Source organism: Stenotrophomonas sp. YJH_SMC_37 (assembly GCF_059370035.1).
The window spans coordinates 55239-110346 of record NZ_JCAFTG010000001.1 but is presented as its reverse complement, the minus strand read 5'-3'; the positions used below and the strand labels follow the sequence as shown (position 1 = coordinate 110346).

54 protein-coding genes (2 of these 54 only partly in view) are annotated in these 55108 nt (G+C 66.7%); 36 read left to right on the top strand and 18 right to left on the bottom strand.

Annotation, left to right across the window (positions count from 1 at the left end):
* Both AC5P8J_RS00530 and AC5P8J_RS00525 read left to right on the top strand, forming a co-directional pair.
* On the top strand, positions 1-159 hold the 3' portion of the coding sequence (locus AC5P8J_RS00530; protein ID WP_010484314.1) for a DUF6229 family protein. The gene continues 48 nt to the left of window position 1, outside the view; only the last 159 of its 207 coding nucleotides appear in the window; its start codon lies beyond the left edge, outside the window; it ends in the stop codon at positions 157-159.
* Between the two features lie 80 nt (positions 160-239).
* Positions 240-3137: a type 2 lanthipeptide synthetase LanM family protein gene (locus AC5P8J_RS00525; RefSeq protein WP_134735421.1), complete on the top strand. Its 2898-nt coding sequence runs from the start codon at positions 240-242 to the stop codon at positions 3135-3137.
* A gap of 21 nt (positions 3138-3158) precedes the next feature.
* Here the strand turns inward: AC5P8J_RS00525 and AC5P8J_RS00520 are convergent, their stop codons facing one another.
* Both AC5P8J_RS00520 and AC5P8J_RS00515 read right to left on the bottom strand, forming a co-directional pair.
* Positions 3159-3722: a response regulator gene (locus AC5P8J_RS00520; protein ID WP_134735422.1), complete on the bottom strand. Its 564-nt coding sequence runs from the start codon at positions 3720-3722 to the stop codon at positions 3159-3161.
* Positions 3719-4945: an ATP-binding protein gene (locus tag AC5P8J_RS00515; protein WP_019661188.1), complete on the bottom strand. Its 1227-nt coding sequence runs from the start codon at positions 4943-4945 to the stop codon at positions 3719-3721. Before AC5P8J_RS00515 ends, AC5P8J_RS00520 begins: the two co-directional genes overlap by 4 nt.
* 114 nt (positions 4946-5059) lie before the next feature.
* Between AC5P8J_RS00515 and ispG the strand changes: the two genes are divergently transcribed.
* The 3 genes from ispG (at position 5060) to AC5P8J_RS00500 (ending at position 7903) form a co-directional block, all read left to right on the top strand.
* Positions 5060-6325: a flavodoxin-dependent (E)-4-hydroxy-3-methylbut-2-enyl-diphosphate synthase gene (gene ispG, locus AC5P8J_RS00510; RefSeq protein ID WP_019661189.1), complete on the top strand. Its 1266-nt coding sequence runs from the start codon at positions 5060-5062 to the stop codon at positions 6323-6325.
* Positions 6306-7055, top strand: coding sequence for a phosphatase PAP2 family protein (locus tag AC5P8J_RS00505; protein ID WP_058980273.1), 750 nt, complete (start codon positions 6306-6308; stop codon positions 7053-7055). Before ispG ends, AC5P8J_RS00505 begins: the two co-directional genes overlap by 20 nt.
* A gap of 200 nt (positions 7056-7255) precedes the next feature.
* Positions 7256-7903, top strand: coding sequence for a response regulator (locus AC5P8J_RS00500; protein ID WP_004153112.1), 648 nt, complete (start codon positions 7256-7258; stop codon positions 7901-7903).
* Between the two features lie 330 nt (positions 7904-8233).
* On the opposite strand, the gene eda is transcribed toward AC5P8J_RS00500, so the two are convergent.
* The 5 genes from eda to zwf all read right to left on the bottom strand — a co-directional run bounded on the left by eda (position 8234) and on the right by zwf (position 14318).
* A complete protein-coding gene (gene eda, locus AC5P8J_RS00495; protein ID WP_134730658.1) occupies positions 8234-8893 on the bottom strand; it encodes a bifunctional 4-hydroxy-2-oxoglutarate aldolase/2-dehydro-3-deoxy-phosphogluconate aldolase in 660 nt (219 codons plus the stop codon).
* Positions 8894-9183: 290 nt separating this feature from the next.
* Positions 9184-11100, bottom strand: coding sequence for a phosphogluconate dehydratase (edd, locus tag AC5P8J_RS00490; RefSeq protein ID WP_021202019.1), 1917 nt, complete (start codon positions 11098-11100; stop codon positions 9184-9186).
* A gap of 58 nt (positions 11101-11158) precedes the next feature.
* Positions 11159-11881: a 6-phosphogluconolactonase gene (gene pgl, locus AC5P8J_RS00485; RefSeq protein WP_058980277.1), complete on the bottom strand. Its 723-nt coding sequence runs from the start codon at positions 11879-11881 to the stop codon at positions 11159-11161.
* Positions 11878-12885, bottom strand: a complete 1008-nt coding sequence (gene glk, locus AC5P8J_RS00480) for a glucokinase (protein ID WP_019661196.1) — start codon at positions 12883-12885, stop codon at positions 11878-11880. Before glk ends, pgl begins: the two co-directional genes overlap by 4 nt.
* Entirely contained in the window at positions 12882-14318 is a 1437-nt protein-coding gene (zwf, locus tag AC5P8J_RS00475) for a glucose-6-phosphate dehydrogenase (protein WP_019661197.1), read from the bottom strand. Before zwf ends, glk begins: the two co-directional genes overlap by 4 nt.
* Positions 14319-14670: 352 nt before the next feature.
* On the opposite strand from zwf, the gene AC5P8J_RS00470 reads away from it, so the two are divergent.
* Positions 14671-15753: an ABC transporter ATP-binding protein gene (locus AC5P8J_RS00470; RefSeq protein ID WP_019661198.1), complete on the top strand. Its 1083-nt coding sequence runs from the start codon at positions 14671-14673 to the stop codon at positions 15751-15753.
* Positions 15754-15912: 159 nt separating this feature from the next.
* Here AC5P8J_RS00470 and ygfZ read toward each other — a convergent pair whose 3' ends face one another.
* Positions 15913-16788, bottom strand: a complete 876-nt coding sequence (gene ygfZ / locus AC5P8J_RS00465) for a CAF17-like 4Fe-4S cluster assembly/insertion protein YgfZ (protein WP_134730656.1) — start codon at positions 16786-16788, stop codon at positions 15913-15915.
* A 39-nt stretch (positions 16789-16827) separates the two neighbouring features.
* On the opposite strand from ygfZ, the gene AC5P8J_RS00460 reads away from it, so the two are divergent.
* From AC5P8J_RS00460 to AC5P8J_RS00415, 10 genes are all read left to right on the top strand, one after another.
* Positions 16828-16998, top strand: coding sequence for a DUF1674 domain-containing protein (locus tag AC5P8J_RS00460; RefSeq protein ID WP_074901279.1), 171 nt, complete (start codon positions 16828-16830; stop codon positions 16996-16998).
* Positions 16999-17054: 56 nt separating this feature from the next.
* Positions 17055-17447, top strand: a complete 393-nt coding sequence (sdhC, locus tag AC5P8J_RS00455) for a succinate dehydrogenase, cytochrome b556 subunit (protein WP_005416132.1) — start codon at positions 17055-17057, stop codon at positions 17445-17447.
* Positions 17444-17830: a succinate dehydrogenase, hydrophobic membrane anchor protein gene (sdhD, locus tag AC5P8J_RS00450; RefSeq protein ID WP_005409077.1), complete on the top strand. Its 387-nt coding sequence runs from the start codon at positions 17444-17446 to the stop codon at positions 17828-17830. The genes sdhC and sdhD overlap by 4 nt, the downstream gene beginning before the upstream one ends.
* Positions 17831-17861: 31 nt before the next feature.
* On the top strand, positions 17862-19652 hold the full coding sequence (sdhA, locus tag AC5P8J_RS00445) for a succinate dehydrogenase flavoprotein subunit (protein ID WP_014036803.1): 1791 nt from the start codon (positions 17862-17864) through the stop codon (positions 19650-19652).
* A gap of 66 nt (positions 19653-19718) precedes the next feature.
* Complete coding sequence (locus tag AC5P8J_RS00440) at positions 19719-20504, top strand: succinate dehydrogenase iron-sulfur subunit (RefSeq protein WP_005409079.1); 786 nt, start codon at positions 19719-19721, stop codon at positions 20502-20504.
* 98 nt (positions 20505-20602) lie between these two features.
* Positions 20603-20851, top strand: a complete 249-nt coding sequence (locus AC5P8J_RS00435) for an FAD assembly factor SdhE (protein ID WP_019661201.1) — start codon at positions 20603-20605, stop codon at positions 20849-20851.
* The gene (locus AC5P8J_RS00430) at positions 20802-21251 is read left to right on the top strand and encodes a hypothetical protein (protein WP_134730654.1); all 450 of its coding nucleotides are present in this window, start codon (positions 20802-20804) and stop codon (positions 21249-21251) included. The genes AC5P8J_RS00435 and AC5P8J_RS00430 overlap by 50 nt, the downstream gene beginning before the upstream one ends.
* A gap of 23 nt (positions 21252-21274) precedes the next feature.
* Positions 21275-22516 carry a lipoprotein-releasing ABC transporter permease subunit gene (locus AC5P8J_RS00425; RefSeq protein WP_019661203.1) on the top strand — a complete coding sequence of 414 codons (1242 nt, stop codon included), beginning with the start codon at positions 21275-21277 and terminating at the stop codon, positions 22514-22516.
* Positions 22509-23222, top strand: a complete 714-nt coding sequence (gene lolD, locus AC5P8J_RS00420) for a lipoprotein-releasing ABC transporter ATP-binding protein LolD (RefSeq protein WP_019661204.1) — start codon at positions 22509-22511, stop codon at positions 23220-23222. Before AC5P8J_RS00425 ends, lolD begins: the two co-directional genes overlap by 8 nt.
* Positions 23223-23410: 188 nt before the next feature.
* Positions 23411-23860, top strand: a complete 450-nt coding sequence (locus AC5P8J_RS00415; RefSeq protein WP_134730652.1) for a DUF6491 family protein — start codon at positions 23411-23413, stop codon at positions 23858-23860.
* Between the two features lie 67 nt (positions 23861-23927).
* Here the strand turns inward: AC5P8J_RS00415 and AC5P8J_RS00410 are convergent, their stop codons facing one another.
* The 3 genes from AC5P8J_RS00410 to ftsY form a co-directional block, all read right to left on the bottom strand.
* The gene (locus AC5P8J_RS00410; protein WP_019661206.1) at positions 23928-24197 is read right to left on the bottom strand and encodes an oxidative damage protection protein; all 270 of its coding nucleotides are present in this window, start codon (positions 24195-24197) and stop codon (positions 23928-23930) included.
* 5 nt (positions 24198-24202) lie between these two features.
* Positions 24203-25327 carry an A/G-specific adenine glycosylase gene (gene mutY, locus AC5P8J_RS00405; RefSeq protein ID WP_019661207.1) on the bottom strand — a complete coding sequence of 375 codons (1125 nt, stop codon included), beginning with the start codon at positions 25325-25327 and terminating at the stop codon, positions 24203-24205.
* Between the two features lie 94 nt (positions 25328-25421).
* Positions 25422-26702, bottom strand: coding sequence for a signal recognition particle-docking protein FtsY (gene ftsY / locus AC5P8J_RS00400; protein WP_134730650.1), 1281 nt, complete (start codon positions 26700-26702; stop codon positions 25422-25424).
* A gap of 129 nt (positions 26703-26831) precedes the next feature.
* Between ftsY and AC5P8J_RS00395 the strand changes: the two genes are divergently transcribed.
* Positions 26832-27131 (top strand): hypothetical protein, encoded by a 300-nt coding sequence (locus AC5P8J_RS00395; protein ID WP_021203986.1) that lies wholly within the window; start codon positions 26832-26834, stop codon positions 27129-27131.
* 177 nt (positions 27132-27308) lie between these two features.
* Here the strand turns inward: AC5P8J_RS00395 and htpG are convergent, their stop codons facing one another.
* Positions 27309-29201 (bottom strand): molecular chaperone HtpG, encoded by a 1893-nt coding sequence (gene htpG / locus AC5P8J_RS00390; protein ID WP_058980285.1) that lies wholly within the window; start codon positions 29199-29201, stop codon positions 27309-27311.
* A gap of 525 nt (positions 29202-29726) precedes the next feature.
* Between htpG and rsmD the strand changes: the two genes are divergently transcribed.
* The 6 genes from rsmD (at position 29727) to AC5P8J_RS00360 (ending at position 34571) form a co-directional block, all read left to right on the top strand.
* Positions 29727-30335, top strand: coding sequence for a 16S rRNA (guanine(966)-N(2))-methyltransferase RsmD (gene rsmD / locus AC5P8J_RS00385; RefSeq protein WP_483017247.1), 609 nt, complete (start codon positions 29727-29729; stop codon positions 30333-30335).
* Positions 30336-30361: 26 nt separating this feature from the next.
* A complete protein-coding gene (coaD, locus tag AC5P8J_RS00380) occupies positions 30362-30871 on the top strand; it encodes a pantetheine-phosphate adenylyltransferase (protein WP_005416145.1) in 510 nt (169 codons plus the stop codon).
* Positions 30872-30931: 60 nt separating this feature from the next.
* Complete coding sequence (locus tag AC5P8J_RS00375) at positions 30932-31423, top strand: hypothetical protein (RefSeq protein ID WP_010484374.1); 492 nt, start codon at positions 30932-30934, stop codon at positions 31421-31423.
* A gap of 132 nt (positions 31424-31555) precedes the next feature.
* Positions 31556-31837 (top strand): YfhL family 4Fe-4S dicluster ferredoxin, encoded by a 282-nt coding sequence (locus tag AC5P8J_RS00370; protein WP_010484376.1) that lies wholly within the window; start codon positions 31556-31558, stop codon positions 31835-31837.
* On the top strand, positions 31834-33564 hold the full coding sequence (ggt, locus tag AC5P8J_RS00365; RefSeq protein WP_134730646.1) for a gamma-glutamyltransferase: 1731 nt from the start codon (positions 31834-31836) through the stop codon (positions 33562-33564). Before AC5P8J_RS00370 ends, ggt begins: the two co-directional genes overlap by 4 nt.
* Positions 33565-33683: 119 nt before the next feature.
* Positions 33684-34571, top strand: coding sequence for an MBL fold metallo-hydrolase (locus AC5P8J_RS00360; protein WP_019661213.1), 888 nt, complete (start codon positions 33684-33686; stop codon positions 34569-34571).
* Positions 34572-34611: 40 nt separating this feature from the next.
* On the opposite strand, the gene AC5P8J_RS00355 is transcribed toward AC5P8J_RS00360, so the two are convergent.
* Positions 34612-34905 carry a PsiF family protein gene (locus tag AC5P8J_RS00355; protein WP_019661214.1) on the bottom strand — a complete coding sequence of 98 codons (294 nt, stop codon included), beginning with the start codon at positions 34903-34905 and terminating at the stop codon, positions 34612-34614.
* 152 nt (positions 34906-35057) lie between these two features.
* Positions 35058-35690: a uracil phosphoribosyltransferase gene (gene upp, locus AC5P8J_RS00350; RefSeq protein WP_005409099.1), complete on the bottom strand. Its 633-nt coding sequence runs from the start codon at positions 35688-35690 to the stop codon at positions 35058-35060.
* Positions 35691-35908: 218 nt separating this feature from the next.
* Between upp and AC5P8J_RS00345 the strand changes: the two genes are divergently transcribed.
* From AC5P8J_RS00345 to AC5P8J_RS00330, 4 genes are read left to right on the top strand one after another with little or no spacing between them, the layout of a single operon-like run.
* On the top strand, positions 35909-38422 hold the full coding sequence (locus tag AC5P8J_RS00345; protein WP_425507689.1) for a TonB-dependent receptor: 2514 nt from the start codon (positions 35909-35911) through the stop codon (positions 38420-38422).
* A complete protein-coding gene (locus tag AC5P8J_RS00340; protein WP_134730642.1) occupies positions 38419-39537 on the top strand; it encodes a phytase in 1119 nt (372 codons plus the stop codon). The genes AC5P8J_RS00345 and AC5P8J_RS00340 overlap by 4 nt, the downstream gene beginning before the upstream one ends.
* 14 nt (positions 39538-39551) lie before the next feature.
* On the top strand, positions 39552-40901 hold the full coding sequence (locus AC5P8J_RS00335; RefSeq protein ID WP_245151424.1) for a purple acid phosphatase family protein: 1350 nt from the start codon (positions 39552-39554) through the stop codon (positions 40899-40901).
* 10 nt (positions 40902-40911) lie between these two features.
* Positions 40912-41526: an inorganic diphosphatase gene (locus AC5P8J_RS00330; protein ID WP_021203979.1), complete on the top strand. Its 615-nt coding sequence runs from the start codon at positions 40912-40914 to the stop codon at positions 41524-41526.
* A 19-nt stretch (positions 41527-41545) separates the two neighbouring features.
* Here AC5P8J_RS00330 and AC5P8J_RS00325 read toward each other — a convergent pair whose 3' ends face one another.
* Positions 41546-42130, bottom strand: coding sequence for a hypothetical protein (locus AC5P8J_RS00325; protein WP_134730638.1), 585 nt, complete (start codon positions 42128-42130; stop codon positions 41546-41548).
* 109 nt (positions 42131-42239) lie between these two features.
* Here AC5P8J_RS00325 and AC5P8J_RS00320 point away from each other — a divergent pair, with 109 nt between their 5' ends.
* Together AC5P8J_RS00320 and AC5P8J_RS00315 are read left to right on the top strand one after the other, a co-directional pair.
* Positions 42240-43655 carry a cryptochrome/photolyase family protein gene (locus AC5P8J_RS00320; protein WP_134730636.1) on the top strand — a complete coding sequence of 472 codons (1416 nt, stop codon included), beginning with the start codon at positions 42240-42242 and terminating at the stop codon, positions 43653-43655.
* A 140-nt stretch (positions 43656-43795) separates the two neighbouring features.
* Positions 43796-44491: a YiaD family glycine zipper/OmpA-like lipoprotein gene (locus tag AC5P8J_RS00315; protein ID WP_005416156.1), complete on the top strand. Its 696-nt coding sequence runs from the start codon at positions 43796-43798 to the stop codon at positions 44489-44491.
* A gap of 222 nt (positions 44492-44713) precedes the next feature.
* Here AC5P8J_RS00315 and AC5P8J_RS00310 read toward each other — a convergent pair whose 3' ends face one another.
* A complete protein-coding gene (locus AC5P8J_RS00310) occupies positions 44714-45745 on the bottom strand; it encodes a LysR family transcriptional regulator (protein WP_005409107.1) in 1032 nt (343 codons plus the stop codon).
* Positions 45746-45891: 146 nt separating this feature from the next.
* Between AC5P8J_RS00310 and AC5P8J_RS00305 the strand changes: the two genes are divergently transcribed.
* The 6 genes from AC5P8J_RS00305 to AC5P8J_RS00280 all read left to right on the top strand — a co-directional run bounded on the left by AC5P8J_RS00305 (position 45892) and on the right by AC5P8J_RS00280 (position 53719).
* Positions 45892-46119: a hypothetical protein gene (locus AC5P8J_RS00305; protein ID WP_019661221.1), complete on the top strand. Its 228-nt coding sequence runs from the start codon at positions 45892-45894 to the stop codon at positions 46117-46119.
* Positions 46116-46886: an SDR family NAD(P)-dependent oxidoreductase gene (locus AC5P8J_RS00300; protein WP_019661222.1), complete on the top strand. Its 771-nt coding sequence runs from the start codon at positions 46116-46118 to the stop codon at positions 46884-46886. The genes AC5P8J_RS00305 and AC5P8J_RS00300 overlap by 4 nt, the downstream gene beginning before the upstream one ends.
* Positions 46887-46977: 91 nt before the next feature.
* Positions 46978-48204, top strand: a complete 1227-nt coding sequence (locus tag AC5P8J_RS00295) for an efflux RND transporter periplasmic adaptor subunit (protein WP_019661223.1) — start codon at positions 46978-46980, stop codon at positions 48202-48204.
* 127 nt (positions 48205-48331) lie between these two features.
* Positions 48332-51502, top strand: a complete 3171-nt coding sequence (locus AC5P8J_RS00290) for an efflux RND transporter permease subunit (RefSeq protein WP_099494590.1) — start codon at positions 48332-48334, stop codon at positions 51500-51502.
* A 64-nt stretch (positions 51503-51566) separates the two neighbouring features.
* Entirely contained in the window at positions 51567-52304 is a 738-nt protein-coding gene (locus tag AC5P8J_RS00285) for an SDR family oxidoreductase (protein WP_021203972.1), read from the top strand.
* On the top strand, positions 52298-53719 hold the full coding sequence (locus AC5P8J_RS00280; protein ID WP_019661226.1) for an efflux transporter outer membrane subunit: 1422 nt from the start codon (positions 52298-52300) through the stop codon (positions 53717-53719). Before AC5P8J_RS00285 ends, AC5P8J_RS00280 begins: the two co-directional genes overlap by 7 nt.
* Before the next feature lie 41 nt (positions 53720-53760).
* On the opposite strand, the gene AC5P8J_RS00275 is transcribed toward AC5P8J_RS00280, so the two are convergent.
* On the bottom strand, positions 53761-54138 hold the full coding sequence (locus tag AC5P8J_RS00275; protein ID WP_111104702.1) for a VOC family protein: 378 nt from the start codon (positions 54136-54138) through the stop codon (positions 53761-53763).
* A 140-nt stretch (positions 54139-54278) separates the two neighbouring features.
* Between AC5P8J_RS00275 and AC5P8J_RS00270 the strand changes: the two genes are divergently transcribed.
* Positions 54279-54542, top strand: coding sequence for a hypothetical protein (locus AC5P8J_RS00270; RefSeq protein ID WP_134735423.1), 264 nt, complete (start codon positions 54279-54281; stop codon positions 54540-54542).
* A 19-nt stretch (positions 54543-54561) separates the two neighbouring features.
* On the opposite strand, the gene AC5P8J_RS00265 is transcribed toward AC5P8J_RS00270, so the two are convergent.
* On the bottom strand, positions 54562-55108 hold the 3' portion of the coding sequence (locus AC5P8J_RS00265; RefSeq protein WP_043399271.1) for an endonuclease/exonuclease/phosphatase family protein. It continues 308 nt past the right edge of the window; only the last 547 of its 855 coding nucleotides appear in the window; its start codon lies beyond the right edge, outside the window; the stop codon is at positions 54562-54564.

Here is a 55108-nt window from a genome sequence, read left to right as displayed (position 1 = left end):
GATGTGGATGGGTGCGCCAACCCTGCGGGTTCGCTGTTCATCTACGGTGCGGCAGCCACCGAAGCGGCCCTCACCGGGGCTTCGGACACCATGATCACCGGTGGCACCAACGAGTGCACCACCACGGTATCGGTGATCAACCACTGCCTGTGTTGCTGATGTAGCCCGTGCCGGCACGCAGAGGCATGCAGCTGCGTGCCGGCGACTGGAACAGACTCTTGAATCTCGCAGGGGGCGTAATGACCGCTTCTCCGGCTGCGGCCGCGTTTGCGCGCATCACCGAACATTTCCTTGCCCAGGCGCGCGCTGCGCTGGCTGCCGGCCTGCATGATCCCGCCATTGCCCTGCAGCCCGGCGAACGTGCGCTGCTGCATTCGCAGGGCGAGGCGGCGCTGCATGAGCATGCCCAGCTCAAGCTCAACCGCGTGCTGCTGCTGGAGCTGCACGCCGCTGCACGCAGCGGTGACATCGGCCCGCTTGACAGTGCTGGTGCGCTGGACGAATTCGTTGCCCTGGCCACGAGCGAGGGCTTCCGCGCGCATCTGCAGCAACGTTATCCGGTACTGCTGCCGCGCCTGACGCGCATGCTCGAAGGACAATGCGCGGCCGTGGTGGAGCTCGCTGCACGCATCGGCAGTGATCGTGTTGCGTTGGCCGAGTTGCTGGGTGCGCCGGCGGGCACGCTGCATGCCGTTGCATTGGGCCGCGGTGACCTGCACGGTGGCGGCCGCACCGTGGCACGGCTGCAGTTCGAAGGCGGCACGGTGATGTACAAGCCACGCTCATTGCGCATCGATGCCACGCTCGATGGCCTGTTGTCCGCGGTCTTCGGTGACGCCCCTGACCGCGTGCGCGTGCCGAAGGTGATCGATCGTGGCAGCCACGGCTGGGCTGCATTCGCCGCGCATCGCTATTGTTCCGGCGAGGCTGAACTGCGGTGCTATTACCGCGGCCTCGGCCACTGGCTGGCCATCCTGCGCCTGATCGGTGGCACCGACATCCATCTGGAGAATCTGATCGCGGTCGGGCCGGTGCCGGTGGTGGTCGACGCCGAAAGCGTGTTCTGCCGGGTAATCGAAATCGAGCCATCAGGGCTTGGCGATGCGTACGACACCGCCGTCAAGCTGATGCGCAATTCAGTGCTGCGTACCGGAATCGTGCCGTTCCGTACTGCCGGCCTGGGCATGGAGGGCGTGGACCTGTCTGCAGCCGGCGCGCTGCCCGGCGAGCAGCCACGGGTGCAGGTGCCGGTGATCGTCGACGACGGGACCGAACCGGCCCGGTTGGGCATGGTCGAGGCCGAGGTCTCCATTGCGCAGAACCATCCCAGCGCACAGCCCGATGTGTCGTTGTACTGGGACCACATCAGCGAGGGCTTCATCGACGCCAGTGGGCGTCTGCGCGCGCTGGACGCGAACGGCGAACTGATGCCGCTGCTGACGGCCTTCGAAGGCTGCCAGGTGCGGGATGTACGGCGGCCGACAATGGCCTACGCCGAGCTCGGGCGGATGCTCTGGCATCCAGCATCGCTTCACAACGAAGCTCGGGCGGTTGAGCGCGCGATCGACCTGCTGGTGCGGAATGCGGCGGTGTCGCCCGCTGCGCCATCGGACCTGGAAACCGTACGCGGAGAGGTCGATGACCTGCGCCACGGTGACATTCCGATCTTCGCATCGCAGCTGGACGCGGCGCGTATCCACTCCGTCGTCGCCAACTGGCGCGCGATGCGGATTGACCTGGAAGACGTGACGATCCGCAGCACGCTGGTCGCCACCGACCTGAACCAGCATGCACTGGCCCGAGCCGAGGCCCGGTCCGGCTACAGCTATGCAGCACGGCATCCGCGCGCCGACGACCTGGACGCACGCCGTCGCACGCTGGCCACGCGCGCGGTGGAAAGCCTGCTGCGGCTGGCGGTGCACGGCGAAGACGGCTCGATGACCTGGATCACACCTGAAGTGACGCGTACCGGATGGACCGTCCAGCCGGTGCAGCCAGACCTGTACTTCGGGCTGGGCGGCATCGCTTTCGCACTGGCAGCCTATCGCCACGAAGTGGAGCAGGGGCGTGCCGATCCGGTGGCCGGGCTGGATCCGGCCATCGAGGGCGCCCTTGCGGTGTTCCAGACCCTGTGCGAGCGGCACCCTGCCGAAATTGACGGTGGATTCGTCGGAACCGGTTCGCAAATGTGGGCATTGCTGGCATTGCACGACCTGTTGCAGCGACCGGCGCTGCTGGCGCTGGCAGAGCGCTGCGCGGAAGCCGCGGAGCATCGCGGTTTCCAGCAGGCGGCAAAGTTCGAACTGATTGATGGTGTGTCCGGCATGATCCTGCCGTTGCTGGCGCTGGCTGAAGCCACCGGCAACGCACGCTGGCTGGAACTGGCGGCCGCAGCGGGACGCCGCATGCAGGACGCTGCGATTGTCGACGCAGACGGTACGCGCTGGCCGACGCCACAGTTCAGCGAGCCGATCGGTGGTTTTGGCCACGGTGCGATGGGCATGGGCTGGGCGCTGGCACGACTGGCCCGCTCCGAGGCTGGCAGCGTGCCCGAGCGGGCCGCATGGCGGCGGCTGGCCGAAGGAGCATTTGCATTCCAGGCAGCCCTGTTCGAGCCACATACCGGGCACTGGCGGGACATCCACCTGCAGGATGGGCAGAAGAACTTCCCGACCTGGTGCCACGGCAGCGTGGGCATCGGCCTGGCGGCGGCGGACCTGTATGCCCGCACCGGTGATGCCGCGCAATTGCGCGACATGCGTCGCGCCGTGGCCGATGCGCGCGGCAAATGGGGGTTCAGCCACACCCTGTGCCATGGCGATGTGTCCACCCGGGAACTGCTGGTGCTGGCCGCTGCGCTGGATCCGGCAGGGTGTCCCTATCCGCAGGACGAGGCCGCCATCGAGATCATTTCTTCGATCGAGGAGCACCAGGGGATGGTTGGCGGCCTCACCCGCGCGGCCTTTACCCCGGGCCTGATGATCGGCCTGGCGGGTTCGATCTACGGCTTCCTGCGCATGCATCCGGCCTGCGTACTGCCATCGCCGCTGCTGCAGGAGACGATGGCCACGCGGGCCGATGCGTGTGCGGTGCGCTCCAGCGCCGCGCAGGACCGGCCGGCGCTGGTCGAGGCCTGAGCCGGACCGGTCCGTCAGCGATCAACGGCTCGGATCGCGTTCCGGGCTCGGCCGCTTTGCCAGCTTGCGCTGCAGCGAACGCCGGTGCATGCCGAGCAGGCGTGCCGCTGCGGACACGTTGCCGCCGGTCTCGTGCATCGCCTGCTGGATGTGTTCCCACTGCAGGCGGCTGATCGGCGTCATCGCGTCCGGCACTTCCATTTCGCCATCGTCGGCCGGGCCGTCGTCTTCCTCGCCAAGCGCGCGCAGGATCATCGGTACCGTGGCCGGCTTCGGCAGGTAATCGTCGGCCCCCAGCTTGATCGCCTCAACGGCAGTGGCGATGCTGGCGTAGCCGGTCACCAGCAGGATACGCGTGTCCGCGCGCAGCGCGCGCAGCGGCTGGATCAGCGCCAGGCCGGAATCACTGCCCAGCTTCAGGTCGATCAGCGCGAACGCCGGCGGATGCTGGCGGGCCAATGCCAGCGCGCTGGCGGCATCCTGCGCGGTCTGCGTTTCCAGTCCCTTGCGGGCCAGGCTGCGCTGCAGGGTGCGCAGGTACAGTTCGTCGTCGTCGACCAGCAGGCCGAGGGTTGAGGCGCTCATGGGGTTTCCTCGCGTGGGACCAGCGGCAGGCGGAAGCCGACGCGGCTGCCGGCGCCTTGGGCCGGGCGCATCCACATCTCGCCGTCGAGGCGTTCGATGGTGGCATGGGACAGGGCCAGGCCAACGCCCATGCCCTCGCTCTTGCTGCTGCCGAACAGCTTGCCTGGCAGCACCGCGGCACGGGCATCGAAGCCGTGGCCGTAGTCGCGGACTTCGCCGATCAGGTCGTCGCCTTCGATGCGCAGGTCCAGGTCTACCCGTGGCCGCCCGGCCTGTTCGCCGGCATCTGCGGCATTGTTGAGCAGGACCATCAGCAGATGGCCCACGCCCGGATCCAGTGGTAACCGCAGCGGCGCATCGTCATTGCGATGCAGGTCGATGGTCGGCCGCACCAGGCGCCACTGTTCCAGTACCTGCTGGGCGCTGGAGTGGCTGCGGCCCGGTGCGTCGGCCGAGGCCGGTGCGGCCAGCGCCAGCACGCGTTCCCGGCACTGCACCAGCAGTTCGCGCAGGGTCTCCATGTCTTCGCGCACTTCGGGCTCTTCGCTGCGCTCGGCGACGTCATCGGCAAGCAGGGTCATGGTCGCCAGCGGCGTGTTCAGTTCATGCGCCACGGAGGCGGCATGGGTGGCCAGGGCGACGATGCCTTCGTTGCGGGCGAAGCGTTCCCTGAGTGCCGACAGTTCCAGTTCGCGCTGTCGCAGCGCCAGCGCCAGGCGGGTGGAGAAGGTCAGCACGACCGCTGCGGAAATGAGGAAGTTGGCGACCACGCCCCAACGGTTGAGGTCCTGCGCACGGAAATAGCCGTCCGGCAGCGGCTGGCCGAAGATGCCGCTGGCGGCGTAGCCGAGCAGGCAGGCCAGGGCCACTGCCAGTGCCCAGCGCAGGGGCAGGGCGAAGGCGGCCAGCGCGATCAGGATCAGGAACAGTGAACTGAACGGGTTGGCCATGCCGCCGCTCCAGCCCACCATCCAGGTCAGGATGATCACGTCCACCAGGATATGGCCGAATGCGGTCAGCGGGGCGGTGTCGGCCGCTTCCGGGCGCAGCTGGGTGTAGATGTTGAACAAGGTGAGCACGGCCACGCCGGCCCATAGTGGCAGCTGGGGCAACGGCAGGCCCAGCACCCAGCTGGCGACCAGGATGGTGGCGGCCTGGCCGCCTACGGCAAGCCAGCGCAGGCTGCACAGGGTACGGAGGAACGGGGCGTCGGGACCGGTCATTCATGCTCATCGTATGCGTTCACGGGCGCGCGTGCCTGCGACAATCGGCCGCAGCCGTGCCGCCGGCTGAATGCGAGTCACCCCGAATGCGGGAGCGGGCGGTAGAATGCGCCCATGCACGACGCCGTGACCCGCCCTACGCCTCCCTCCGATGCCACCTCCTGGCCCCGCCGCCAGACCCATGCCGTGCAGATCGGCGGGGTCACCGTAGGCGGAGGCAAGCCGGTAGTGGTGCAGTCGATGACCAACACCGACACCTCCGACGTGGCTTCCAGCGTCAAGCAGGTGGCCGAGTTGTGGCGCGCGGGTTCGGAAATGGTGCGGTTGACCGTCAACACCGTGGAAGCGGCTGCGGCGATCCCGCGCATCGTCGACAAGCTGGCGATGATGGGTATCGACGTGCCGCTGATCGGTGACTTCCATTACAACGGCCACCAGCTGCTGACCGCCGAACCGGCGTGTGCCGAAGCGCTGGCAAAGTACCGCATCAACCCCGGCAACGTCGGCTTCGGCAAGAAGAAGGACCTGCAGTTCGCGCAGTTGATCGAGTTTGCGATCCGCTACAACAAGCCGGTGCGCATCGGCGCCAACTGGGGCTCGCTGGACCAGGCCCTGGCGGCGAAGCTGATGGACGAGAACAGCCTGCGCGAACAGCCCTGGGATGCCGGCCGCGTGCTGCGCGAAGCGCTGATCCGCTCGGCCCTGGATTCGGCCGAGCAGGCGGTGGAACTCGGCCTGCCGCGCGACCGCATCGTGCTGTCGGCCAAGGTCAGCGGCGTGCAGGAGCTGATCGCGGTATACCGCGACCTGGCCCAGCGCTCGGATTTCGCCCTGCACCTGGGCCTGACCGAAGCCGGTATCGGCAGCAAGGGCATCGTCGCGTCGGCGGCGGCGCTGGGCGTGCTGCTGCAGGAAGGCATCGGTGACACCATCCGCATCTCGCTGACCCCGGAACCGGGCCAGTCGCGCACGCAGGAAGTGATCGTCGCCCAGGAACTGCTGCAGACCACCGGCCAACGCGCCTTCACGCCGCTGGTCACGGCCTGCCCGGGCTGCGGCCGCACCACCTCGGAGTTCTTCCAGGAGCTGGCCAAGGTCGTGCAGAACCACGTGCGCGAGAAGATGCCGCTGTGGAAGATCCACCACCCGGGGGCGGAGAACATGACCCTGGCGGTGATGGGCTGCATCGTGAACGGGCCGGGCGAGTCGCGCCATGCCAACATCGGCATCTCGCTGCCGGGCACGGGCGAAACACCCGCAGCGCCGGTGTTTGTCGATGGCGAGAAGAAGGTGACCCTGCGCGGCGACAACATCGCCCAGGAGTTCGTCGCCCTGATCGACGACTACGTCGAACACACGTATGTCCGAAGCGCCGGATAAGCCTGCGATCCTCGCTGCACCGGAGTCCGCCTCCGGTTTCCGCCACTGGATGGCGCGCAATGCCTGGCGCCTGGTCCTGCTGTTCGGCGGCGTGCTGCTGCCGCTGGCTGGCTTCGTCGCCCTGGCGGACGAGGTGCACGAGTTTGAATCGTTCCATTTCGACGCGCCGCTGCTGTGGCAGATGCATGGCCTGCACTCGCCACTGCTGGACCGCTTCTTCGTGCTCATTTCCAAACTGGGCTATGAGTGGTTCCTGATCCCGGCCGACGTGCTGATCATCGGCGTGCTGCTGGGCTACCGGCGCTGGCGCGAGGCCACCTTCGTGGCGGTCAGCTTCGTCGGCTCGGCGCTGCTGAACATGGGCAGCAAGCACTTCTTCCAGCGCCAGCGCCCCAGCCTGTGGGAATCGATCGCGCCGGAATCGACGTTCAGCTTTCCCAGCGGCCACGCGATGGGCTCGATGACCCTGGCGGTGACCCTGGTACTGCTGGCCTGGAACACCCGCTGGCGCTGGCCGGTGCTGCTGCTGGCACCGGCATTCAGCCTGCTGGTCAGCGTCTCCCGGGTCTATCTGGGGGTGCATTACCCCTCCGATATCCTGGCCGGATGGTGTGCCGCGCTGGTTTGGGTGGTAGGGTGCTATCTGGTCATGTTCAGTCGCCGGCACCCTTGGCGGCATCATGGCACGCGGCCAGCGAAGGCCAGCGAAGCATCATCACAGGGGGATTGACGTGGATGCCCCGCGCGGGACGTCTACGTGATAGATCAGTTGTTTCGTTGCAGCAGGTTCTGCAAGACAGGGGGCAAGCACAACGCGCGGTACTGTGATGCGCAAGGCAGATTGCCGGGGCCGCATTCCGAACGCGCTTGCAGGGTATCGGCACCCTGCCTAGCTTGACCTGCAATGGCCGCATTCGAAGAGGTACGTGAATGACGATTCGAGTCTACCTGGTGGATGACCACGCGCTGGTCCGCACCGGGATGAAGATGATTCTGTCGGGGGAAACCGACATCGAGGTGGTGGGCGAAGCCGAGACCGGCGAAGACGCGCTGCGTGAAGTCCGCCAGCTGCTGCCGGATGTGGTGCTGTGTGACCTGCACCTGCCGGGTGTGAGCGGCATGGAAGTGACCGAGCGCATCGTGCGCAGCCACCGCAACACCCGCGTAGTGATCGTGTCGGTGCTGGAAGATGGCCCGCTGCCGAAGCGGCTGCTCGAAGCCGGCGCGGCCGGATATATCGGCAAGGGTTGTGATGCGCAGGAACTGCTGCGCGCGGTGCGTGACGTGGCAGGTGGGCGCCGCTACCTGGGCACCAGCATCGCGCAGAATCTGGCACTGTCGACGGTGGAAGGCAACGGTTCGCCGTTCGACAGCCTGTCGCCGCGCGAGCTGGAAGTGGCGTTGCTGCTGACCCAGGGCCTGCGCCAGGAAGATATCGCGCGGCGGCTGAGCCTGAGTGCGAAGACGGTGAACACGCACAAGGCGCGGCTGTTCGAGAAGATGGGGATCCACGACAACATCGCGCTGGCGCGGATGGCCAGCCAGTACGGGTTGGTGGATCCGGCGCGGCCGCTGTAACGGGTTTCGGCCAACGGCTGAGCCCCTTGCGGTGTGCGGCAGGATTCGTGGGGTTGGCCCTGCGGAGGGATTGCGCAGGGGACGCCGTGAATCCATCCCTGGAGGCTCGGTCGCGCCATCCATGGCGCTCGCGCCCCTGCGCAATCCCTCCGCAGGGCCAAGGACGGTTTTCGTGCGCCGCCACCGCGGAATGAAGAAGGAAGAGCGGGAGCGGGTCGCGCGCTGCGCGCGCTCTGGATGCTGGTCCTGTAGAGCTGAGCCATGCTCGGCTGCTTTCCATTCCGCTGGCGTGGAGCCGAGCGTGGGCTCGGCTCTACAGCTGCGTTGGGCTCAGTGGCCGCGAACGCGCTTGATGATCTTCGCGGCGTCGGCGGCGCTGGCGCGCACCTTGTCCCATTCGCCGTTGGCAATCCAGTTGCCCGGCACCATCCACGAACCGCCGATGCAGACCACGTTTTTCTGCTCGAGGTATTCGGCGGCGGTGTTTTCGGTGATGCCGCCGGTCGGGCACAGCTTCAGGTCCGCCACCGGGCCGGCCAGTCCCTTGATCATCGCCAGCCCGCCCACGGCCGTGGCCGGGAACAGCTTGCACACGCGGAAGCCGCGGGCGTAGAGCGACAGCAGCTCGGTCGGCGTGGCCGCACCCGGCACCACCGGCAGCGGCGCAGCAGCCAGTGCATCGGCCAGCGCTGGCGGCGTGCCCGGGGTCACCAGGAAGTCCGCGCCCGCATCGATCGACTGCTGCATCTGCTCCACGGTCAGCACCGTGCCTGCACCCACCACCACATCGGGCAGCTCGCGCTTGAGCATCGCCAACGCTTCCATCGCCACCGGCGTACGCAGCGTCAGCTCGATCGCCGGCAAACCACCGTCCAGCAGCGCCGCACTGACCGCCCGCGCCTGGTCCAGCGTATGAACCGTCACCACCGGCAGGATGCCCGCCGCATGCAACAGCTCCGCCGCCTTCACCTGATGTTGTTCGATACCCATAGCTCTGCTTCTGCCTTTGCTGTCGAATTTGATTTCAATGATCACTTCGCGGCATTGATGCGCCGGAGAGTGTCAGAAGGGCGCGGTCAGCCCCAGCCGGGACCGTAAGCGGCATGGATGCCGCGACCGAGCCCCCATGGGTGAGGGCGCTTTGCTTGCGAAGCACCGCTTTGCAAGCGCCCGAACGCCCAACCGCCAGCGGTTGGGCCGGTCCCGTAGGGGGGTTTACGGCGTGTCCCGGCCAGGGCGCTCTACTGCCCAAGCCGGGAAGCCTGCCGCGGCTTTTCGCTTCAGGCGTCTTTCGCCTCATGCGGCGCTGCCGCCGCCGCGGCATCATGCCCCAGCTCGTACTCCGCGTCGTACTCCCACGGCCCGCCATCGGCCGCCGCCGGACCGCACGAAATCGACATCGCTCCCTGGTCGGCCGGGCCCACCACGCGACGGTTGACCGCGAACAGATTGCGGCCCAGGTCATGCGCGGCCGGCGCAGTGTTCGGAGCCAGCGGACGCGCCGCCCATTCGGCCGGGTCCACCAGCACCTCCAGCGTGCCGGCCTCGCCGTCCAGCCGGATCATGTCGCCTTCGCGAACCTTCGCCAGCGGGCCGCCGCGCGCCGCTTCCGGCGTCACGTGGATCGCCGCCGGAATCTTGCCCGAGGCGCCGGACAGGCGGCCGTCGGTGACCAGCGCCACGCGTCGGCCCTGGTTCTGCAACAGGCCCAGCAGCGGCGCCAGCGAATGCAGTTCCGGCATGCCGTTCGCACGCGGGCCCTGGTAACGCACCACCGCCACGAAATGCTCGGGCAGCAGGCCACCGGCGTGCAGCTTGTTCAGCACCTGCGGTGCATCGACCACCACGGCCGGTGCTTCGATCGTGCGGTACTGCGGCTTCACCGCCGACAGCTTGATCAGCGACTTGCCCAGGTTGCCGCGCAGCAGGCGCAGGCCACCCTGGTGTTCGAACGGATTGTCGACGCCACGCACCACCTCGTCATCGGCGCTGCGTTCCAGGCCCGGCAGATAAACCAGTTGGCCGTCGCGCAGCTGGGGTTCGCGGGCGTAGTCGGCCATGCCGCCACGGGCCACGCTGACCAGGTCGCCATGCATCAGGCCGGCCTTGATCAGCTCGCCGAACACGAACGCCGGGCCACCGGCGGCGGCGAAGCGGTTCACGTCGGCCTCGCCGTTCGGGTAGACGCGGGCCAGCAGCGGAATCAGCTGCGACAGCTCGTCGAAGTCGTCCCAGGTCAGCACGATGCCGGCCGCACGCGCCACCGCGATCCAGTGGATGGTGTGGTTGGTCGAACCGCCGGTGGCCATCAGCGCGATGACCGCGTTGATGATCGCGCGCTCGTCGATGATCCGGCCCAGCGGACGGAAGTCATCGCCCAGCGCAGTGATGTCCAGTGCACGTTCGGTCGCTTCGCGGGTAAGAGCGTCGCGCAGCGGGGTGCCCGGATTGACGAACGACGCGCCCGGCAGCTGCACGCCCATCGCTTCCAGCAACACCTGGTTGGAGTTGGCCGTGCCGTAGAAGGTGCAGGTGCCGGCGCCGTGGTAGGAGGCCGACTCGGCTTCCAGCAGTTCTTCACGGGTGGCTTCGCCGGCGGCATAGCGCTCGCGAACTTCCGCCTTCTGCTTGTTGGGTATGCCCGGGGTCATCGGGCCGGCCGGCACGAACACCGCCGGCAGGTGGCCGAAGGCCAGTGCGCCGATCAGCAGCCCCGGCACGATCTTGTCGCAGACACCAAGGTAGACGGTGGTATCGAACATGTCGTGGCTGAGCCCGATCGCCGTCGCCTGCGCAATCACATCGCGCGAGAACAGCGACAGCTCCATGCCACCACGGCCCTGGGTGACGCCGTCGCACATCGCCGGCACACCGCCGGCCACCTGCGCGGTGGCGCCCAGCTCGCGGGCGATCTGGCGGATCTGCTCGGGATAGGTCTCGAACGGCTGGTGCGCCGACAGCATGTCGTTGTAGGCGGTGATGATGCCAAGGTTCGGTGTCACCCCACCGCGCAGGCGGCTCTTGTCGGTACCGCCGCAGGCGGCGAACCCATGGGCGAGGTTGCCGCAGCTCAGGCGGCTGCGGAACGGGCCCTCGCGCAGGGAGGCGTCGATCGCGGCCAGATAGGCGGCGCGCGAGGCCGCGCTGCGGCGGATGACGCGCTCAGTGATGGCTTGCAGTTGCGGATGGAGGCTCATTGGCTACCGGCGTTCGTGGTGGCGAGAGGCAAGCGGCGGCGTGGCGCCGCCGCCGACATCAATCAGCCCAGTGGACGCGCAGGCGCGCGCCTTCCAGGTTGATTGCATTGAGGATCGGGTACTGCTGGGGGTCATTGCTGTCCAGTGCCTGGCGCAGTACCTGCAGCTTCTGCTTGCCGCGCAGCAGCAGCAGACGCTGGCGGCACTGGCGCAGGCCGTGCGGGGTCAGGGTGATGCGCAGCGGCCACTGGTTCGCGCCCGGGCAGCCAGTGGCATCCAGTGCCGCATAGGGCAGGGTGCTTTCCAGTGCACGGGCCAGGTCCTTCGAACCCGGGAACAGCGAGGCGGTGTGGCCATCGTTGCCCATGCCCAGTGCCACCAGGCTGGGTGGCTGGCTGTGCTGGGCCTGCAGGTTGGCGGTGTAGACGCACTCCGTCAGCGGCTTGCCGATCCGCACCAGCGGATCGAAGTGCGCACCCTCGGCACGCTTGAGCAGGTGCTCGCGCACCAGCCAGGCGTTGCTGTCGCGATCCTGCGGCGACAGCCACCGCTCATCGGCCAGGCTCACTTCCACCCGGTCCCAATGCACGTCCAGTTCGGCCAGTGCCTGGTATACCGGCGCCGGCGTGGTGCCACCGGAGAGCAGGATGCGGGCCCGGCCCACCTCATTGATGTCGTGGTTGAGGGTCTGCGCCATTTCGGCGGCCACCGCCTCGATCCAGCCATCGGCGTCGCCGTGCTGGATGAACTCGATGCGGTCGTCGTGGAAGGTGGGGCTCATGCGGCAACTCCTGGTGCGTCACGTTCGGCGTCGGCAGCATAGGCGGCAGCGCCCAGCAGTCCGGCGTGGGGATGCATCACGGCAAGCGATGGCACCCTCGCCATGATCGAAGAGAACCGCCCCTTGTGTTCGAAGCGCTGGCGGAAGCCGGAGTGCTGCAGTGAATCGAGCATCTTCGGGGTCAGGCCGCCCGTCAGGAACACGCCGTCCCAGGCGCCCTGGGTCAGTACCAGATCGCCGGCGATGGCGCCGAACACCGCGCAGAACACGTCCACGGTGCGCATTGCCTGCGGATCACCGTGCAGGGCACGCGCGGTCACGTCTACCGGCTGCAGCTGGCCGGGGTCGATGCCGGCCATCTCGCACACGGCGCGATGGATGTTGACCAGCCCGGGTCCGCAGATCAGGCGTTCGTTGGAGACGCGGCCGAACTGCTCGGAGAGGATTTCCAGGATGCGGATTTCCTCCGGTGTGCCCGGTGGGAAACTGACATGACCGCCTTCGGTTTCCAGCGGATAGCAGCGGCCGTGGCGCATGATCAGGCCACCGACGCCGAGCCCGGTACCGGGCCCGATCACCGCGTAGTTGCGCGGCTGTCCCGGCTTGCCCGGTACCCAGGCGGCGCCGCCGACCTGGACGACGTCCTCGGGCTGCAGCAGCGAAATCGCCATCGCCTGTGCGGCGAAGTCGTTGATCAGGTGCAGCTCGTCGAACCCCAGCATCGCGGCGGTGCGGCTGCGCGAGATCACCCACGGATGATTGGTGATGCGCGCCTCGTCACCGTCGACGCGGCCGGCCACTGCGAACACGCCGCGGCTGGCCGCAGCGCCGATCTGCTCCAGGTGGTGGCGCGCGGCATCACCCAGCGACGGGAATTCCGCCACCGCGTACTCGCGGATGCTCTCCTTGAGCAGCGGCGCGTCCTGCGAGGTGTCGGCCAGGGCGAAGCGGGCATTGGTGCCGCCGATGTCGGCAACCAGCACCGGCTGCGAGATGGCACTCATGCCGAGGCCCCGCTGTCCGGCGCGTCCACGCCCTGCGGCAGGAACTCGCCTGCATTGCTCGGGCCCCACTGGCCAGCAGGATACGGTTCCAGCGGCAGCTTGGCCTCCTTCCAGGCGTCGGCAACGCTGTCGATCCAGGCCCACGCTGCGCGCACTTCGTCGTCGCGCACGAACAGCGTGTGGTTGCCGTTGAAGGCATCCAGGAACAGGCGTTCGTAGGCGATGCGGCGGTGCAGGCCGGTCGGCACCGACAGTTCCAGTTCCAGCGGATGCAGTTCCAGGGCACCCCATTCCGGGCCGGCCAGGCTGCTCATCAGGCCCAGTTCGATGTTTTCCTGCGGCTGCAGCTGGAACACCAGGCGGTTCGGTGCGGCCTGCGCGCGCTGCGGGCGCTCGAACAGCCAGTGGGTGACCGGCTTCAGCGTGACCACCACGCGGGTGGTGCGCTCGGGCAGGCGCTTGCCGGTGACCAGGTGGAACGGCACGCCGCTCCAGCGCCAGTTGTCGATATGCGCGGTGACACCGGCGAAGGTTTCCACGTCGCTGCCTTCCGGCGGCTGGTAGGCCTGGGCCGGCTGGCCATTGATGGTGCCGGCGGTGTAGCGGCCACGGATGCTGTCACGCGCGGCGTGCCTGGCATCGAGCGGGCGCAGGGCGCGCAGCACCTTGACCTTCTCGTCGCGGATGCGATCGGCTTCCAGCGATGCCGGCGGTTCCATCGCCACCATGCACAGCAGCTGCAGGATGTGGCTCTGCACCATGTCGCGCAGCGCGCCGGAGCGGGCGTAATAGGCATCGCGGCCATCCACGCCTTCGCTTTCGGCCACCAGGATGTGCACTGATTCGATGTAGTTGCGGTTCCACACCGCTTCCAGCAGCGTGTTGCCGAAGCGCAGTGCGATCAGGTTCTGTACCGCGGCCTTGCCCAGGTAGTGGTCGAGGCGGAACACGCGGTCCTCGTCGATCCACTGGCCGATGGTGCTGATGATTTCCTCGGCGCTCTCGCTGTCGCTGCCGATCGGCTTCTCCAGCATCAGGCGTGCCGGCGCGGCGAGGGCGCCGCCCTTGGCCAGGCCTTCGCAGGTGGAGATGTACAGGCCCGGCGGAATGGCCAGGTAGCTGACGCACTTGCGGTGCACCAGGTCGGAGACGGCGGCGGCAACCGAGTCGACATCGCGCAGGTCCACCGAACGGTAGTCGATGCGGCGCAGCAGGGCAGCGATGTCGTCCTGCGTGGCCATCGGCATGGCCTGCTGCAGGCGCGGCCGGAGGATGTCATGGAAAGCTTCGGTGTCATGCCCGGACAGGGCCAGTGCGCGGATGCGGAAGTCCTCCGGCAGCAGGCCGTCGCCAAGCAGGCGAAGCAGCGAAGGGAACAGGTAGCGCTGGGCCAGATCACCTGTGGCACCGAACAGGAAGAGGGTGTCGTGCATCGCTCGAGTTTCAGATCCGGGTGACATCGTTGTCAATCGCTTCATGGCTGGGTTCGGGGGACATCCGCGCAACTGCCTGTCCGAGGTTCGTCAGGGGCGATCTCCGGTGTTGCGGAAGATCGTTCCATTCGAAACCACTACCTCGGCGGAACCTTCGTTCAACCGCCGACGCAGATCGGTGCGCACCGATCATCGGATAGTGCCACGTGAAAACGTTTACATGGCAGAATGGGCAACTGTATTCGATTGCAGTACTCGCCGTCATGCGGCAGGCGCGCAATCATCACTGCCATCGGGAGGGCCGAGGCAGTCCCAAAAGACAGCCCGGCTTCGGGCGGACCGGATAGGTGATATGGCAAAAGTGCAGTTGCAGGGTGTGCGCAAGGTCTATGACAACGGCCAGGTCGCGGTGAAGGACGCCACCTTCGAGGTCGCCGATGGCGAGCTGATGGTGCTGGTCGGACCGTCCGGCTGTGGCAAGTCGACCCTGTTGCGGATGGTGGCCGGCCTTGAAGAGATCAGCGGTGGCACGCTGACCATTGGTGATCGCGTGGTCAACGACGTGGCGCCGAAGGATCGCGACATCGCCATGGTGTTCCAGAGCTACGCGTTGTACCCGCACATGACCGTGGCCGAGAACCTGGCCTTCGGCCTGAAGCTGCGCGGGCATGACAAGGCGACCATCGACAAGCGCATTGCCGAGGCGGCGCAGACGTTGGGCCTGACCGAGATGATGGACAAGCTGCCCAAGGCGATGTCCGGTGGCCAGCGTCAGCGCGTGGCACTGGGCCGGGCGCTGGTGCGCGAGCCGGCGGTGTTCCTGCTCGACGAGCCGCTGTCCAACCTCGACGCCAAGCTGCGTCACAGCGTGCGTACCGAGATTGCGCAGCTGCACCGGAAGCTGGGCACCACCATGATCTACGTGACGCACGACCAGGTTGAAGCGATGACCCTGGGTCAGCGCATCGTGGTGCTGAAGGACGGCATCATCCAGCAGATCGATACGCCGATGGCGCTGTACGACCGCCCGGCCAACCTGTTCGTGGCCGGTTTCCTCGGCAGCCCGGCGATGAACGTGCTGCGTGGCACGCTGCAGGGCGATGCCGGTGGCGTGACCGTGGTCGACGGCCAGTGGCGTGCACCGCTGGGCCAGGCCACGATCGATCCGGCATGGCTGCAGAAACCGATCGCGGTGGGCGTGCGCCCGGAGCACCTGCAACCGGCTGCTGCTGATGATGCGCACGCGTTCATCGCGCGCATTGAGGGCATCGAACCGGTCGGCAACGAGATCTTCGTCAACCTCAGCAGTGGCCAGCATGCGCTGACCATGCGCGTGGCACCGCAGGCGTTGCCTGCGGTGGGCGATGACATCCGCGTGGCGATCCACCCGCAGGGCCTGCATTTCTTCAACGCAGAGAGCGGCGAGCGCCTGTAACGGGTAGCGCCGGCCGCTGGCCGGCAACCTCAACCCTGCATGGTTGCCGGCCAGCGGCCGGCACTACCATTCCTTCACCGAAGGCGTGCGGACCAACGGTCCGCACCCACCGGGTCGGTCAGTAGATCCACGCCATGCGTGGATGAGGGCGCGTCAGATTCAGCGCGCCAATCCATCCAGCAGCGGCACGCGCTGCGCAATGGCATCACCCACCTGCAGCTCGGCGTCGCCAGCCTCCAGTGGCAGCACCGCCAGCGCCAGCTCGCCGGCCACGCTGGCGATCGTGCCCAGCGTCGCGCCGTCCTGCTGCACGCCATCGCCGGCACGTGCGGGTGCCGCGGTATGCAGCAGTTGCACCGCGCGCTTGGCCTTGCCGAGGAAATGGGTGCGGGCGACGATTTCCTGGCCGGGGTAGCAGCCCTTCTTCACGCTGTAGCCATTCAGGCGGTCCAGGCCCAGCTGCTGCGGGGTCCACACTTCGCGCTGGCTCTCTTCCAGCCGTGGCAGGCCGTAGCGCAGGTCGGCCTGGCGCCAGGCCAGGGCAAAAGCAGTCTCATCGGCTTCAGAACTGGCGGCGAACGCTTCGGCGCTGCCGATGCGCAAGGTGCGCGGCAGTGCATCGCTGCCCAGGTCCAGCTCCCAACCCTCATCTGCGGCCTGCGCAATCGCCGCGCCGCTGGCGGCCTCGGGCGCGGTGAAGGCGCCGGCAGCTGCCAGATCGCTGCGCACCTGTACCTTCACCTTGCGACGGAACACGAAGCGTTGCAGTTGCGACGCAATCGCATCGGCATCGCCGTCGGCCAGCACCAGCATCACGTGATCGTCGGCCAGCCGGAGCAGCTGGAACACCGCCAGAGTGCGGCCCTTGGCACTCAGCCAGGCACTCCACTGCCAGTGCAACAGGGGCAGGGCGGTGACATCGCTGCTGAACTGGGCGTGGGCGAAGGCGGCCGCATCCGGGCCCTGCAGGCTCAGCAGCTGGTGGCCGGGCAGGCGCGGATATCCGACGAAAGCAGGGGGCAGGTTGTCAGGCACGTGAACGAGGTCTAAAATTTGTGCGTTGCGAGACCGAACATGATAGGCCAAACAACCCCCACTCCCGACGACGAAACTGAAGCCCCGCTGGTCCCTGCGGCACCCGTGCCCGTGGAGCAGGAAAAGGCAGAGGAATTCGGCGGCCGCGGCGGACTTGATCCGGTGCGGTATGGCGATTGGGAGAAAAACGGACGCTGCATCGATTTCTGATCAGCATTGAGCCAACGCGGCCGCGTGCCGCCCAGCCGAGACAACGAGCCCAGCGAATGGCGACCAGACAACGCCCACTTTCCCCGCACCTTCAGGTGTATCGCTGGCAGATTCAGATGGCCACCTCGATCCTCCATCGAGCCACCGGCATCTTTCTGTCTGTTGGTGCCCTCATCATCGCTGCCGGCCTGCTGGCCCTGATGATGGGGCCCGAGTCCTGGAACTGCTTCACCGGCCATGCCGGGGCCTGGTATGGCCGCGTGTTCCTGTTCGCGTGGACATGGTCGTTCGCCTATCACCTGTGCAATGGCATCCGCCACGTGGTGCAGGACTTCGCCATCGGCTTCAGCATCCCGGCCTTCATCCGCAGCAGCTGGCTGTCGGTCATCGGCAGCCTGGTGATCACCCTGCTGGTGTGGGCCTATGTGATGTTCGGAGGTGCCGCGTGAGCAAGTTCCGTACCCCGTTGAAGAACGTGCGCGGCCTGGGCTCGGCCAAGACCGGCACCGAGCACTTCGTGCACCAGCGCCTGACCGCCGCCGCACTGGTGGTGCTGGGCATCTGGTTCCTGGTCTTCGTGCTGGGCCTGCTCGGCTCGGACTACGCGACCGCCGCCGCCGCCGTGGCCAAGCCGTGGAACGCGGTGCCGCTGATCGGCCTGCTGATCGCCATGTTCTGGCACGCGCAGCTCGGCATGCAGGTCGTGCTGGAAGACTACATCCACGAATCGCTGCTGGCCCTGGTGCTGCAGACCGCGGTGAAGTTCGTCGCCGTGCTCGGCATGATCGTCAGTGTGTTTGCGGTGGGCCGCATCGCCCTCGGCGTTGCCTGAGCCCAGGCACCTACACAGGAATCCAGATTAGATGTCCGCTTACAAGATCACCGAACACAAGTACGACATGGTCGTGGTCGGCGCCGGCGGTGCCGGCCTGCGCGCCACGTTCGGCCTGGCCGCCAAGGGCCTGCAGACCGTGTGCCTGACCAAGGTCTTCCCGACCCGTTCGCACACCGTTGCCGCCCAGGGCGGTATTTCGGCCGCACTCGGCAACATGGGCGAGGACGACTGGCGCTACCACTTCTTCGACACCATCAAGGGGTCGGACTGGCTGGGTGACCAGGACGCCATCGAGTACATGTGCCGTGAGGCCATCCCGGCCATCATCGAACTTGAACACTACGGCGTGCCGTTCTCGCGCACCGCCGAAGGCAAGATCTACCAGCGTCCGTTCGGTGGCATGACCACCAAGTACGGCGAAGGCCCGGCGGCGCAGCGTACCTGCGCGGCGGCCGACCGTACCGGCCACGCGATGCTGCACACCCTGTACCAGCAGTCGCTGAAGCACGATGCGCGCTTCATGATCGAGTACTTCGCGCTCGACCTGATCTTCGACGACGAAGGCGCCTGCCGCGGCGTGCTGGCCCTGGACATGTCCGATGGCACGCTGCACCTGTTCCGCGCCCAGGGCGTGGTGCTGGCCACCGGCGGCTACGGCCGTGCCTACTTCAGCGCCACCTCGGCGCACACCTGCACCGGCGACGGTGGCGGCCTGGCCATGCGTGCCGGCATCGCCATGCAGGACATGGAGTTCGTGCAGTTCCACCCGACCGGCATCTACGGCGCCGGCTGCCTGATCACCGAGGGTGTCCGCGGTGAAGGCGGCATCCTGCGCAACAGCAGCGGCGAGCGCTTCATGGAGCGCTATGCACCGCACTACAAGGATCTGGCCTCGCGCGACGTGGTCAGCCGTTCGATGACCATCGAGATCCGCGAAGGCCGCGGCGTCGGCGAGCACAAGGACCACATCCTGCTCGACCTGACCCATCTCGGCCCGGGCGTGATCGACGAGAAGCTGCCGGGCATCGCCGAGAGCGCCCGCATCTTCGCCGGCGTCGACGTGCACAAGCAGCCGATCCCGGTCATTCCGACCGTGCACTACAACATGGGCGGCATCCCGACCAACTACCACGGTGAAGTGGTGCAGAAGGTCGGCGACAACGACAACGCCGTGGTGCCGGGCCTGTACGCCATCGGCGAAGCGGCCTGCGTCTCCGTGCACGGCGCCAACCGCCTGGGCTCGAACTCGCTGCTCGACCTGGTGGTGTTCGGCCGTGCGGTGGCCAACCGCTGCGCCGAGACCATCAAGCCGGGCGCCGCGCACAAGCCGCTGCCGGCCGATGCCTGCGACAAGGCGCTGGGCCTGCTGGACAAGCTGCGCCACGCCAACGGCGATACCCCGACCTCGGTCATCCGCGACCGCATGCAGCGCACCATGCAGGCCGACGCGGCGGTCTTCCGCACCAGCCAGACGCTGAAGGAAGGCTGCGAGAAGATGGACAAGATCTTCGACTCGTTCCAGGACGTGAAGGTCTCCGACCGCTCGCTGGTCTGGAACTCGGACCTGATCGAGACCTACGAGCTGAACAACCTGCTGCTCAACGCGGTGGCGACGATCAACTCGGCTGAACAGCGCAAGGAAAGCCGTGGTGCGCATGCGCACGAGGACTATCCGGACCGCGACGACGTCAACTGGCAGAAGCACACCCTGGTCAGCGTCGACGAGAAGGGCAAGTGCAGCTTCGACTACCGTCCGGTGCACATGTACACGTTGACCGACGACGTGTCCGTGGTGCCGCCGAAGCCGCGCGTGTACTGATCCGACCCCGCCTACCATGCAATCCGCGCCCACGGGCGCGGGCCGCCTGAGCCAACGAGAGCAGCCATGGCCGAGTTTTCACTCCCCAAGAATTCCAAGATCACGAAGGGCAAGCACTTCCCCGTCAAGAACGGCGGCAAGAATGTGCGCACCTTCAAGATCTACCGCTGGAGTCCGGACGACGACAGCAACCCGCGCACCGATACCTATGAGGTCGATCTGGATGCCTGTGGCCCGATGGTCCTGGACGCCCTGATCAAGATCAAGAACGAGATCGACCCGACCCTGACCTTCCGCCGCTCGTGCCGCGAAGGCATCTGTGGTTCGTGCGCGATGAACATCGACGGCACCAACACCCTGGCCTGCACCCGAGCCATCTCGGACTGCGGCAAGAAGGAAGTGCCGATCTACCCGTTGCCGCACATGAACGTGGTCAAGGATCTGGTTCCGGACCTGACCCACTTCTACGCGCAGTACGCCTCGATCAAGCCGTGGATCCGCACCCAGACCCCGGCACCGCCGGACCGCGAGCGCCTGCAGTCGCCGGAAGACCGCAAGAAGCTGGACGGCCTGTACGAGTGCATCCTGTGCGCCTGCTGCTCGACCAGCTGCCCGAGCTACTGGTGGAACGGCGAGCGTTACCTGGGCCCGGCGATCCTGCTGCAGGCCTATCGCTGGATCATCGACTCGCGCGATGAGGACACCGGCGCGCGCCTGGACGATCTGGAAGATCCGTTCAAGCTGTACCGCTGCCACACCATCATGAACTGCGCCCGCACCTGCCCGAAGGGCCTGAACCCGGCGCTGGCGATCGCCGAGATCAAGAAGCTGATGATGGAACGCCGCGCCTGATCAGGCCTGGCTGTACCCGGTAGAGCCACGCCATGCGTGGCTGCACCACCTCAGTAGAGCCACGCCATGCGTGGCTTTGCTGTATCTGGAGAAGCACGATGGAAGAAGACGTTCTGCTGAAGAAGCTGCGCTGGCGCTGCCGCCGCGGCATGCGTGAGCTGGATCAGCTGTTCGAGCGGTATCTCGACCACGAATGGCGCACTGCGCCGACCGAAGAGCGCGAGGTTTTCCTGTTCCTGCTCGACTGCGAGGACGATAAGTTGTGGCGCTGGTTCATGGGCTACGAGGCCTGTCCGCATGCGCACGCGATCCCCCTCATGCAGAAGATCCTCACCCTCAAGCCTTGAGTGGCGCCCTTCGAGGCTGCAGGCCGCCGCTCAGTTGGCGGTGCTGCTGGCCGCACCTTGGCTGTTGCGCGCCTCGGATCTGCCTGCGCGGCTGCTGATGCCCGCGCTGCTGCTGGCCTGGGGCGTCGGCTTGGCCGAACTGGCCTGGCGCCAGCGCAGGCCACGCGTACAGGTGCTTCTTGCGCCGCTTCCCGAACCACTGCAGGTGGCCGGGCAGGACGTTGATACGCCACGGCTGGTGGTGCGTGGCCCATGGCTGTTGTTGCTGTGGTGTGAGGATCGGCGCCGCCGGCGCCTGCTGTTCTGGCCCGATGTGCTCCATTCCGGGCAGCGACGTGAACTGCGACTGGCCGTGGCCGCACGCGGCGTTTCCCGTCGGCCCCGGTCAATGGCACCATAAGCTGAATTGACTGGCGTGCCTGCATGTTCAAACCCATTCCCGTGGCGATCGGCCTGCGCTACCTGCGTGCCAAGCGCCGCAACGGCTTCATCTCCTTCATCTCGATGGCATCGATCCTGGGCATCGCGCTCGGCGTTACGGTGCTGATCACCACCTTGGCCGTCATGAGCGGTTTCCAGAAGGAAATCCGCAGTCGTCTGCTGCAGATGACCGCGCACACCACCATCAGCCGCGACGGCGAACCGATGCCGGACTGGATGCGGGTGGTCGACGTGGCCAGGAAGGACCCGCGTGTGGCCGGCGCCGCACCGTACATCGAGATCCAGTCGATGATCAGCGGCCCGCGCGTGCAGGGCGCGATCATCCAAGGCATCGATCCGGCGCTGGAGCCGAACGTCTCGGTGATCGACAAGAAGATCACCAAGGGCAGCTATGACAGCCTCAAGCCGGGCAGCTTCAACCTGCTGCTGGGCAAGGAGCTGGCGATCTGGCTGGGCGTGGACGTTGGTGACCAGGTGCTGGTGACCTTTGCCGAAGTGCAGGGCACGCCGGCCGGCGCGGTGCCGCGGATGAAACGCTTCACCGTCAGTGGCCTCTTCGAGGCCGGCTATAACGAGGTCGATCGCGGCGTCGGCTTCGCCAACATGCAGGACCTGGAGCGCGTGCTGCGCAGCGACGGTGCCACCGGCGTGCGCCTGAAACTGCACGACATGGACCGCTCGCTGGAGGTGGGCGTGGATCTTGCGCAGAACCTCGGTGGCGCCTACCGCGTAAGCGACTGGACCCAGCAGAATGCCAACCTCTACCACTCACTGCGCATGGAAAAGGTGGTGATGGGCATCCTGCTGTCGCTGATCATCGCCATGGGTGCGTTCAACCTGGTGTCTTCGCAGGTGATGCTGGTGACCGACAAGCAGGCCGACATCGCCATCTTGCGCACCCTCGGCCTGACCCCGGGTGGCGTGATGCAGGTGTTCATGGTGCAGGGTTCGCTGATCGGCATCTTCGGTACGCTGGCTGGCCTGATCGGCGGCATCACCCTGACCCTCAACCTGGAACGCATCCTCGGCGCCATCGAGAGCGTGTTCAACGTCAAGCTGCTGCCGGAGGATGTGTACTACATCACCGGCCTGCCGACCGACATGCAGACGGGCGACGTGGTGGCGATCACCGTGGTCGCGCTGCTGATGAGCTTCCTGGCCACCCTGTATCCCGCCTGGCGGGCAGCACGCACCCAGCCGGCGGAGGCCCTGCGTTATGAATAAGGTCTTCAACCGCGGCGACGAAGTGATCCGTGCCGAAGCACTGGGCAAGACCTACGCTGAAGGGCGCATGCAGACCCCGGTGTTCGATGGGCTGGACCTGACCGTGACCGCTGGCGAAACGGTGGCGATCATCGGTGCCTCCGGCGCCGGCAAGAGCACGCTGTTGCACCTGCTGGGTGGCCTGGACATTCCCACTGCCGGTGAGGTCTATGTGACCGGCCAGCGCATGTCGGCGCTGTCGGACACCGCGCGCGGCCTGCTGCGCAACCAGGCGCTGGGCTTCGTCTACCAGTTCCATCACCTGCTGCCGGAGTTCACCGCTCTGGAAAACGTGATGATGCCGGTGCTGCTGGCTGGCACCGCGGTGGCCGAAGCGAGCAGCCGCGCCACCATGCTGCTGGAAGCGGTCGGCCTCGGCCATCGCCTGGACCACAAGCCGGGCGAGCTGTCCGGCGGCGAGCGGCAGCGTGCTGCGGTGGCGCGGGCACTGGTCAATCACCCGGCCTGCGTGCTGGGCGACGAGCCTACCGGCAACCTGGATGACCGCACGGCGGCAACGGTGTTCGAGCTGATGCTTGAACTCAACCGCGCGCGCCATACCAGCCTGGTGCTGGTGACCCATGACCGCAGCCTGGCGCGTCGCCTGGACCGGGTGCTGGAACTGCGGGAAGGGCGCCTGCACGCACTGGCCCACGCCGACGTCTGAGGCGCTGGGCCCGCTTTGGTGGAAGCCGACCTGGGTCGGCTGCTCCTGCAGGGCAAGCGCCAAGCAAGGTTGGCGTCTACCGTGGTCCGGCCAGCAGCCGCCGACCGGCGGCTGAATGGGCTGCCGGTCGTCGCGCCAGCGTTGCGAGCCCGGGCGCATGATGGCGACAGTTCCCCGAGGAGATCGCCATGAAGACCCCGATCCTGCTGGCCGGCCTCTGCCTCGCCTTGGTCGCCTGCGCGACCACCGGCCGGCTCAGCAGCGCCGAGAAGCTTGACCTTTACCGCGCCCACGCCGGTGCGCCGCAGAGCGACATGCAGTTCTTCGGCACCCTCAATGGCTGGACCGAACTGGGCGACAGCGCACTGGCGGTCTGGACGCGCCCGAGCGAGGCCTACCTGCTGGAGCTGAGAGGCCCCTGCCAGGACCTGCCGTATGCCACCGCCATCGGCCTGACCAGCCAGATGAATCGTGTTTCGGCGCGCTTCGACAAGGTGCTGGTGCGCGACCCTACCGGTGGCTCGCGCATGCCGTGCTTCATCGACAGCATCCGCAAGCTGGATGTGAAGGCGCTGCGCGCGTCCGAGCAGGAGCTGCGACAGGCGCAGGTGCAGGAGCGCGAGGAATCCGGGAAATAAACGGGTAGCGCCGGGCCATGCCCGGCGGATGCCTGGACGCCGGGCATGGCCCGGCGCTACCGGCAGGTCAGGCTTCCGGAACGAAGCCAGCCGGCTTCTCTGCGTCCTTCTCGAACAGGAACTTGACCAGTTCACCTTCGAGGAATGCGCGATGCTCCGGCGTCCGCGGCGACAGCCGGTTCTCGTTGATCAGCATGGTCTGGTGCGCCAGCCACGCGGCCCAGGCCTGCTTGCCGATGTTGTTGAAGATGCGCTGGCCCAGCTCGCCGGGGTAGGGCACGAAGTCCAGGCCCTCGGCATCGCGTTGTTCGTACTGGCAGAAGACGGTTCGGGGCATGGCACTCACTCGTGGTTGCGGGATTTCTTGGAAGTTCGTTTTGGCGTCCTGATCGTGGCGCCGTCGAGCAGTTTGCGGATCGGCGCTGGCAGGCCCAATGCGGGTAGCTCGTCGTTGGCGACCCAGCGCAGCGTGGGTTCTTCCACGCGCAGGCCGCGCACCTTCCGTGACAATATCTGCAGGTGCAGCCTGTAGTGGCTGAAGGTGTGCTGCAGCACCGGCAGTTCCTCTGCATCTTCCAGCGAGCCGTCGACATGTGCGTCGAACCAATCCTGCAGGTCGCTGCCGGCCTCCGCCTGCGGCAGCGTCCACAGCTGCGCCCAGATGCCGGTGTCCGGCCGCTTCTGCAGCAGCACGCGCTGCTGGGCGTCACGCAGCAGCAGAGCCACGGCTTCGCGCTCCGGCAGGGTCTTGCTGGGCTTGGGCGTGGGCAGTTCAGCGGTGCGGCCTTCGCGGCGTGCCACGCACGTGTCCTGCAGCGGGCAGATGACGCAGGCGGGCTTGGCCCGGCTGCATACGGACGCGCCCAGGTCCATTTGTGCCTGGGTGTAATCGGCCATGCGACCGGCCGGCACCTTCGCCACGTGTGCCTCGGCGATCGCCCATAGCTGCTTTTCGATGACTGGCAGGCCGGGGAAGCCGTCGATGCCGTGATAGCGGCTGAGCACGCGCTTGACGTTGCCGTCAAGGATCGCGAACGGGTCGTTCCAGGCCTGGCTGAGGATCGCGCCAGCGGTGCTGCGGCCAATGCCGGGCAGGGCATGCAATGCATCGAAATCGCGCGGCAGGTCGCCGCCGTGCAGTTCCACGCAGCGCTTTGCAGCGGCATGCAGGTTACGCGCACGGGCGTAGTAGCCAAGCCCTGCCCACTGCGCCATCACCGCGTCATTGCTGGCGGCGGCGAGGTCGGGCAGGGTCGGGAAGTGCTGCAGGAACCGCAGGAAGTACGGGATGACCGTGGTCACCTGGGTCTGCTGCAGCATGATCTCCGACAACCAGACCCTGTAAGGGCTGCGCGGGTGCTGCCAGGGCAGGTCGTGGCGGCCGTGGTCGTCGAACCAGTGCAGCAGGCGAGCGATGAAGTCGTCTTGCTGGGGGTTGTCGGCGCTGGCGTGCGGCTGGCGGGGCATGGGTGTTCCGGGGAAGGCAGCCACCCGTAGGGTGGCTCTACTGCATTGCGGTTGCGGTGCAGTAGAGCCACGCCATGCGTGGCTGCACGGTGTATCAGGCGCCCAGCGCTTCGGGCAGCAGGGCGTCGACGAAGGCTTCCGGGTCGAACACGCGCAGGTCTTCCGGGCGCTCGCCGATGCCGGCAAAGCGGATCGGAATGCCGAACTCGCGGGCCAGTGCGAACACCACGCCGCCCTTGGCAGTGCCGTCCAGCTTGGTCACCACCAGGCCGGTCACGTTCACCGCAGCATTGAACTGGCGCAGCTGCGACAGCGCGTTCTGGCCGGTGGTGCCGTCGATCACCATCAGCACCTCATGCGGCGCGGTGGGGTCGATCTTGCCGAGCACGCGGCGGATCTTGCCCAGCTCGTTCATCAGGCCGGACTGGGTGTGCAGGCGGCCGGCGGTATCGGCGATCAGCACCGAGGTGCCACGGGCCTTGCCGGCCTGCAGCGCGTCGAACGCCACCGACGCGGCATCGGCGTTCTGCCCCTGCGCGACCACGGCCACGCCGTTGCGCTCGCCCCAGGCCTGCAGCTGCGCCACGGCAGCGGCACGGAAGGTATCGCCGGCGGCCAGCATCAGGCTGTGGCCATCATCCTTGAAGCGCTTGGCCAGCTTGCCGATGGTGGTGGTCTTGCCGACACCATTGACGCCGACGGTGAGCACCACGAAGGGCTTGGCGTTGCGGTCGATCACCAGCGGCTTGGCGACCGGTTGCAGGATCGCGATCAGCTCGGCGCGCAGCGCGGCCAGCAGCGCATTGGCATCAGCGAACTCGCGCGACTTCATGCGCTTGCGCAGGCCCTCGACCAGATCGGTAGTGGCACCCACGCCGACGTCGGCAGTGATCAGTGCGGTTTCCAGTTCGTCCAGCAGGTCGTCGTCGAGCTTGGGATTGCGCGAGAACAGGCCACCGAAGCTGCGCGCGATGACGCTGTTGCGCAGGCGCTCGCGCCAGCCGGGCTTGCCGGCCGGGGCTGGCGGGGCATCCACCAGAGCTGGCAGGTCGGCGGCCGGGGCGGTTGGTTCCTCGACCGGAATGACCGGAGCCAGAGGGGCCAGCACGGCGGCCGCAGCCAGCACTTCGGCCTGGACGTCCTCCGGCGCGGTGACCGGCCGCGCAGCCGGTACGGCAGGCCATTCGGCGACGGGCGCCGGTTCCGGTACAGGTGCCGGTGCTGCGGCTTCGACTACCGGGATCGTGGCGGCGTCTTCGGCCGGGGCGGCTGACGGGAACGCCGCCGCCAGCTCTTCAGCCGAGTAGTGCTGGGTCTTGGGTGCCTCCGTGGCGGGGGCATCCTGGGGCTTCTTGCGGCGGAAAAAACTGAGCATTGGCAAAAGGCGCTGAAATCAGGGGGATATGCTACCACTCGGGCCTGTCGGGCTGATGTGGACTCAAGGTCGCGGCCCGCCGGCCGTTAACCGGTCCGAAGGGCCGCGCAGCGCGGCCCGGAGACCGCCATGAACGACGTGATGGGAATCGCTCTCGGCGGGATGCGCGCGGCCCACCAGGGCGTGCAGGTGGCCGCGCACAACGTGGCCAACCTGGCGACTCCTGATGCCCGACGCCTGCAACTGCTGCGCAGTGAGGCGGAGCAGGGCGGGGTGCAGGCCGCGATGACCCCTGCCGACGCCGATGCTGGCGCGCCATTGGGGGACCTGCTGGCGGCGAAAGCCGAGGTGGTGGCCTTCGCCGCCAATGCCACGGTGATACGGCGCCAGGACCAGATGCTGGGTTCGCTGCTGGATCGGGAGGTCTGAGCCGCCCGGCTTTGGTGGGTGTCAACCTGGGTTGACACGCTCGCCCCCCTGAGTAGGTGCCAACCTTGGTTGGCACGCTTTTGGGGCGCCAACCAAGGTTGGCCTCTGCTGCAGTGCCAACCAAGGTTGGCACCAACCAGAGCATCGCCGGGCCATGCCCGGCGACCACCGCCTCGATCAGGCCGACAACTCCAGCAGCAGCTTGTTCAGGCGCGCCACATAGGCGCCGGGGTCCTTCAGGCTGTCACCGGCGGCCAGTGCGGCCTGGTCGAACAGTACCCGGCCGAGATCATCGAAGCGTGCGCCGTCGGCTTCTGCATCCAGCTTGGCGATCAGCGGATGGCCCGGATTGATCTCCAGCACCGGCTTGCTGTCCGGCACCTTCTGCCCGCTGGCTTCGAGGATCTGGCGCATCTGCAGGCCCAGGTCCTGCTCGCCGATGGCCAGCACCGCCGGCGAATCGGTCAGGCGGTGCGAGACGCGCACGTCGGCCACGTCATCGCCCAGTACCGTCTTCAGGCGCTCGACCAGGCCCTGCTTGTCCTTGGCCGCCGCTTCCTGTTCCTGCTTGTCCGCTTCGGTTTCCAGCGCGCCCAGGTCGAGGTCGCCGCGGGCGATGTCGACGAAGCCCTTGCCGTCGAAATCGGTCAGGTAGCCCATCAGCCACTCGTCGATGCGGTCGGTCAGCAGCAGCACTTCCACGCCCTTCTTGCGGAACACTTCCAGGTGCGGACTGTTGCGCACCTGGCTGTAGCTCTCGCCGGTGAGGTAGTAGATCTTGTCCTGGCCTTCGCTCATGCGGCCGAGGTAATCGGCCAGCGACACAGTCTGTGCATCGCCGTCGCCACGAGTGGAGGCGAAGCGCAGCAGCCCGGCCACCTTCTCACGATTGTTGTAGTCCTCGGCCGGGCCTTCCTTCAGCACCTGGCCGAATTCCTTCCAGAACGTGGCGTACTGCTCCGGCTTGTCGGTGGCCAGCTTTTCCAGCATGTCCAGCGAACGCTTGGTCAGCGCGGCCTTCATCGAATCGATGACCGGGCCGGACTGCAGGATCTCGCGCGAGACGTTCAGCGAAAGGTCGTTGGAATCGACCACGCCCTTGATGAAGCGCAGGTACAGCGGCAGGAACTGCTCGGCCTGGTCCATCACGAACACGCGCTGCACATACAGCTTCAGGCCCTTGGGCGCATCACGGTGATACAGGTCGAACGGCGCGCGGCCAGGCACGTACAGCAGCGAGGTGTACTCCAGCTTGCCTTCGACCTTGTTGTGGCTCCACGCCAGCGGATCGCTGTGATCGTGTGCAACGTGCTTGTAGAACTCGGTGTACTCGGCGTCGCTGATCTCGGTGCGCGGACGGGTCCACAGCGCGCTGGCACGGTTGACGGTTTCCCATTCGGCCGCGGCGCCTTCTTCGCCACCTTCCTTCGGCATCTGGATCGGCAGGCCGATATGGTCCGAGTACTTCTTGAGGATGCTGCGCAGGCGCCAGCCATCGGCGAAGCCGTGCTCGCCGTCCTTGAGGTGCAGCACGATGCGGGTACCGCGCTCGGCCTTGTCGACGGTGGCCACTTGGAAATCGCCTTCGCCGCGCGAGGTCCAGCGCACGCCTTCGCCTGCGGCCAGGCCGGCGCGGCGCGAGGTCACTTCCACTTCGTCGGCAACGATGAAGGCGCTGTAGAAGCCGACGCCGAACTGGCCGATCAGCTGCGAATCCTTCTTCTGGTCGCCGGACAGCTGGCGCAGGAAGTCGCCGGTGCCGGACTTGGCAATCGTGCCCAGGTGGGCGATGGCTTCGGCGCGGCTCATGCCAATGCCGTTGTCGTCGATGGTGATGGTGTGGGCGGAGGGATCGAAGCTGACGCGCACGCGCAGTTCGCTGTCGCCTTCCAGCAGTGCCGGCTGGGTCAGGGCCTCGAAGCGCAGCTTGTCGGCGGCGTCGGCGGCGTTGGAGACCAGCTCGCGGAGGAAGATTTCCTTGTTGGAGTACAGCGAGTGGATCATCAGCTGCAGCAGCTGCTTGACTTCGGTCTGGAAGCCAAGGGTTTCGGTCTGGATGGTGTCGGTCATCGATAGGGCTCCATGTGCAATGCCGCGCCAGCGCGTGCGGCCTCGCCAAGGGGTATGGCTGATTGTCCCGAAATCAAGGGGTTGGTCGGCAGGGCTTGCAGCCCTGCACCTGCAGAGGCCGAAGCAACAGCAACAGCGGGCGTTCCGTGGGATGGCGGGGCGGTGTGGGTTGGCAGGACACGCCGTGAACCCGTCCCTGGGGGCTCGATGGCGCCATCCATGGCGCCAACGGTCCTGCCAACCCACACCGCCTCGCCTCTGACGGGTTCACTCGGCTGTTGGTAGGTGTCGACCTTGGTCGACACATCTGTCAGATATCGAAATAAAACTGGCCTGTATGTCGAGCATCGGATCGCGTCTGGGGTAGAGCCCCCTGAGTCAGGGGGCGGCCGCGAAGCGGCGGGGGTATGGAAGCTGGTAAGTGGGGCCCGCGTTTCGCGCAGCGAAGCGTGGGAGCGACAGCGCGCATGCGTTGGCGCGTCCCCGGGCGCCGCCCGGCCGAACTACAATCCCGCTCATGCTGAAATTCTCGAATACCTCCCGCCGGGGGCGCCGGTGAGCGGCCGTGGGGGCAATGACGGCCAGGTCCGCATCATCGGTGGTCGCTGGCGCAACACCCGCCTTCCGGTGCCGACCCTGCCGGGGCTGCGACCCAGCAGCGACCGCGTGCGCGAAACCCTGTTCAACTGGCTGATGCCCAAGCTGGGCGGCGCGCGGGTGCTGGACCTGTTCGCCGGCAGTGGCGCGTTGGGCCTGGAGGCGGTCTCGCGCGGCGCCGCCCACGCCACTCTGGTCGAGCGCGACGCGCAGCTGGGACGCAATCTGACCGCGGCCGTGGCCAAGCTGCAGGCCTCCGGCCAGGTCACCGTCGTGCAGGCCGATGCCCTGCGCTGGCTGCAAGGGGCGCAGGCGCAGCAGGCCGATCTGGTCTTCATCGACCCGCCGTTCGCCGATGGCCTGTGGCAGGACGTACTGGCCCAGCTGCCGCGGCACCTGGCCGCCGATGCCTGGCTGTACCTGGAATCGCCGGCCGGCCACGTGCCGGTGCTGCCGCCGGACTGGCTGCTGCACCGCGAGGGCGGCACCCGCGAGGTGCGCTTTGCCCTGTACCGCCGCGCCACTGCTACACTTTGACCTCATCTGAACATCTGCACCCGCCCATGACCGTGGCCAACCGCCGCATTGCCGTGTATCCCGGCACATTCGATCCGATCACCAACGGTCATATCGACCTGGTCAGCCGGGCCGCGCCGCTGTTCGAAAAAGTCGTGGTCGGCGTGGCGCAGAGCCCGTCCAAGGGCCCGGCGCTGCCGCTGGAGCAGCGCGTGCAGCTCGCACGCGGCGCCCTGGCCCATCACGGCAATGTCGAGGTCATCGGCTTCGATACCCTGCTGGCGCATTTCGTACGTTCGGTGCAGGGCGGGGTGCTGCTGCGCGGCCTGCGCGCGGTGTCCGACTTCGAATACGAATTCCAGATGGCCAGCATGAACCGCCACCTGATCCCCGAGGTCGAGACCCTGTTCCTGACCCCGGCCGAGCAGCACAGCTTCATTTCGTCCTCGCTGGTCCGCGAGATCGCCCGCCTGGGTGGCGACGTGTCCGGCTTCGTGCCGGCCGCGGTGCTCGAAGCCCTGCGCAAGGTCCGCGAAGCGAAGGCGGCACAGTCGTAAGCCCCGCTGTACCCGCACCCCATTACGTACACCACCACGCACCATTCCGGGAGGAAACCCATGAACACCACCATGCGCGCGATGCTGATCGCTTCGTTGGCCCTGGCCTTCACCGCCTGCAAGAAGGAAGAGGCCGCTCCTGTCGACGAGGCCAAGCAGGCCCTGGTCGCGCCGTCCAAGGATGACGATGCAGGCTGGAAGAAGTACCTGCAGGAAGTGGCCATCCAGAACATGGGCAACATCAGCAACAGCCCGTTCCTGTACTACCTCTCGCCGGAATCGGACCCGGACTTCCAGGCCAAGTACGAGCGCCAGACCGAGAGCGCGACCCAGGCCGTGGCCCGTGGCGTGCAGCCGGGCAACATGCTGGCCTTCGGTTCGTCGGCCTCGGGCAAGATGGCTGACATGATCCAGGCTGTGTTCAAGGACGTGGCGCCGGATTCGATGAAGGGCGTGCGCGTCGTCTTCATCGGCCAGTCGGCCGACAACGCCCGCGTGCAGGCGGCGGTCCAGCCGACCGGCGCCGAGTACATTTTCGTCGAAGCCAAGTAATACCGAGCCATGGCGGCCATGCTCCGGCATGGCCCGGGCGGCACCCCGCAAGGGTGCCGCTGATGACCTGACCGGCCCGCGCGCCCGCGCTGGCCGGTCCTTTGTCCCAAGGCGCGGGCGAGGAGTATCGCCATGTCGCTGAAAATCAACGAGCTCTGCGTCAACTGCGACGTCTGCGAGCCGGCCTGCCCGAACCAGGCCATTTCGATGGGTGAAACCATCTACGTGATCGACCCTGCGCGCTGTACCGAATGCGTCGGTCATTTTGACGAGCCACAGTGCGTGGTCGTCTGCCCGGTCGAGTGCATCGACCCGGACCCGGAGATCGTGGAAACGGAAGACCAGCTGCTGGCCAAACTGCGCCAGCTGCAGCACGATCACCCCGAACTCTACGCGGAGCCCCCATCCGAATGAAGACGCTGATCGTTCGCCCCCTGTTGCTGCTCGGCCTGCTGCTGAGCCCGATTGCCTGGGCCGGCAGCCCGGTCCGTGCCGAGCGCCCTGATGGCGCCGCCATTGCCAGCGGCCATGCGCTGGCCACCCAGGCCGGTATCGACATCCTGGCCCAGGGCGGCAACGCCTTCGACGCAGCAGTGGCGGTGTCGTCCACGCTGGCGGTGGTCGAGCCGATCAGTTCCGGTCTGGGCGGTGGCGGCTTCTTCCTGCTGCACGATGCGGCCACCGGAAAGGACGTGATGCTGGACGCGCGCGAGACCGCGCCGGCCGCCGCTACCCCGCAGGCCTTCCTCGACAAGCAGGGCAACCTGGACCGTGACCGCTCGGTCAACGGCGCCTGGTCGGCCGGCATCCCGGGCCTGCCTGCAGCGCTGGTCGAACTGTCGGCCAAGCACGGCAGGCTGCCGTTGTCGGCCTCGCTGCAGCCGGCCATCCGCATCGCGCGCGAAGGCTTCCCGGTGTACGAGCGCATGGCCAAGGGCTATGCCTCGCGCCGTGAAGTGATGGAGCGCTATCCCGGCACGCGCGAGGTCTACCTGCGCAACGGCACGCCGATCGCTACCGGAGACCTGTTCAAGCAGCCGGAACTGGCGCAGACGCTGGAGCGGCTGGCTGCGGGTGGCTTCGATGGCTTCTACAAGGGCCAGACCGGAAAGCTGTTGCTGGCCGGCGTGAAGCAGGCTGGCGGCAACTGGACCGCTGAAGAGCTGGCCGGTTATCGCGTGAAGCAGCGCGAACCGATCGTGTTCAACTACAACGGCTGGAAGATCACCACCGCGCCGCCGCCGTCATCCGGTGGCATCGCGCTGGCCAGCATGCTGCAGATCCTGGAAGGCTGGGACATCAGGAAGATGGACCCGGCGCACCGCACCCACCTGGTGGTGGAATCGATGCGCCGTGCCTACCGCGACCGTACCTTCTTCCTCGGCGATCCGGACTTCGTGCAGATCCCGCAGAAGGTGCTGACCAGCAAGGACTACGCGCAGGGCCTGCGCGCGACCATCCATCCGGAGAAGGCCACGCCCAGCGACCTGCTGTCGGGCAACCCGACGCCACTGGAAGATGACGAGACCACGCACTTCTCGATCATCGACCGTGACGGCAACCGCGTCGGCGCCACCCAGACCGTCAACCTGCTGTACGGCTCGGGCCTGATTCCGAAGGGCACCGGCGTGCTGCTGAACAACGAGATGGACGACTTCGCGCTGAAACCAGGCACGCCCAATGCATTCGGCGTGATGGGCTACGAGGCCAATGCGCCGAAGCCGGGCAAGCGCATGCTCAGCTCGATGACGCCGACCTTCATGGAAAACAGCGACAAGGTGATCGTGCTGGGCACCCCGGGTGGCAGCCGCATCATCACCATGGTGCTGCTGGGCATCCTCGGCTACGACGCCGGCCTGGACGCGCAGCAGGTTGCTGCGCTGCCGCGCTATCACCACCAGTGGCTGCCGGACCTGATCGAAGCTGAGGACGATGCATTCGACGCGGCGACGGTGAAGCAGCTGCAGGCGATGGGCCACAAGATCGACCTGCCGGGCAATGTCGCCGCAGGCGGCCGCGGTTCCAGCCACGTGTGGGGCAACCTGCAGACCGTGGAATGGGACCGCAAGGCGAACCGACTGTTCGGCGGCAGCGACCCGCGCAATCCGGTGGGCAGTGCCCAGGTCGTGCCGGCCCATTGACGTGGGAGTGCCGGCCACTGGCCGGCACCTCGGCGGATATCGAAACCCCGTCTTCGCCGGCGGGGTTTTCCGTTTGCTTTCTAGCGATTATTTAACGGTCCGGCGCCGATAATCGACACATGAAACTCTGGTCTATTCGTGGAAACTCGCAACGCCTTGATGGCGGCGCGATGTTCGGCAACGCGCCGCGCGCGTTGTGGGAAAAATGGGCGGCACCGGACGAGCTCAATCGCATCGAGCTGGCCTGCCGCGCGCTGCTTGCCAGTCCGCTGGAAGGCAAGACCGTGCTGTTTGAAACCGGTATCGGAGCGTTCTTCGATCCGCGCATGCGCGAGCGCTACGGCGTGCAGGAAAGCCAGCACGTGCTGATCGATTCACTGCGCGAAGCAGGTTTCGAGCACGAGGACATCGACGTGGTGGTGCTCAGCCACCTGCATTTCGATCATGCCGGTGGTCTGCTTGCCGCATGGAGCGAAGGGCGCGAGCCCGAGCTGCTGTTCCCCAACGCAACCTATGTGGTCGGTGCGCAGCACTGGCAGCGCGCCGTGCAGCCACACCCGCGCGATCGGGCCAGTTTCATTCCTGAGCTGCCCGGCCTGCTGCAGGCCAGTGGCCGCCTGGAAGTGGTGGAGGGGGAGTACTCGAAGGCACTTGGCCGCAGCGTGCGCTTCAGCTACAGCGACGGGCATACGCCGGGGCTGATGCTGGCCGAGATCGTTGGTCATGCGCATGCCGGTGAAGATGCGCACGGTGGCGTGGTGTTCTGTGCCGACCTGATCCCGGGGCGCTCATGGGTTCACGTGCCGATCACCATGGGCTACGACCGCAACGCCGAGCTGCTGATCGACGAGAAGCGGCAGTTCCTTGAAGACAAGCTGGCGCGCAACGTGCGGCTGTTCTTCACCCACGACCCGCAGGTGGCGCTGGCGCAGCTGGGCCGTGATGACAAGGGACGTTTCGTGACCCTGCACGAACAGGGCGAGCTGAAGGCGCGCGCCCTGGGTTAACGGCAGAGCCGAGCGTGGGCTCGGCTCTACATCACTCTCGTTACGACGCCTTCAGGCAGCTGCTCATGAAGGTCTTGCGCGCATCGCCTGCCAGCTTCTTCGCACCCGCGTCGGCATTGCACTTGCGCATGCGTTCCTGCTGTGGATTGACCGCCTTGGTTTCGGCGGCGTGGCCGCTGAGGCAGGAACTCTGCGCGGTCTTGTAGGCATCACCCTTCAGCCCCTTGTTCTTGGCCGAACATTCGGCCATGCGCTGCTGCTGCGGGGTGGTGGCGTTGGCAGCCAGGGGCAGGCCAACCAGCAGGACGGCGGCCAGCAGGAAAGCGGCTTTCATCGGAATGCTCCAAGCGGTGGCGGGTGCGCGGAGCATTCGCTTCCGACCGGTAAGGCCACGTGAAGAATCACGCGTCGGCCACGCCCGCGTCCACGGGCGTTGGCGGGTCAGAGCCCTCTCCTGCGGAGAGGGATCCGACCCGTTCACCGGGATTACCCGACGCGGGTTCCGAAGATGCGGTCGCCGGCGTCGCCCAGGCCCGGCAGGATGTAGCCCTTGTCGTTGAGCTGGGCATCGATGGCCGCGGTGTAGATCTCCACGTCCGGGTGCACGGCCTTGACTGCTTCGATGCCTTCCGGCGCGGCCACCAGGAAGATGCCCTTGATGCGACGGGCGCCGGCGCGCTTGAGCATGTCGATGGTGGCGATCAGCGTGCCGCCGGTGGCCAGCATCGGGTCGAGGATCAGTGCGTCGCGCTCTTCCAGGCGGCCGGTCAGGCGCTCGAAGTAGGGCACCGGCTGCAGGGTTTCCTCATCGCGCTGCAGGCCCACCACGCTGACACGGGCCGCCGGGATCAGCGACAGCACGCCGCTGAGCATGCCCAGGCCGGCACGCAGGATCGGCACCACGGTGATCTTGGCGCCGGCAATGCGCTGAACCGTCACCGGGCCGGCCCAGCCAGGCAGGGTGTGCGGCTCGGTGTCCAGGTCGGCGGTGGCCTCGTAGGCCAGCAGGGTACCCAGCTCGTTGGCCAGTTCGCGGAAATCCTTGGTGCTGAGCGCGGCATTGCGCATCAGGCCGATCTTGTGCTGCACCAGCGGGTGGCGCACTTCGACGATCTTCATGGTCGGGAAGGGTGAAAGGAGAGAGAGGAGGCCATTTTGCCGGATTGGCGTGTCGAATCCCAAACCGGCCCCGGAGCGGCGTGACCGGAAATGTGCAGGTGCGTGTCATGGCCATGCAACCTTGCGGACATATCGTGCAGACCCATTCTTAACAGGAATGGGGATTCCCAGTGCATATCAAGACTCCGTTGGCCGTTGCCATCACCCTGACCCTGGCAATGGGGGCCGCAGCACCGCTGCAGGCGGCCGGGCAGCAGGCGGTAGCCGCCACCGGCGCCGTGGCCGCCGACGCGGTCGACCTGGACCGCATCGAAGTACGCGCCCAGCTCGAGTCGCAGATCCGCGCAGTCGATCTCAAGCGCAGCAGCGACGCCATCGAGGATGCAGTGTCCTCCGACGCACTGGGCCAGTACCCGGACAAGAACGTAGCCGAGTCGCTGCAGCGCCTGCCGGGCATCAGCGTGACCCGCGACCAGGGCGAGGGCCGCTTCGTGGTCATCCGCGGCCTGGATGCCAATCTCAACAGCGTCAGCGTGGATGGCATCGCCGTCGGCACGCCGGAAGATTCCAGCCGCGCCGCGCCGCTGGACGTTATCCCGTCCGACTCCACCGAACGCCTGCGCGTGGTCAAGTCGCCGACCCCGGACATGCCCGGCGACGCCATCGGTGGCGCAGTGCTGGTGGAATCGGCCTCGGCCTTTGACCGCGACGGTCGCAGCCTGCGTGGCAAGATCGAAGGCAGCCACCAGCAGTTGTCCGGCGAGACCAGCCCCAAGGCCGCCTTCAACTACAGCGAAGTGTTCAACGACACCTTCGGCGTGGCCCTGGGCGTGAACTACCAGAAGCGGAAGTTCGAGTCGGACAACACCGAAGTGGAGTACGACGGCGAGGATGACGCCGCACCTGGCGACGTCACCGCGATCAACCTGCAGCACCGCAAGTACGAGATCGAGCGCAAGCGCATCGGCGCCAACCTCAACCTCGACTGGCGGCCGAACGAAAACAGCAAGTACTACCTGCGCACGCTGTACAGTCAGTTCGATGATGCGGAGACCCGTCAGCGCGTGATCTTCAACTTCGATGACGCGAAGATGGTCAAGACCGGCACCGACCAGTACCGCCTGGACGGCATGCCGAAGGATTCCATCGACAAGCGCATGCGCTATCGCACCAAGAAGGAAAACACCTTCGCGGCGAGCCTGGGCGGCGAGAACAAGTTGACCAATGCCGTGGTCGATTACCGGATCGGCTACACCCGTACCGAAGAGCGGGTAAATGACGAGATGGAGGCGCGCTTCAAGCTCAACGGAAAGGCCTTCAACGGCACGCTGGATCAGCGCAGCCGCCTGCCCAGCTACAGCTTCGACAATCCGCAGTGGCTGGACAATGCCAACTACGCGTTCGATCGTTTCGTGATCTCGCCGAAGCAGGTGAATGACAAGGAACACAGCGCGCAGGTCAACGTGCGCTTCGACGGCGACAGCAGCAGCATCAAGTTCGGCCTGCTGGGCCGCTGGCGCGACCGCGACGTGAATGTGGACGAGCGCGAACTGCGTGTCGGCCCGAAGGTGGCGCTGTCGAGCTGGACCACCACCTCGCCGGAACACCGCCACGGCGATATCGGTGACGGCATGGATTCGCCCGCGATGCGTGCCTATTGGGCGGCCAACGGCGGCCAGTACAGCGCCCGCCCGCAGGACGCCGGTGGCAATGCGATGACGTCGCTGGAAGAGGATTACGTGGCAAGCGAGGACATCTTCGCCAGCTATGCCATGGGTACCTGGGACGTGGGCGCACTGCGCATCATCGGCGGTATTCGCGTGGAAAACACGCAGTTCAAGGCGATCGGCAACCAGGTGGACGTGGCCGCCAACGGCCGCAGCTTCACCGTCACCCCGCGCGTGGCCAACAGCAGCTACACCAACGTGCTGCCGGGCCTGCACCTGCGCTATGACGCGGCTGATGACTGGGTGCTGCGCGCCTCGGCCAACAAGACCGTATCGCGCCCGTCCTTCGGCGACGTCTCGCCGCGCGTGGGTTACAGCCGTGGTGACGAGGAAGTGCGCCTGGGTAACCCGGACCTGGAGCCGTACGAGTCGAAGAACATCGACCTGTCGGTGGAGAAGTACATCGGCAGCAGCGGCATCGTTTCGCTGGGCCTGTTCCATAAATCGATCGACGGTTACATCGTGGAGACCGTGCGCACCAATGATCCGGCCTACGGCGGATACGACGTGACCCAACCGATCAATGGCCGCAAGGCCACCGTGCGTGGTGCCGAATTCAATTGGCAGCAGCAGCTGGCCTTCCTGCCGGAGGGCCTGGATGGCCTGCTGGTCGGCGCCAGTGGCACCTGGCTGGATACCGAGTTCGATGCCGGCATCAAGGACCGTGCGGGCGAGGACTTCACGCTGCCGCGCGCTTCCAAGCATGTCTACAGCGCACACATCGGCTATGAAAAGTATGGTGTAAGCACGCGCCTGGCGGCCGTGTACCGCAGCGAGTATCTGGACAGCATCGGCAAGGGCCGCGCGTTCGACATCTACGTGGCACCCAACACCCAGCTCGATTTCTCGCTTGACTACAAGTTCACCCCGCGCGTGAGCGTGTACTTCGAAGCGCAGAACCTGCTGGACAAGCCATTGGAGCTTTACCAGGGCACCCGTTCGCGCACCCTGCAGATGGAAGAGTACGGCCGCACCTATGCGCTGGGCCTGAAGGTGGCGCTGTGAGGGGGCGTGGCTTCACCGTCCTTGCCGCCGCGCTGGCAGCCGCGCTGGTCGCCGGCTGCACGCCGGCCACCGGCACCGATCCGGTTGCGGGAGTAGCCGCGCCGGCCGCCGGGGGCGAGCGCGTGGTGACCACCATCGCCGAGGCCTTCCTGTCACCGATGACCCCGGCCGACAACATCGACTCGCCTGCAGCCTGGCGCGCGCCGGACGGCGCGCTGTGGCTGATCGCCACCGCCAAGGCCACCGACAAGCTGGTGGTCTACGACGGCAGCACCGGGCAGCACCTGCGTGACGTCGGCAGCAGCGGCACCGCACCGGGGCAGTTCGACCGCCCAAACGGTATCGCGGTGATCGACGACCTGCTGTGGATCGTGGAGCGCGACAATCACCGTGTGCAGGTGCTGAGCCTGCCGGACTTCACGCCGCTGGCGACGTTCGCTGCCGACGACCTGCGCAAGCCGTACGGGCTGTGGGTCGACCGCCGTGCCGATGGCTACAGCGTCTACGTCACCGACTCCTGGGACAACGGCGAGGATGCGCAGGGGCGTGACATCCTGCCGCCGCTGGCCGAGCTGGACAAGCGCGTGCGCCAGTACCACGTGTCCCGCAATGGCGCGAAGGTCGACGCGAAGCTTGTCGCCAGCATCGGTGACACCACCGAGGCCGGTGCGCTGCGCGTGGTCGAGTCGATCTGGGGCGATCCCGAGAACGACCGCCTGCTGATCGCCGAAGAGGACGAGAGCTACGCCAGCGAGTTCAAGGTCTACACCCTGGCGGGCCGCTTCACCGGCACCACCTTCGGCCGCGACGTTTTCAAGGCACAGGCCGAAGGCGTGACCCTGCGCACCTGTGGCAAGGACGGCTGGTGGATCACCACCGAACAGGGCAAGCAGCGCAGCGTGTTCCACCTGTTCGACCGGCACACGCTGAAACCGGTCGGCGCGTTCCAGGGCAATACCGTGGCCAACACCGATGGCATCTGGATGATGCAGCAACCCAGCGCGCGCTTCCCGCATGGTGCGCTGTACGCCGTGCACGACGACCAGGGCGTGGTGGCCTTCGACTGGGAGAGCATCGCCAAGCAGCTGGCGCTACCGCTGGAGTGTGGTGCATGAGCCGGCACTGCGTGATGCCTACGTTGGCACTGGGCCTGCTGCTGGCCCTCCCGTCGCTGTCGTTCGCAGCAGCCGAAGCCAATACCCAGGTGCCGGCGGGCAGCCGCCACTACGCGGCGACGACGGTACCGGACCGCATCGTCGCCTCCCCGTCGGCCGATCCCAGCCATGGGTTCGCCGTGGCCTGGCGTACCGACGGCAGCGTGCAGGCACCGCTGCTGGAGATTGCCCCCGCCGCAGATTCGCCCGCCATCGAGGGCATCCGCCAGGTACGCGCAACGACCCGTTCGCTACAGACCGAGAACGGTCTGTCGCATCATCATCGCGCCGACATCAGCAGCCTGCGGCCGGATACCCTGTACGTCTACCGGGTGCAGGGCAACGGCAGCTGGAGCGCCTGGAACCAGCTGCGTACGCTGGCCGCCGCCGACCAGCCGCTGACCCTGCTGTACTTTGGCGACACCCAGAACAAGAACGTCAGCCATGTCAGCCGAGTGGTGCGCGCCGCGCAGAAGGCCGCACCCGAGGCGCGCATGAGCCTGTTCGCTGGCGATCTGGTCAGTGGAGGTGATGGTGCCGATGACAGCGAGTGGGGTGAGTGGTTTGCCGCCACCGGTTGGCTGGCGCAGGAGACCCTGGTGGCGCCGGCGATCGGCAACCACGAGTATTTCGAGGAGTTCGAGGACACTCCGCAGGAACGCCGCGTGCTGGGCAGGCACTGGCCGCTGACGTTCGCACTGCCGGGAAATGGTGCCACCGCTGCACAGCAGACCAGCTATTGGTTCGACGCGCAGAGCGTGCGCGTGGCCGTGGTCGATGGCACGTCAGCACTCGACCTGGGCACCGCCACGGCACAGGCACAATGGCTGGACAAGGTGCTGACCGGAAATCCCCAGCCGTGGACCATCGTGCTGCTGCACCAGCCGTTCTATTCGCCGCGCGAAGGCCGCGAGAACGCCGCATTGCGTGACGTGCTGCTGCCGGTGGTGCGCCGCCACAATGTTGACCTGGTGTTGCAGGGCCACGATCACACCTACGGCCGCCGTGGCGAAGGGCAGGCCGCAACCCCGCAGTACGTGGTGACCGTGGCCGGGCCCAAGCAGTACCGTCTCTCCGACGAGGCACGAAAGACGATGGATCCGGTGGCCGAGGACACCCAGCTGTTCCAGGTGTTGAACATCGATCCGCAGCGCCTGCGCTATGAGGCGCGTACCGTGACCGGTCGTCTCTACGATGCCTTCGAGTTGCGCCGCGATGCCAAGGGGGGCAAGCAGCGCACGGAGCTGACCGAAGGCCGCATTACGCCACGCGACTGCCCGCGCGCACAGACGGCCAAGGGTCGTACCGACCGCTGCTGGGAATGAGGAGATGCCGATGACCACGCACCGCCGTATCGTTCCTCTCGCTGCCATCGGTGCGGCACTGCTGTTGCTGGCCAGTGCAGTGACCGCTGCCGATACCGTGCTGCACCCGTTCCTGGCCGACCAGCCGAAGCAGGCCCCGGATGAAGTTCACCTGGCGGTGGAGATTCCTGCCGGCAGCTTCACCAAGTACGAGATCAAGGAAGACGGCCTGGTGCATGTGGATCGCTTCCAGTCGATGCCGGTCGCCTATCCGGCCAACTACGGTTCGATGCCGCGCACGCTGGCTGGCGACAACGATCCGCTGGACGCGCTGGTGCTGACCCGTGAACCCCTGCATCCGGGCGTGATCGTGCGCTTCCGGCCGATCGGTTACCTGAAGATGATCGATGGCGGCGAGCACGACGAAAAGATCATCGGCGTACCGACCGACAAGGTCGACCCGACCTACGCCACGATCCGCGATCTGAAGGATCTGCCGGAGGTCGAGCGCCAGCGCATCGAGGCCTTCTTCCGGGTCTACAAGGACCTGCCGGCCGGGCGCAACCCGGTGCAGCTCAACGGTTGGGGCAACGCCGCCGAGGCGCGGGCGCTGATCAGCGAAGCGATGAAGCGCTTCGAAAAGTAGATCCACGCCATGCGTGGATTCAGTCCAGCAACGTCTCGATGAACGATTCGGCCTGCAGGCGGTCGCCCAGTACCCGGGCCACCGCCTGTACTGCTGCCTCCTGGTGTTCAGGGCGGATGCCGCCATCATCATCGTCGTTGTAGAGGTCATCGCCGGCATCGAGGTATACCGTGCCCGCTGCAGCCAGAGCCGCCATCAGGGTCGGCACATCGGCGGTGATCTCGCCGGCATCCAGCAGGCCGGCACCGTGATGGCTGAACAGTACACGGCCATCGTCCAGGTCGAGGATGAACGGATCGGCGCTGCGATCGGCAATCACCAGCCAGTTCGATGGCCAGTCGTTGATCCGTTCGCCGCTGACGCCGTGCCAACGATAGCCGGCCTGCTGGCTCCACAGGCGTTGCAGTGGCGGTATCCAGACATCAAGGCCGGGAACGGTGATGCCGGCGCGGCCAACCCTGGCATTGATCTCTTCGCCCAGCGGCCCCACCTGCGCGTAAAAACGTGCCAGTACGGGGGGCAGAGGGAACGGGCCCTGCCAGTCACGCTCGTGCTGGGCATGCAGCAGCCCGAAGCGGGCGAATGAGGCGTGCAGATCTTCCATGTCAGAGTCCAACGGGTAGCGGCCGTGCAGCCTAGCAGACAGCGTCTGCGCGCATCGCCTTCACCACCGCTGGCTATCATGTGCGCCTTCCACAACGAAGGCAGTGCCTGTGTCGGTAGCGTTGGTATGGTTCCGCCGTGATCTGCGGCTGCAGGACAATCCGGCCCTGCAGGCCGCGCTGGATGCAGGTCACGATGTGGTGCCGGTCTACATCCACGCGCCGCACGAGGAAGGCGAATGGGTGCCCGGTGCGGCCTCCGATGCCTGGCGCCACCGTTCACTGGCCGCGCTGGATGCGGACCTGCGCGCGCGGGGTTCCTCGCTGGTGCTGCGCAGCGGCGATAGCCTGCCGGCCCTGCAGTTGCTGATCGAGCAGGCGGGCGCCGAGGCGGTGTACTGGAACCGCAAGTACGAACCGGCCACCCAGCCCCGCGACGCGGCCATCAAGCGCACGCTGCGCGAGCAGGGCATCGACGCGCAGAGCTGCAATGGCAGCCTGTTGTTCGAACCCTGGGACATTGCCACCCAGCAGGGCCAGCCGTACAAGGTATTTACGCCGTACTGGCGCAATGTACTCAGTCATTGGCGCCTGCCGGCACTGCAGGCTGCACCGGAAGCACTGGCGCCGCACGCGGTCGACAGCCTGGCATTGGATGATCTCCAGCTGGCACCGACGCTGGACTGGGATACCGGCTTCTGGGAGCACTGGCAGCCGGGTGAAGCCGGTGCGCTGGAAGCACTGTCCGTCTTTGAAGACGGTGCCCTGCGCGGGTATCGCGAGCAGCGTGACCTGCCGGACCGTGTCGGGACCTCGCGGCTGTCGCCGCACCTGCATTTCGGCGAAATCGCACCCTGGCGGATTGCCCATGCGCTGGAAGGGGTGCGTAGCGCCGGCACCGACGCCGACATCGACGGCTACCTGCGCCAGCTGGGCTGGCGTGACTTCGCCTACCACCTGCTGCATCACTTCCCGAAGACGCCGACCGACAACCTCAACCCGCGCTTCGACCGTTTCCCGTGGGCCACTCCGAGTGCCACGCAGCTGCACGACTGGCAGCGCGGCAATACCGGCGTGCCGATCGTCGATGCCGGCCTGCGCGAGCTGTGGCACACCGGCTACATGCACAACCGGGTGCGGATGATCGTGGCCAGCTACCTGTGCAAGCACCTGCGCGCGCACTGGCTGCATGGCGCGCGCTGGTTCTGGGACACCCTGGTCGACGCCGACCTGGCCAATAACACCATGGGCTGGCAATGGGTGGCCGGGACTGGCGCCGATGCCGCTCCGTACTTCCGGGTGTTCAACCCCGTGACTCAGGCCGAGAAATTCGATCCTCAGGCACGGTACATCAGCCGCTGGGTGCCCGAACTGGCCGCGCTGCCGGTGAAGGCCCGGTTTGCGCCGTGGCAGCATCCGCTGCTGCTGGCGGCGCATGCCCCGGGCTATCCGCGTGCGCCGCTGGTGGACCTGGCCGCGGGCCGCGACGCCGCATTGGCGGCATACCGCCAGTCGGGGGCGGGGTAAAGGGTGACCCGAGCGATCCGGTCAGTTAGCTGAACGCGGCCCTGTCGGCGCACCGGATCATCATCCCGACGTCGCATCGGGCTGTTTATTCTCTCTGCGCCCGCAAGCCGCCGGCCCGTCCGGAAACCAAGGAGAACCTCATGATCCGCAACACCACCCGCAACGTCGCACTGGCCCTGATGAGTGCGGCCGTCCTGTCGGCCTGCGCCACCGGCGGCTCCTACGTGCAGAGTGACCAGTACGGCAATCCGACCGAGCAGCAGAACCGCACTGGTCGTAACGCGCTGATCGGTACCGCCATCGGCGTGGCTGCCGGCCTGTTGACCGGCGACAGCGCCACCGAGCGCCGTCAGCACGCATTGATCGGTGCCGGTATCGGTGCGCTCAGCGGCGCCGCGGTCGGCCAGTACCAGGATCGCCAGGAACGCGCGCTGCGCGAGCGCACCGCCAACACCGGCATCGATGTGCAGCGCCAGGGCGACAACATCATGCTGAACCTGCCGGACGGCATCACCTTCGACTTCGGCAAGGCCACCCTGAAGCCGCAGTTCTACGGCTCTCTCAACGGCGTCGCCGGTACGCTGCGTGAGTACAACCAGACCATGATCGAAGTGGTCGGCCACACCGACAGCATCGGCAGCGACGCTGTGAACAACCGACTGTCGAAGGAACGCGCCGACTCGGTCGCCCAGTACCTGATCGGCCAGGGCGTGCAGAGCGTACGTATCGAAACGCTGGGCGCCGGCAAGGCGTATCCGATTGCCGACAACAGCACCGACGCCGGCCGTGCCAAGAACCGCCGCGTCGAGATTCGGGTGATTCCGCTCAAGCAGTAACGCGTAGCGTTATTGCTTGAGCCGGTCCGGCCATCGGCCGGAGCGAAAATGCCGCCCTTGCAGGCGGCATTTTTGTGGGTGCCGAGCGTTGCTCGGCACGCCGATGGCGTATGCGGAGTCTAGCCGTGCTCGACTCACCAGAGGCAGTCGAGCGTGGCTCGACTCTACAGAAACCGGCATCGCGCGCCCGGGTAGAGCCACGCCACGCGTGGATACCCCCGGCTACGCCGCCGAAGCGGCCACCTTCTCCAGGATCCGCTTGCCGCTGCTTTCCAGAGCGGCGTCTTCCTTTTCCTTCTGCTGCTGCGCCAGCTTCGCACCCGGGCACTGCGCCAGCATGTAATTGGCGTCGAAGTTGAGCTTCTCGACCAGGAAGTCGACAAACGCACGCACCTTTGGCGAGACCAGGCGGCCGCCGGCGAACACGGCGTTGAAGTCCACTTCCGGGCCGGTCCAGCCGGCCAGCACGCGGCGCACCATGCCCGATTCAACGAACGGCTTGGCCATCACGTCGCCGGTCAGCAGCAGGCCTTCGCCACAGACCAATGCACCATTCAACGCAGACATGTCGTTGGCGGTCATCAGCGGGGTAACCGGGAAGTCGCGCAGTTCCCCACCGTTCTCGCCCAGCTGCCAGGTGAAGCGCGGCGAGTTGCCGGTGTGGTACGGCTTGCGCATCGCAAGGATGCGATGGAACTGCAGTTCTTCCGGATGCAGCGGCTCGCCGTAGCGCTCGATGTAGGCCGGGCTGGCGAACACCTGCGTCCGCAGGCTGCCCAGCTTGCGCGCGACCAGATTGGAATCGGGCAGGGCACCCACGCGCAGCGCCAGGTCCGCTTCACCGGCGATCAGGTCCAGCTTTTCGTTGCCCATGTGCATGTCCAGGCGGATCTCCGGGTACTGCGCATGGAACTGGCCCAGCAGCGGGGCGATCCAGGTGATGCCGATCGAATAGGGCACGGTGAAGCGCAGCCAGCCGCGCGGGCCGGACTGCAGCTGGCTCACCGCGCTTTCGGCCTCTTCAAGCTCGCGTGCGATGCGCTGGCAATGTTCGTGGTAGATCGAACCAGCTTCGGTCAGGCCGAGGCGGCGCGTGGTCCGGTGCAGCAGGCGCGCGCCCAGGCGCGTTTCCAGCTCCTGCACTTTGCGGCTGACCGTGGTCTTGGGCAGGCCGAGCGATTTGGCAGCGGCAATGAAGCTGCCTTGCTCGACCACTTTGACGAAGATCAGCGTCTCGTTGAGATCGTGGGACATGGTCGGGATCCTGGACGTCGGGGATGGGACAATCGTGACAGAACGATTGGACCGGGAGCGGGATGATTATTCCCCTTAATCAGGACTAATCAAGTAAAGGTTTGAGGTCTATCGTGGCGCCATTCGTTAATTGGAGCCCGTCCGCCATGAGCCTGCGCAACATTCTTGCCCGACTCCGGAACGCCGGCCAGAGCACCCTGGACCTGGCGATGACCGTCGAAGCCCGTCCGAGTTCCTTGGTACACAAGGACTTTCGTGAGTTTACCGCGCCCATGCGTCAGCAGCGTGGCGGCGCCATCCGCTTGGCCCCCCACAAGGGTGACCGGCTGCGCCGGATCGGGACTATCCCGGATTTGGGAGGAAATGTCCCGTGAATGGGATACTGACGCCCGAAGTTCTGGTCCTCGGTGGTACCGGTGCCGTGGGCCAGGGCGTGGTCGGCGCCTTGCTGGAAGCCGGCAGTCCGGTGCTGGTGGTCGGTCGCGATCCGGGCCGGCTGGCTGCGCTGCATGAGCAGTTCGCCGATGAGCCGGGCCTGGAGACGCTGCTGGGTTCACTCAGCGATGACGGCTCGGCACGCGCCCTGGCCGAACGCATCGGGCAGCGCCCGCGTCCATTGGCCGCGGTGATCGCGGCCATGGGCGGGCCCTACCGTCGCGGCCGGGTGATCGACCGCAACGGCGAGGAGCTGCTCGGGGCCATGCAGGCCGACCTGATGCCGCATGTGCATGCGGTGCGCCACCTGCTGCCGTTGTTGCAGGACAACGTGCATGCGCGGCGCTATGTGATGATCGGCAGCCCGGCCAGCGCCAAGCCTTGGGCGGGCTACGGCGAGACCTCGATCACTACCGCCGCGCTGCGCATGTACGCGCAGGTGGTGCATCAGGAAGCGCAGGCGCTGGGCGTGCGCGCGCAGATGCTGGAAGTCTGCAGCCCGGTGTGTACCCCGGCCAACGCGGCCAACGCCTGCATCGAGTGGCCCAGCTCGCTGCTGGTCGGCCGCCGCGTGGTCTCGCTGCTCGATGGTTGCCGGGACAACCGCGCCATCGTCCGCTGCGACAGCAGCGATGCCGAACTGCCACGCGGCCTGCTGCACCTGGAAGTTCCCCCTTTGTGGCGCGATACCGCAGGCGTCGCTTGACCTCGACCAAGGTTGAGGTCGCAGTATGCGCCGCCGTTTTTTGCAACACGTTCCCATATTGCTGTACCACCCCTCCGTACGGATGCATGCCATGACTTCCCCCAATACCACCCCACATCGTTTCGGCCATCGCATTGCGATGGTTGGCGTGTCGATCCTCGCCGCGGCCGTGCTGGCGGCCTGCAGCGGCGGCCATGCCGAAGAGGCCGGTGCACCGCCGCCGCCGCAGGTCAGCGCCGCGCCGGTGCTGGTCAAGCAGGTCAGCCAGTGGGACGAGTTCAGCGGCCGCGTCGAAGCGGTACAGAGCGTTGAACTGCGCCCGCGCGTGTCCGGCTACATCGACAAGGTCAACTACGTCGAAGGCCAGGAAGTGAAGAAGGGCGATGTGCTCTTCACCATCGACGCCCGCAGCTACCAGGCCGAGTACGACCGCGCAGCCGCCGAGCTGGCCCGTGCCCGCACCCAGGCCAGCCTGGCCCGCAGCGAGTCAGAGCGTGCCAAGCGGCTGTCCGAGCAGCAGGCGATCTCCACCGAGACCGCCGAGCAGCGTCGCGCGGCTGCCGACCAGGCGGGGGCTGCCGTGCAGGCCGCGCAGGCGGCCCTGGATGCAGCCCGGCTCAACCTGGAATTCACCAAGGTGCGCGCGCCGATTGACGGCCGTGCCGGCCGCGCGATGGTCACCGCCGGCAACCTGGTCACTGCTGGCGACAGCGCCAGCGTGCTGACCACGCTGGTCTCGCTGGACACGGTGTTCGTCTACTTCGATGCCGACGAGAGCACTTTCCTGCGCTACGCCCAGATGGCGCGCAAGGGCGAGCGCCCGAGCGAGCGGGACAGCGAGCTGCCGGTGAAGGTCGGCCTGTCGGGGGAAGAGGGCTATCCGCACTCGGGCAAGGTCGATTTCCTCGACAACCAGGTGGCGCGCAGCACCGGCACCATCCGCGTCCGTGCGCTGCTGGACAACGCCGACCGCCAGTTCACACCGGGCCTGTTCGCCCGCGTGCAGCTGCTTGGCAGCGGCCAGTTCCAGGCCCTGCTGATCGACGACAAGGCCGTGCTGACCGACCAGGACCGCAAGTACGTCTATGTGGTCGACAAGGATGGCAAGGCCCAGCGCCGCGACATCCAGCTCGGCCGTACCGCCGACGGCCTGCGCATTGTCGAGCATGGCCTGGCCGCAGGTGACAAGGTCATCATCGACGGTGTGCAGAAGGTCTTCATGCCGGGCATGCCGGTGCAGGCCAAGGCGGTGGCCATGCAGCCACCGGCCGCAAAGCCCGCACCGGGCCGCGATGCCACCGCTGCGCTGAACCACTGATCCGCCCGCTCCTGATCCGCGTCCCCGCTTAGCTGCCGGCGCCAGCGGCAGCCTTCCCTGCCTTCGTCATATTGGCGAGGGGCGGGGCGGCTGTTGCCCGCCGAATGCCTTTCCCAGGAATTCCTCCATGGACTTTTCCCGCTTCTTCATCGACAGGCCGATCTTCGCGGCGGTGCTGTCGATCGTGATCTTCGCCGCAGGCCTGATCACGATTCCAATCCTGCCGATCAGCGAGTACCCCGAAGTGGTGCCGCCGTCGGTGGTCGTGCGCACGGTCTATCCGGGCGCCAACCCCAAGGTCATTGCCGAGACCGTTGCTACCCCGCTCGAAGAGGCGATCAACGGCGTCGAAGGCATGATGTACCTGAAGTCGGTTGCCGGCTCGGACGGCGTGCTGCAGATGACCGTCACCTTCCGCCCGGGCACCGACCCGGACGCGGCGGCGGTGAAGGTGCAGAACCGCGTGGCGCAGGCACAGGCACGCCTGCCCGAGGACGTGCGCCGGCAGGGCGTGACCACGCAGAAGCAGTCGCCCACCTTCCTGATGGTGGTGCACCTGACCTCGCCGCAAGGCAAGTACGACACTCTGTACCTGCGCAACTACGCGCGCCTGCACGTCAAGGATGCGCTGGCGCGTATTCCGGGCGTGGGTGACGCGCAGATCTTCGGTGGCGGCGACTACGCCATGCGTGCCTGGCTGGACCCGGACAAGGTGGCTTCGCGCGGCCTGACCGCCAGCGACGTGGTGCGCGCCATGCGCGAGCAGAACGTGCAGGTGTCGGCCGGCCAGCTCGGCGCCGAACCGCTGCCGGACAGCAAGTTCCTGACCCTCATCAATGCCCAGGGCCGGCTGAAGACCGAAAAGGAATTCGGTGACATCGTGCTCAAGAGCGGCACGGATGGCGAGATCGTGCGCCTGTCCGACGTGGCCCGCCTGGAACTGGGCGCGGGCGACTACACCCTGCGCTCGCAGCTGGACGGCAAGAACGCGGTGGGTATCGGCATCTTCCAGTCGCCGGGTGCCAACGCGCTGGAAATCCGCGACCAGGTCATCTCGACGATGGACGAGATGCAGAAGACCATGCCTGCCGATGTGAAGTACGAAGCGGTGTATGACACCACCATCTTCGTGCGCGACTCGATCAAGGCCGTGGTCTCCACGCTGCTGGAAGCGATCGCCCTGGTGGTGCTGGTGGTGATCCTGTTCCTGCAGACCTGGCGTGCGTCGATCATTCCGTTGATCGCGGTGCCGGTGTCGGTGGTGGGTACCTTTGCCGCGCTGTACCTGCTGGGCTTCTCGATCAACACGCTGAGCCTGTTCGGCCTGGTGCTGGCGATCGGCATCGTGGTCGATGATGCGATCGTGGTGGTGGAGAACGTCGAGCGCAACATCGAGGAAGGCCTGTCGCCCACTGCGGCGGCACACCAGGCCATGCGCGAAGTGTCCGGCCCGATCGTGGCGATCGCGCTGGTGCTGTGCGCCGTGTTCGTGCCGATGGCGTTCCTGTCCGGTGTCACCGGCCAGTTCTACAAGCAGTTCGCCGTCACCATCGCGATCTCCACGGTGATCTCGGCGATCAACTCGCTGACCCTGTCGCCGGCCCTGGCCGCGCGCCTGCTGAAGGCCCATGGTGCGCCGAAGGACGGCCCGAGCCGCCTGATCGACCGCCTGTTCGGCTGGGTGTTCCGTCCGTTCAACCGCTTCTTCAAGTCCAGCTCGGAGAAGTACGAACGTGGCGTGGCCCGCATCCTCGGCCGTCGTGGTGCGGTGTTCGTGGTCTACGCGATCCTGCTGGTCGGTACCGGCGTGATCTTCAAGCTGGTGCCGCCGGGCTTCATCCCGACCCAGGACAAGCTGTACCTGATTGCGGGCGTGAAGCTGCCGGAAGGTTCGTCGATCGCACGCACCGATGAAATGCTGCGCAAGGTGGCCAAGATCGCCCAGGAAACCGATGGCGTGGCCCACACCATCTCGTTCCCGGGTTTGAATGCACTGCAGTTCACCAACACGCCCAACACCGGTGTGGCGTTCATTCCGCTCAAGCCGTTCGCCGAGCGCCATGGCCGCACTGCCGCGCAGATCAACGCCGAGATCAACCAGAAGATCGCTGGCCTGCAGGAGGGCTTCGCGTTCGCGATGATGCCGCCGCCGATCCTCGGCCTGGGTAACGGCAACGGCTACCAGATGTTCATCGAGGACCGCGGCAACCTGGGCTACGGCGCACTGCAGAATGCCGTGCAGGCGATGCAGGGCACCGTTGCGCAGACCCCGGGCATGGCCTTCCCGATTTCCAGCTACCAGGCCAATGTGCCGCAGCTGGATGCCGAGGTGGACCGCGTCAAGGCCAAGGCACAGGGCGTGCAGCTCACTGAGTTGTTCGACACGTTGCAGACCTACCTGGGTTCGGCCTACGTCAACGACTTCAACCAGTTCGGCCGTACCTGGCAGGTGATCGCCCAGGCCGACGGTCCGTTCCGCGAGACGGTCGAGGACATCGGCAAGCTGCGCACCCGCAACGATCGTGGCGAGATGGTGCCGATCGGTTCGATGGTCACCATCAAGCAGACCTTCGGCCCGGATCCGGTGCTGCGCTTCAATGGCTACCCGGCAGCGGACCTGGCCGGCGAGGCCGACCCGCGCCTGCTGTCCTCGGCCGAGGCGATGACCAAGCTGACCGAGATCGCCGGCAAGGTACTACCGGTCGGCATGACCACCGAATGGACCGACCTGAGCTACCAGCAGGCAACCCAGGGCAAGGCCGCCTTCATCGTGTTCCCGGTGGCGATCATGCTGGCCTTCCTGGTGCTGGCCGCGCTGTACGAGAGCTGGTCGCTGCCGCTGGCGGTGATCCTGATCGTGCCCATGACCCTGCTGTCGGCGCTGTTCGGCGTGTGGCTGACTGGTGGTGACAACAACGTGTTCGTGCAGGTCGGCCTGGTGGTGCTGATGGGCCTGGCGTGCAAGAACGCAATCCTGATCGTCGAATTCGCCAGAGAGCTGGAGATGGGCGGCAAGGGCATCGTTGAAGCCGCGCTGGAAGCCTGCCGCCTGCGTCTGCGCCCGATCGTGATGACCTCCATCGCGTTCATCGCCGGCACCGTGCCGCTGGTGCTGTCGCACGGCGCAGGCGCCGAGGTGCGCTCGGTGACCGGTATCACCGTGTTCGCCGGCATGCTGGGCGTGACCCTGTTCGGCCTGTTCCTCACCCCGGTGTTCTACGTGGCACTGCGCAAGCTGGTTACCCGCAACGGTGGCGGCCAGCTGGTGCAGCATGGCGAACCGACCATCCATCACTGACATGGAACCCCGCCGCCGCCGGCTACCGGCCGGCGGCGGCTTTTCCCTCACGAGGCATGAATCCATGAACACCCATCAGAACAAGATCGCGCTGGTCACTGGCGCTACCCGTGGCATCGGCCTGGAAACCGTGCGCCAGCTGGCCCAGGCGGGCGTGCACACGCTGCTGGCCGGTCGCAAGCGCGAAACGGCGGTGGAGCTGGCCCTGAAGCTGCAGGCCGAGGGCCTGCCGGTGGAAGCCCTGCAGCTGGACGTGACCGACGCGGCCAGCATCGCCGAGGCAGTCGAGCAGGTGCGCCAGCGCCATGGCCGCCTCGACATCCTGGTCAACAATGCCGGCATCATGATCGAGAATCCCGCGCAGGCGCCGTCGGAGCAATCGCTCGAGACCTGGAAGCGCACCTTCGACACCAACGTCTATGCGCTGGTGGCAGTCACCCAGGCCTTCCTGCCGCTGATCAGGCAGGCCAAGTCCGGGCGCATCGTCAATGTGTCCAGCATGCTCGGTTCGCAGACCCTGCATGCCGACCCGACCTCGGGCATCTACGATTTCAAGATCCCGGCCTATAACGCGTCCAAGGCCGCAGTGAACAGCTGGACCCTGAGCCTGGCCTATGAGCTGCGCAACACGCCGATCAAGGTCAATACCGTGCATCCGGGTTACGTAAAGACCGACATGAACGGCGGCAATGGCGAGATCGAAATCAGCGAAGGCGCGCGTTCCAGCGTGGAAATGGCGCTGATCGGTGAGTCCGGTGCCAGCGGCAGCTTCACCTACCTGGGCGAGGTGCTGCCATGGTGATCCGCACGTTGGCGATGGCCGTCTCCAGCCTGGTGCTGGCAGGCTGTGTCAGCGTCGGCCCGAACTACAAGGCCCCGGTACAGGAGCCGGTGGTGCTGAAGAGCGCGCAGCAGCCGGTCTTCAGTTCCGTCTCGCCGGTGGCCAGCTGGTGGGCGCAGTTCGACGATCCGGTGCTGGAAGAGCTGGTGCACGGAGCACTGTCGGACAACCTGGACCTGCGCGTGGCCGTGGCCCGCGTCAGCCAGGCCCGTGCTGTGTTCGTCGAAAGCCGTTTCGACCAGGCCCCGCACATCACCGCAGGCGGCAGTTACGACCGCCGCAAGCAACCCGATCCGCAGCTGGGTGGGCAGCGGGTGTTCAGTGAAAGCTACCAGCTCGGCTTCGACGCCGGCTGGGAACTGGATCTGTTCGGCCGCAAGCGCCGTGCTGCAGAAGCCGCGCGCGCTGACCTGGACGCCGAGCAGGCCAACCTGGCCGACGCGCAGGTGCTGGTTGCCGCTGAAGTGGCGCGCAACTACTTCGAACTGCGTGGCACCCAGAAGCGCATCGCAGTGGCCCAGCACACGTTGGAGAACCTGCGCGATACGCAGAAGCTGACCGAAGCACGCTGGGAACTTGGGGCCGGCAGCGAACTGGACGTGCAGAGCAGCCGCGCCCGCCTGAAGGCGATCGAGGCCGATATCCCGCTGCTGGAAGTAGCCGAGACGCAGTCGCGCAACCGGCTGGCCGTGCTGCTGGGCCAGCGCCCGGAAGTGCTGACGGCGATGCTGGCGCCGCAGGAAGTCCCGGCGTTCGCCAAGGCCTTGCCGCTGGGTGATACCCGCGAACTGCTGCGCCAGCGTGCAGACGTGCGTATGGCCGAGCGTCGCCTGGCTGCCGCGACCGCACGCGTGGGCGTGGCCACAGCGGACCTGTTCCCGCGGTTGTCGCTGTCAGGCTTCGTCGGCTTCCTCGGCGGCGATGCCAGTGGCCTGGTCAATGGCAGCAACAAGGCCTGGTCGCTGACGCCCTCGCTGAGCTGGGCCGCGTTCGACTTCGGCACCGTGCGTGCGCGCCTGCGTGCCAGCAAGGCTGAAGCCGAAGGCGTGGCCGCGCAGTACGAACAGGCGGTACTGCTCGCCCTGGAGGACACCGAGAACGCGCTGACCCGCTATTCCAAGCAGCAGGCACGGTTGGCAATCGTGGTGGAGCAGGCGCAGGCGGCTCGGCGTGCCGAATCGCTGGCGCAGATCCGCTATCGCGAGGGATCGGAGGACTTCCTGACCCTGCTGGACGCGCAGCGGACCCAGCTGGCAGCCGATGATGCGCTGGCGGCGGCCGAGGCCGACGTCAACGTCAGCGTGGTGGGTGTGTACAAGGCGCTGGGTGGTTGGGGTCAATCACCGCAGCCGCCAAGCGTGGCGCAGGCGCAGTAACCGCAGGGGACGGAAGCAGGGACTTCCGTCCCCTTGTTCTTTCAGGGCCAGTGGTTGGCCGGTACCTCACGCTCGCGCATGCGCACGATGCAGAAGCGATGGCCGGTTGGTGCTTCCATCACCCACCAGCGCTTGACGAAGCCTATCCGTCGCGCGCCGAGCTTCTCCAGGCGGTCGGCTTCGGCATCGATGTCGTCGCTCTCGATGTCCAGATGCACCCGTGACGGGTGATCGACGCGCTGGACTTCAACGTCCAGGCCCGCCGGAGCACCGAGCAGGTCGGCGTACTCGGCGGCGTCTTCGGCACGGGCGGGCTGCGCCTGCAGGCCAAGCGCGGCGGCCCAGAAGCGGGCGCCTTCGTCGGCGGGAATGCCCTCGCAATCGATGATGAAACCGGCCAGGCGACTCTGGTGTGCCATGCCTTTCTCCACAGTTCGGGAACAGGGGCAGGGTAGCGCGGCGTCTGCTGTGGACGTTGTCACAGTCGTGACGTTTCTGACTCTGCCGGAAGCCGTGTCCGCCGTGTAACTAGTGGGGCAGATTCCAGGGAGTACACATGATGAGCGATGACAGGCGGGATACCCAGCGCATGCTGTTTGGCGACCCGGGGCCACCCGGTGCGGGCCTTTCGGTGGCGGTCGTTGTGCTGCTGGTGCTGGCGACGATGGCCGCTGCGATCGGTTTCCTGCGACTGCCCGATCCGATGCTGGGGCTCGGGCTGATCGGTGTCGCCGTGTTCCTTGCCGTCGGCGCCCGCATCTGCCAGGCGCGCAACCAGCACCAGGCGTTGTACCGGCTGTTGTCGCGGCTGCCGCCGCCGTAGCCACGGCTGCCGCGGGAATTCAGGGCTTCGGCCAGTCCAGCTCGACCACCAGCGGGAAATGATCCGACGGCAGCACGCCGTCGATGCGACGATCATCGGTAAGGAAGCTGCGCGCACGGAAGCCACGCACCAGCACCCAGTCCAGCTGCACGGTGGCCTTGCCGGTGAAGTCGTGGAAGGTCGGGCGCGGACCCTGCGGTGTTTTCACCTGGGTACGGGTGTCCTGCAGCAGGCGGGTGAACGCCCTGTAGGTGTCACCGCCGGGCTCGCTGTTGAAGTCACCGGTCAACACCACCGGCAGGTCGTCCGGCATGGCCTGCAGGCGCTTGCCGATGAGCTCGGCACCCTTCACCCGGCGCGGTTCGTCCTCGTCGCGGTAGGGCAGGTGGGTATTGAGGAAGTAGAAGCGACGGCCATCGTCCAGGCGGCGGAACAGGGCCCAGGTGACCATACGCGGGTACAGGTTGCCCCAGCTGATGCTGCCAGGGACGTCCGGCGTATCCGAAAGCCAGAAGTTGCCGGATTCCTCGATGGCCAGCACCTTGCTGTCGTAGAACACGCCCATG

What these genes read in the sequence shown, in the direction of transcription:
- AC5P8J_RS00525 (WP_134735421.1), top strand. Translation starts at nt 240, where the DNA reads ATGACCGCTTCTCCGGCTGCGGCCGCGTTTGCGCGCATCACCGAACAT.
- AC5P8J_RS00520 (WP_134735422.1), bottom strand. Translation starts at nt 3,722, where the DNA reads ATGAGCGCCTCAACCCTCGGCCTGCTGGTCGACGACGACGAACTGTAC.
- AC5P8J_RS00515 (WP_019661188.1), bottom strand. Translation starts at nt 4,945, where the DNA reads ATGACCGGTCCCGACGCCCCGTTCCTCCGTACCCTGTGCAGCCTGCGC.
- ispG (WP_019661189.1), top strand. Translation starts at nt 5,060, where the DNA reads ATGCACGACGCCGTGACCCGCCCTACGCCTCCCTCCGATGCCACCTCC.
- AC5P8J_RS00505 (WP_058980273.1), top strand. Translation starts at nt 6,306, where the DNA reads ATGTCCGAAGCGCCGGATAAGCCTGCGATCCTCGCTGCACCGGAGTCC.
- AC5P8J_RS00500 (WP_004153112.1), top strand. Translation starts at nt 7,256, where the DNA reads ATGACGATTCGAGTCTACCTGGTGGATGACCACGCGCTGGTCCGCACC.
- eda (WP_134730658.1), bottom strand. Translation starts at nt 8,893, where the DNA reads ATGGGTATCGAACAACATCAGGTGAAGGCGGCGGAGCTGTTGCATGCG.
- edd (WP_021202019.1), bottom strand. Translation starts at nt 11,100, where the DNA reads ATGAGCCTCCATCCGCAACTGCAAGCCATCACTGAGCGCGTCATCCGC.
- pgl (WP_058980277.1), bottom strand. Translation starts at nt 11,881, where the DNA reads ATGAGCCCCACCTTCCACGACGACCGCATCGAGTTCATCCAGCACGGC.
- glk (WP_019661196.1), bottom strand. Translation starts at nt 12,885, where the DNA reads ATGAGTGCCATCTCGCAGCCGGTGCTGGTTGCCGACATCGGCGGCACC.
- zwf (WP_019661197.1), bottom strand. Translation starts at nt 14,318, where the DNA reads ATGCACGACACCCTCTTCCTGTTCGGTGCCACAGGTGATCTGGCCCAG.
- AC5P8J_RS00470 (WP_019661198.1), top strand. Translation starts at nt 14,671, where the DNA reads ATGGCAAAAGTGCAGTTGCAGGGTGTGCGCAAGGTCTATGACAACGGC.
- AC5P8J_RS00460 (WP_074901279.1), top strand. Translation starts at nt 16,828, where the DNA reads ATGATAGGCCAAACAACCCCCACTCCCGACGACGAAACTGAAGCCCCG.
- sdhC (WP_005416132.1), top strand. Translation starts at nt 17,055, where the DNA reads ATGGCGACCAGACAACGCCCACTTTCCCCGCACCTTCAGGTGTATCGC.
- sdhA (WP_014036803.1), top strand. Translation starts at nt 17,862, where the DNA reads ATGTCCGCTTACAAGATCACCGAACACAAGTACGACATGGTCGTGGTC.
- AC5P8J_RS00440 (WP_005409079.1), top strand. Translation starts at nt 19,719, where the DNA reads ATGGCCGAGTTTTCACTCCCCAAGAATTCCAAGATCACGAAGGGCAAG.
- AC5P8J_RS00435 (WP_019661201.1), top strand. Translation starts at nt 20,603, where the DNA reads ATGGAAGAAGACGTTCTGCTGAAGAAGCTGCGCTGGCGCTGCCGCCGC.
- AC5P8J_RS00430 (WP_134730654.1), top strand. Translation starts at nt 20,802, where the DNA reads ATGCGCACGCGATCCCCCTCATGCAGAAGATCCTCACCCTCAAGCCTT.
- AC5P8J_RS00425 (WP_019661203.1), top strand. Translation starts at nt 21,275, where the DNA reads ATGTTCAAACCCATTCCCGTGGCGATCGGCCTGCGCTACCTGCGTGCC.
- lolD (WP_019661204.1), top strand. Translation starts at nt 22,509, where the DNA reads ATGAATAAGGTCTTCAACCGCGGCGACGAAGTGATCCGTGCCGAAGCA.
- AC5P8J_RS00415 (WP_134730652.1), top strand. Translation starts at nt 23,411, where the DNA reads ATGAAGACCCCGATCCTGCTGGCCGGCCTCTGCCTCGCCTTGGTCGCC.
- AC5P8J_RS00410 (WP_019661206.1), bottom strand. Translation starts at nt 24,197, where the DNA reads ATGCCCCGAACCGTCTTCTGCCAGTACGAACAACGCGATGCCGAGGGC.
- mutY (WP_019661207.1), bottom strand. Translation starts at nt 25,327, where the DNA reads ATGCCCCGCCAGCCGCACGCCAGCGCCGACAACCCCCAGCAAGACGAC.
- ftsY (WP_134730650.1), bottom strand. Translation starts at nt 26,702, where the DNA reads ATGCTCAGTTTTTTCCGCCGCAAGAAGCCCCAGGATGCCCCCGCCACG.
- AC5P8J_RS00395 (WP_021203986.1), top strand. Translation starts at nt 26,832, where the DNA reads ATGAACGACGTGATGGGAATCGCTCTCGGCGGGATGCGCGCGGCCCAC.
- htpG (WP_058980285.1), bottom strand. Translation starts at nt 29,201, where the DNA reads ATGACCGACACCATCCAGACCGAAACCCTTGGCTTCCAGACCGAAGTC.
- coaD (WP_005416145.1), top strand. Translation starts at nt 30,362, where the DNA reads ATGACCGTGGCCAACCGCCGCATTGCCGTGTATCCCGGCACATTCGAT.
- AC5P8J_RS00375 (WP_010484374.1), top strand. Translation starts at nt 30,932, where the DNA reads ATGAACACCACCATGCGCGCGATGCTGATCGCTTCGTTGGCCCTGGCC.
- AC5P8J_RS00370 (WP_010484376.1), top strand. Translation starts at nt 31,556, where the DNA reads ATGTCGCTGAAAATCAACGAGCTCTGCGTCAACTGCGACGTCTGCGAG.
- ggt (WP_134730646.1), top strand. Translation starts at nt 31,834, where the DNA reads ATGAAGACGCTGATCGTTCGCCCCCTGTTGCTGCTCGGCCTGCTGCTG.
- AC5P8J_RS00360 (WP_019661213.1), top strand. Translation starts at nt 33,684, where the DNA reads ATGAAACTCTGGTCTATTCGTGGAAACTCGCAACGCCTTGATGGCGGC.
- AC5P8J_RS00355 (WP_019661214.1), bottom strand. Translation starts at nt 34,905, where the DNA reads ATGAAAGCCGCTTTCCTGCTGGCCGCCGTCCTGCTGGTTGGCCTGCCC.
- upp (WP_005409099.1), bottom strand. Translation starts at nt 35,690, where the DNA reads ATGAAGATCGTCGAAGTGCGCCACCCGCTGGTGCAGCACAAGATCGGC.
- AC5P8J_RS00345 (WP_425507689.1), top strand. Translation starts at nt 35,909, where the DNA reads ATGGGGGCCGCAGCACCGCTGCAGGCGGCCGGGCAGCAGGCGGTAGCC.
- AC5P8J_RS00335 (WP_245151424.1), top strand. Translation starts at nt 39,552, where the DNA reads ATGCCTACGTTGGCACTGGGCCTGCTGCTGGCCCTCCCGTCGCTGTCG.
- AC5P8J_RS00330 (WP_021203979.1), top strand. Translation starts at nt 40,912, where the DNA reads ATGACCACGCACCGCCGTATCGTTCCTCTCGCTGCCATCGGTGCGGCA.
- AC5P8J_RS00325 (WP_134730638.1), bottom strand. Translation starts at nt 42,130, where the DNA reads ATGGAAGATCTGCACGCCTCATTCGCCCGCTTCGGGCTGCTGCATGCC.
- AC5P8J_RS00315 (WP_005416156.1), top strand. Translation starts at nt 43,796, where the DNA reads ATGATCCGCAACACCACCCGCAACGTCGCACTGGCCCTGATGAGTGCG.
- AC5P8J_RS00310 (WP_005409107.1), bottom strand. Translation starts at nt 45,745, where the DNA reads ATGTCCCACGATCTCAACGAGACGCTGATCTTCGTCAAAGTGGTCGAG.
- AC5P8J_RS00305 (WP_019661221.1), top strand. Translation starts at nt 45,892, where the DNA reads ATGAGCCTGCGCAACATTCTTGCCCGACTCCGGAACGCCGGCCAGAGC.
- AC5P8J_RS00295 (WP_019661223.1), top strand. Translation starts at nt 46,978, where the DNA reads ATGACTTCCCCCAATACCACCCCACATCGTTTCGGCCATCGCATTGCG.
- AC5P8J_RS00290 (WP_099494590.1), top strand. Translation starts at nt 48,332, where the DNA reads ATGGACTTTTCCCGCTTCTTCATCGACAGGCCGATCTTCGCGGCGGTG.
- AC5P8J_RS00285 (WP_021203972.1), top strand. Translation starts at nt 51,567, where the DNA reads ATGAACACCCATCAGAACAAGATCGCGCTGGTCACTGGCGCTACCCGT.
- AC5P8J_RS00280 (WP_019661226.1), top strand. Translation starts at nt 52,298, where the DNA reads ATGGTGATCCGCACGTTGGCGATGGCCGTCTCCAGCCTGGTGCTGGCA.
- AC5P8J_RS00275 (WP_111104702.1), bottom strand. Translation starts at nt 54,138, where the DNA reads ATGGCACACCAGAGTCGCCTGGCCGGTTTCATCATCGATTGCGAGGGC.
- AC5P8J_RS00270 (WP_134735423.1), top strand. Translation starts at nt 54,279, where the DNA reads ATGAGCGATGACAGGCGGGATACCCAGCGCATGCTGTTTGGCGACCCG.